The organism is Pseudomonas sp. NPDC087612 (genome assembly GCF_044743505.1).
In the GTDB taxonomy this organism is placed as follows: domain Bacteria; phylum Pseudomonadota; class Gammaproteobacteria; order Pseudomonadales; family Pseudomonadaceae; genus Aquipseudomonas.
In genome coordinates this window covers 112446-169146 of the sequence record NZ_JBIUWO010000008.1, presented here as the reverse complement: position 1 = coordinate 169146, position 56701 = coordinate 112446, and the positions used below count along the sequence as shown (strand labels likewise).

The 56701-nt window shown below is 63.9% G+C and carries 50 protein-coding genes and 2 tRNA genes (2 of these 52 only partly in view); 29 read left to right on the top strand and 23 right to left on the bottom strand.

Going from position 1 to position 56701, the window contains the following annotated elements; genetic code table 11:
- On the bottom strand, nt 1–333 hold the 5' end (the start) of the coding sequence (gene pap, locus ACIOVF_RS18065) for a polyphosphate:AMP phosphotransferase (protein ID WP_401291260.1). 1161 nt of this gene lie to the left of the window's left edge; the window shows 333 of its 1494 coding nt (coding positions 1–333); its start codon is at nt 331–333; the stop codon falls past the left edge of the window.
- A 135-nt stretch (nt 334–468) separates the two neighbouring features.
- Here pap and mnmC point away from each other — a divergent pair, with 135 nt between their 5' ends.
- The 5 genes from mnmC (at nt 469) to ACIOVF_RS18040 (ending at nt 7664) form a co-directional block, all read left to right on the top strand.
- A complete protein-coding gene (gene mnmC, locus ACIOVF_RS18060) occupies nt 469–2484 on the top strand; it encodes a bifunctional tRNA (5-methylaminomethyl-2-thiouridine)(34)-methyltransferase MnmD/FAD-dependent 5-carboxymethylaminomethyl-2-thiouridine(34) oxidoreductase MnmC (protein ID WP_401291257.1) in 2016 nt (671 codons plus the stop codon).
- A 150-nt stretch (nt 2485–2634) separates the two neighbouring features.
- Nucleotides 2635–4422: an N-acetylglutaminylglutamine amidotransferase gene (locus tag ACIOVF_RS18055; protein ID WP_401291254.1), complete on the top strand. Its 1788-nt coding sequence runs from the start codon at nt 2635–2637 to the stop codon at nt 4420–4422.
- Nucleotides 4423–4425: 3 nt separating this feature from the next.
- Complete coding sequence (gene ngg / locus ACIOVF_RS18050; RefSeq protein WP_401291251.1) at nt 4426–6171, top strand: N-acetylglutaminylglutamine synthetase; 1746 nt, start codon at nt 4426–4428, stop codon at nt 6169–6171.
- Nucleotides 6172–6185: 14 nt separating this feature from the next.
- Nucleotides 6186–7370, top strand: a complete 1185-nt coding sequence (locus tag ACIOVF_RS18045; protein WP_045195427.1) for an osmoprotectant NAGGN system M42 family peptidase — start codon at nt 6186–6188, stop codon at nt 7368–7370.
- A gap of 66 nt (nt 7371–7436) precedes the next feature.
- Nucleotides 7437–7664: a YheU family protein gene (locus tag ACIOVF_RS18040; protein ID WP_045195429.1), complete on the top strand. Its 228-nt coding sequence runs from the start codon at nt 7437–7439 to the stop codon at nt 7662–7664.
- Nucleotide 7665: 1 nt separating this feature from the next.
- Here ACIOVF_RS18040 and csrA read toward each other — a convergent pair whose 3' ends face one another.
- From csrA to ACIOVF_RS18025, 3 genes are all read right to left on the bottom strand, one after another.
- Entirely contained in the window at nt 7666–7848 is a 183-nt protein-coding gene (csrA, locus tag ACIOVF_RS18035) for a carbon storage regulator CsrA (protein ID WP_045195430.1), read from the bottom strand.
- A 135-nt stretch (nt 7849–7983) separates the two neighbouring features.
- A complete protein-coding gene (locus tag ACIOVF_RS18030) occupies nt 7984–8316 on the bottom strand; it encodes a YnfA family protein (RefSeq protein ID WP_045195432.1) in 333 nt (110 codons plus the stop codon).
- 53 nt (nt 8317–8369) lie between these two features.
- A complete protein-coding gene (locus ACIOVF_RS18025) occupies nt 8370–9185 on the bottom strand; it encodes an SDR family oxidoreductase (protein WP_195884810.1) in 816 nt (271 codons plus the stop codon).
- A 241-nt stretch (nt 9186–9426) separates the two neighbouring features.
- Between ACIOVF_RS18025 and ACIOVF_RS18020 the strand changes: the two genes are divergently transcribed.
- On the top strand, nt 9427–9579 hold the full coding sequence (locus ACIOVF_RS18020; RefSeq protein WP_010224169.1) for a DUF3309 family protein: 153 nt from the start codon (nt 9427–9429) through the stop codon (nt 9577–9579).
- A 122-nt stretch (nt 9580–9701) separates the two neighbouring features.
- Here the strand turns inward: ACIOVF_RS18020 and ACIOVF_RS18015 are convergent, their stop codons facing one another.
- The 3 genes from ACIOVF_RS18015 to ACIOVF_RS18005 all read right to left on the bottom strand — a co-directional run bounded on the left by ACIOVF_RS18015 (nt 9702) and on the right by ACIOVF_RS18005 (nt 12708).
- On the bottom strand, nt 9702–11360 hold the full coding sequence (locus ACIOVF_RS18015; RefSeq protein ID WP_045195438.1) for a cation acetate symporter: 1659 nt from the start codon (nt 11358–11360) through the stop codon (nt 9702–9704).
- The gene (locus tag ACIOVF_RS18010) at nt 11357–11668 is read right to left on the bottom strand and encodes a DUF485 domain-containing protein (protein WP_038994010.1); all 312 of its coding nucleotides are present in this window, start codon (nt 11666–11668) and stop codon (nt 11357–11359) included. The genes ACIOVF_RS18015 and ACIOVF_RS18010 overlap by 4 nt, the downstream gene beginning before the upstream one ends.
- A 191-nt stretch (nt 11669–11859) precedes the next feature.
- Nucleotides 11860–12708 carry a glycine betaine ABC transporter substrate-binding protein gene (locus ACIOVF_RS18005; RefSeq protein WP_045195441.1) on the bottom strand — a complete coding sequence of 283 codons (849 nt, stop codon included), beginning with the start codon at nt 12706–12708 and terminating at the stop codon, nt 11860–11862.
- A gap of 224 nt (nt 12709–12932) precedes the next feature.
- Here ACIOVF_RS18005 and ACIOVF_RS18000 point away from each other — a divergent pair, with 224 nt between their 5' ends.
- The gene (locus ACIOVF_RS18000; protein ID WP_401291241.1) at nt 12933–14489 is read left to right on the top strand and encodes a beta (1-6) glucans synthase; all 1557 of its coding nucleotides are present in this window, start codon (nt 12933–12935) and stop codon (nt 14487–14489) included.
- 90 nt (nt 14490–14579) lie between these two features.
- Here the strand turns inward: ACIOVF_RS18000 and ACIOVF_RS17995 are convergent, their stop codons facing one another.
- Nucleotides 14580–14942 (bottom strand): hypothetical protein, encoded by a 363-nt coding sequence (locus ACIOVF_RS17995; protein ID WP_045195445.1) that lies wholly within the window; start codon nt 14940–14942, stop codon nt 14580–14582.
- 242 nt (nt 14943–15184) lie between these two features.
- Here ACIOVF_RS17995 and ACIOVF_RS17990 point away from each other — a divergent pair, with 242 nt between their 5' ends.
- Both ACIOVF_RS17990 and ACIOVF_RS17985 read left to right on the top strand, forming a co-directional pair.
- Nucleotides 15185–16483: a hypothetical protein gene (locus ACIOVF_RS17990; RefSeq protein WP_045195447.1), complete on the top strand. Its 1299-nt coding sequence runs from the start codon at nt 15185–15187 to the stop codon at nt 16481–16483.
- Entirely contained in the window at nt 16476–17279 is an 804-nt protein-coding gene (locus tag ACIOVF_RS17985) for a VacJ family lipoprotein (protein ID WP_258607721.1), read from the top strand. The genes ACIOVF_RS17990 and ACIOVF_RS17985 overlap by 8 nt, the downstream gene beginning before the upstream one ends.
- A 6-nt stretch (nt 17280–17285) precedes the next feature.
- Here the strand turns inward: ACIOVF_RS17985 and ACIOVF_RS17980 are convergent, their stop codons facing one another.
- Both ACIOVF_RS17980 and ACIOVF_RS17975 read right to left on the bottom strand, forming a co-directional pair.
- The gene (locus ACIOVF_RS17980) at nt 17286–18443 is read right to left on the bottom strand and encodes a patatin-like phospholipase family protein (protein WP_401291236.1); all 1158 of its coding nucleotides are present in this window, start codon (nt 18441–18443) and stop codon (nt 17286–17288) included.
- Between the two features lie 103 nt (nt 18444–18546).
- Entirely contained in the window at nt 18547–19479 is a 933-nt protein-coding gene (locus ACIOVF_RS17975) for a lipid A biosynthesis lauroyl acyltransferase (protein ID WP_045195451.1), read from the bottom strand.
- A 121-nt stretch (nt 19480–19600) separates the two neighbouring features.
- On the opposite strand from ACIOVF_RS17975, the gene minC reads away from it, so the two are divergent.
- The 7 genes from minC to ACIOVF_RS17940 all read left to right on the top strand — a co-directional run bounded on the left by minC (nt 19601) and on the right by ACIOVF_RS17940 (nt 26205).
- Entirely contained in the window at nt 19601–20350 is a 750-nt protein-coding gene (minC, locus tag ACIOVF_RS17970) for a septum site-determining protein MinC (RefSeq protein WP_093387360.1), read from the top strand.
- Between the two features lie 97 nt (nt 20351–20447).
- Nucleotides 20448–21260: a septum site-determining protein MinD gene (gene minD / locus ACIOVF_RS17965; protein ID WP_045195453.1), complete on the top strand. Its 813-nt coding sequence runs from the start codon at nt 20448–20450 to the stop codon at nt 21258–21260.
- A gap of 3 nt (nt 21261–21263) precedes the next feature.
- The gene (minE, locus tag ACIOVF_RS17960) at nt 21264–21518 is read left to right on the top strand and encodes a cell division topological specificity factor MinE (protein WP_010224188.1); all 255 of its coding nucleotides are present in this window, start codon (nt 21264–21266) and stop codon (nt 21516–21518) included.
- Between the two features lie 108 nt (nt 21519–21626).
- Entirely contained in the window at nt 21627–22262 is a 636-nt protein-coding gene (locus tag ACIOVF_RS17955) for an RluA family pseudouridine synthase (RefSeq protein ID WP_045195455.1), read from the top strand.
- A gap of 121 nt (nt 22263–22383) precedes the next feature.
- On the top strand, nt 22384–23673 hold the full coding sequence (locus ACIOVF_RS17950; RefSeq protein ID WP_045195457.1) for a M18 family aminopeptidase: 1290 nt from the start codon (nt 22384–22386) through the stop codon (nt 23671–23673).
- Between the two features lie 159 nt (nt 23674–23832).
- Entirely contained in the window at nt 23833–23997 is a 165-nt protein-coding gene (locus tag ACIOVF_RS17945) for a hypothetical protein (protein WP_176794228.1), read from the top strand.
- 48 nt (nt 23998–24045) lie between these two features.
- The gene (locus ACIOVF_RS17940; RefSeq protein ID WP_045195458.1) at nt 24046–26205 is read left to right on the top strand and encodes a mechanosensitive ion channel family protein; all 2160 of its coding nucleotides are present in this window, start codon (nt 24046–24048) and stop codon (nt 26203–26205) included.
- On the opposite strand, the gene phnR is transcribed toward ACIOVF_RS17940, so the two are convergent.
- Nucleotides 26202–26915 carry a phosphonate utilization transcriptional regulator PhnR gene (gene phnR / locus ACIOVF_RS17935; protein ID WP_045195459.1) on the bottom strand — a complete coding sequence of 238 codons (714 nt, stop codon included), beginning with the start codon at nt 26913–26915 and terminating at the stop codon, nt 26202–26204. The two genes, ACIOVF_RS17940 and phnR, sit on opposite strands and share 4 nt — an antisense overlap.
- Nucleotides 26916–27205: 290 nt before the next feature.
- Between phnR and ACIOVF_RS17930 the strand changes: the two genes are divergently transcribed.
- The 6 genes from ACIOVF_RS17930 to ACIOVF_RS17905 all read left to right on the top strand — a co-directional run bounded on the left by ACIOVF_RS17930 (nt 27206) and on the right by ACIOVF_RS17905 (nt 32486).
- Nucleotides 27206–28270 (top strand): ABC transporter substrate-binding protein, encoded by a 1065-nt coding sequence (locus tag ACIOVF_RS17930; RefSeq protein WP_401291226.1) that lies wholly within the window; start codon nt 27206–27208, stop codon nt 28268–28270.
- A 116-nt stretch (nt 28271–28386) separates the two neighbouring features.
- Nucleotides 28387–29193: an alkaline phosphatase family protein gene (locus ACIOVF_RS17925; RefSeq protein WP_045195462.1), complete on the top strand. Its 807-nt coding sequence runs from the start codon at nt 28387–28389 to the stop codon at nt 29191–29193.
- 5 nt (nt 29194–29198) lie between these two features.
- Nucleotides 29199–30032: an ABC transporter permease subunit gene (locus ACIOVF_RS17920; protein ID WP_176794327.1), complete on the top strand. Its 834-nt coding sequence runs from the start codon at nt 29199–29201 to the stop codon at nt 30030–30032.
- Nucleotides 30019–30816, top strand: coding sequence for an ABC transporter permease (locus ACIOVF_RS17915; protein ID WP_093380368.1), 798 nt, complete (start codon nt 30019–30021; stop codon nt 30814–30816). Before ACIOVF_RS17920 ends, ACIOVF_RS17915 begins: the two co-directional genes overlap by 14 nt.
- Before the next feature lies 1 nt (nt 30817).
- Nucleotides 30818–31807, top strand: a complete 990-nt coding sequence (locus tag ACIOVF_RS17910) for an ABC transporter ATP-binding protein (protein ID WP_401291221.1) — start codon at nt 30818–30820, stop codon at nt 31805–31807.
- A gap of 25 nt (nt 31808–31832) precedes the next feature.
- On the top strand, nt 31833–32486 hold the full coding sequence (locus ACIOVF_RS17905; RefSeq protein ID WP_045195471.1) for an HAD family phosphatase: 654 nt from the start codon (nt 31833–31835) through the stop codon (nt 32484–32486).
- Between the two features lie 80 nt (nt 32487–32566).
- On the opposite strand, the gene ACIOVF_RS17900 is transcribed toward ACIOVF_RS17905, so the two are convergent.
- Complete coding sequence (locus ACIOVF_RS17900) at nt 32567–33529, bottom strand: zinc-binding dehydrogenase (RefSeq protein ID WP_401291217.1); 963 nt, start codon at nt 33527–33529, stop codon at nt 32567–32569.
- 140 nt (nt 33530–33669) lie between these two features.
- Between ACIOVF_RS17900 and ACIOVF_RS17895 the strand changes: the two genes are divergently transcribed.
- Both ACIOVF_RS17895 and ACIOVF_RS17890 read left to right on the top strand, forming a co-directional pair.
- Nucleotides 33670–35757 carry a carboxy terminal-processing peptidase gene (locus ACIOVF_RS17895; protein WP_176794227.1) on the top strand — a complete coding sequence of 696 codons (2088 nt, stop codon included), beginning with the start codon at nt 33670–33672 and terminating at the stop codon, nt 35755–35757.
- Nucleotides 35758–35879: 122 nt separating this feature from the next.
- Nucleotides 35880–37658 carry a bifunctional diguanylate cyclase/phosphodiesterase gene (locus tag ACIOVF_RS17890; RefSeq protein ID WP_045195476.1) on the top strand — a complete coding sequence of 593 codons (1779 nt, stop codon included), beginning with the start codon at nt 35880–35882 and terminating at the stop codon, nt 37656–37658.
- On the opposite strand, the gene ACIOVF_RS17885 is transcribed toward ACIOVF_RS17890, so the two are convergent.
- From ACIOVF_RS17885 to ACIOVF_RS17850, 8 genes are all read right to left on the bottom strand, one after another.
- On the bottom strand, nt 37634–38005 hold the full coding sequence (locus ACIOVF_RS17885) for a hypothetical protein (RefSeq protein ID WP_010224211.1): 372 nt from the start codon (nt 38003–38005) through the stop codon (nt 37634–37636). The two genes, ACIOVF_RS17890 and ACIOVF_RS17885, sit on opposite strands and share 25 nt — an antisense overlap.
- Nucleotides 38002–38340 (bottom strand): helix-turn-helix transcriptional regulator, encoded by a 339-nt coding sequence (locus tag ACIOVF_RS17880; RefSeq protein WP_045195479.1) that lies wholly within the window; start codon nt 38338–38340, stop codon nt 38002–38004. The genes ACIOVF_RS17885 and ACIOVF_RS17880 overlap by 4 nt, the downstream gene beginning before the upstream one ends.
- Nucleotides 38341–38438: 98 nt before the next feature.
- Nucleotides 38439–38879 carry a YkvA family protein gene (locus ACIOVF_RS17875; protein ID WP_045195481.1) on the bottom strand — a complete coding sequence of 147 codons (441 nt, stop codon included), beginning with the start codon at nt 38877–38879 and terminating at the stop codon, nt 38439–38441.
- Between the two features lie 280 nt (nt 38880–39159).
- Nucleotides 39160–39888, bottom strand: a complete 729-nt coding sequence (locus ACIOVF_RS17870) for an FKBP-type peptidyl-prolyl cis-trans isomerase (RefSeq protein WP_045195483.1) — start codon at nt 39886–39888, stop codon at nt 39160–39162.
- 220 nt (nt 39889–40108) lie between these two features.
- Nucleotides 40109–41041, bottom strand: a complete 933-nt coding sequence (pcaQ, locus tag ACIOVF_RS17865; protein ID WP_123567148.1) for a pca operon transcription factor PcaQ — start codon at nt 41039–41041, stop codon at nt 40109–40111.
- A gap of 611 nt (nt 41042–41652) precedes the next feature.
- On the bottom strand, nt 41653–42018 hold the full coding sequence (gene nirD, locus ACIOVF_RS17860; RefSeq protein ID WP_195884819.1) for a nitrite reductase small subunit NirD: 366 nt from the start codon (nt 42016–42018) through the stop codon (nt 41653–41655).
- Nucleotides 42018–44576 (bottom strand): nitrite reductase large subunit NirB, encoded by a 2559-nt coding sequence (gene nirB, locus ACIOVF_RS17855; protein ID WP_401291208.1) that lies wholly within the window; start codon nt 44574–44576, stop codon nt 42018–42020. The genes nirD and nirB overlap by 1 nt, the downstream gene beginning before the upstream one ends.
- Before the next feature lie 277 nt (nt 44577–44853).
- A complete protein-coding gene (locus ACIOVF_RS17850; protein WP_401291205.1) occupies nt 44854–48633 on the bottom strand; it encodes a molybdopterin-dependent oxidoreductase in 3780 nt (1259 codons plus the stop codon).
- Between the two features lie 296 nt (nt 48634–48929).
- On the opposite strand from ACIOVF_RS17850, the gene map reads away from it, so the two are divergent.
- The 3 genes from map to ACIOVF_RS17835 all read left to right on the top strand — a co-directional run bounded on the left by map (nt 48930) and on the right by ACIOVF_RS17835 (nt 53200).
- Complete coding sequence (map, locus tag ACIOVF_RS17845; protein ID WP_045195491.1) at nt 48930–49718, top strand: type I methionyl aminopeptidase; 789 nt, start codon at nt 48930–48932, stop codon at nt 49716–49718.
- A gap of 90 nt (nt 49719–49808) precedes the next feature.
- Nucleotides 49809–50504 carry a DUF1266 domain-containing protein gene (locus ACIOVF_RS17840; protein ID WP_093380348.1) on the top strand — a complete coding sequence of 232 codons (696 nt, stop codon included), beginning with the start codon at nt 49809–49811 and terminating at the stop codon, nt 50502–50504.
- Nucleotides 50501–53200 carry a DUF805 domain-containing protein gene (locus ACIOVF_RS17835; protein WP_401291200.1) on the top strand — a complete coding sequence of 900 codons (2700 nt, stop codon included), beginning with the start codon at nt 50501–50503 and terminating at the stop codon, nt 53198–53200. Before ACIOVF_RS17840 ends, ACIOVF_RS17835 begins: the two co-directional genes overlap by 4 nt.
- Here the strand turns inward: ACIOVF_RS17835 and ACIOVF_RS17830 are convergent.
- The 3 genes from ACIOVF_RS17830 to ACIOVF_RS17820 all read right to left on the bottom strand — a co-directional run bounded on the left by ACIOVF_RS17830 (nt 53194) and on the right by ACIOVF_RS17820 (nt 55211).
- A complete protein-coding gene (locus tag ACIOVF_RS17830; RefSeq protein ID WP_045195497.1) occupies nt 53194–54885 on the bottom strand; it encodes a molecular chaperone HscC in 1692 nt (563 codons plus the stop codon). The two genes, ACIOVF_RS17835 and ACIOVF_RS17830, sit on opposite strands and share 7 nt — an antisense overlap.
- A gap of 157 nt (nt 54886–55042) precedes the next feature.
- Nucleotides 55043–55119: transfer RNA gene (locus ACIOVF_RS17825), tRNA-Asp, on the bottom strand.
- A 16-nt stretch (nt 55120–55135) separates the two neighbouring features.
- A tRNA-Val gene (locus ACIOVF_RS17820) sits at nt 55136–55211 on the bottom strand.
- A 160-nt stretch (nt 55212–55371) separates the two neighbouring features.
- Between ACIOVF_RS17820 and rdgC the strand changes: the two genes are divergently transcribed.
- Both rdgC and sugE read left to right on the top strand, forming a co-directional pair.
- Nucleotides 55372–56292, top strand: coding sequence for a recombination-associated protein RdgC (rdgC, locus tag ACIOVF_RS17815; protein ID WP_045195499.1), 921 nt, complete (start codon nt 55372–55374; stop codon nt 56290–56292).
- A 175-nt stretch (nt 56293–56467) separates the two neighbouring features.
- Nucleotides 56468–56701: the 5' portion of a quaternary ammonium compound efflux SMR transporter SugE gene (gene sugE, locus ACIOVF_RS17810; protein ID WP_038993957.1), read on the top strand. The gene runs 84 nt beyond the window's last position; 234 of the gene's 318 nt are visible here — the first part of the coding sequence; it begins with the start codon at nt 56468–56470; its stop codon lies off the right edge, out of view.

The window sequence follows — 56701 nt, the reverse complement described above, 5'->3', positions numbered from 1 at the left end:
CTGGCTGTACCAGTTGCCAAAAAATACGCCCATCCGCCCCTTGGCCGGCAGTGCCCGCCAGTAGCGCCAGGCCGGTGGACGGGCGAGTTCTTCGTCGGTTTGCTGGTCGAAGGTGCGCACCTCGATCAGGCGCGGGTCCATCCATTCGTTGAGCAGCTTGACCGTCTCGCCCTTGCCGGCACCTTCGATGCCGTTGATCAGTACGATCACCGGGAAACGCGCCTGCTGCTTGAGCTCGAACTGCGCCTCCAGCAACGCTTCACGCAGCGCCGGGACCTCGGCGTCATAGGTGTCTTTGTCGATGGCGTGACCAATTTCAGCGGATTCGAACATACCAGGCTCCCTACTTGGATAAGCAAGACTAGCGGATTGTCGAAACCTTTGTCGGCACAAAACAAAGCCTGCCACAGGTCAAACAGCCTGGCGCCGATCAGCTAAAATGGCCCTCTTGCCAATGCTGAGCCGAACATGACCGAAGTAACCCAATACGCCCAGATCGACTGGGACGACCAGGGCCGACCGCACTCGCGCCAATACGACGACATCTATTTCTCCAAGGAGCAGAGCCTGGAGGAAACCCGTCACGTGTTCATCGACCAGAACGACTTGCGCCAGCGTTTCAGCGCAATGCAGCCGGGCCAGTGCCTGGTGATCGGCGAAACCGGCTTCGGCACCGGCCTGAACTTCTTCTGCGCCTGGCAGCTGTTTGCCGAGTGCGCCCCGGCTGATGCGCGGCTGCACTTCATCAGCGTCGAAAAATACCCCCTGACCCGCGCCGACCTCAGTCGCGCCCTGGCCCTGTGGCCGCAGCTGGCGCCGTTCAGCAGCCAGTTGCTGAGCCAGTACGTGGCAGTGCACGAAGGCTTCCAGCCGTTCGCGTTCGAGCAGGGCCGGGTGCGCCTGACCCTGATGATCGGCGACGTGCTGGAGCAACTGCCGCAGCTCGATGCACAGGTGGATGCCTGGTTCCTCGACGGCTTTGCCCCGGCCAAAAACCCGGAAATGTGGACCCCGGAGCTGTTCGCCGAGATCGGCCGGCTGTCAGCGCCCGGCACCACCCTCGGCACCTTCACCAGCACCGGCTGGGTGCGCCGCGGCCTGATCGCCGTGGGCTTTAGCATGAAGCGCATTCCCGGCATCGGCAAGAAATGGGAAGTGCTGCGCGGCGCCTTCAATGGCTGGCCGGCCGAGCAGCCGCAACCGGCCGCCAGCGCGCCGTGGTTTGCCCGGCCGCCTGCCCTGCGCGGCCCACGCCAGGCGCTGGTGATCGGCGCAGGCCTTGCCGGGTGCGCCAGCGCCGCCAGCCTCGCCGCCCGCGGCTGGCAGGTAAAGGTGCTGGAGCGCCATGCGACGCCAGCAGCAGAAGCTTCGGGCAACCCGCAAGGGGTGCTGTACCTGAAGCTGTCTGCACACGGCACGGCGTTGTCGCGCCTGATCCTCAGCGGTTTCGGCTACACCCGGCGGCTGCTCGAACGCCTGCAGCGCGGCCAGGACTGGGATGGCTGCGGGGTGCTGCAGCTGGCCTTCGACGCCAAGGAAGACCAGCGCCAGCAGCAACTGGCCGCAGCCTTCAACCCGCAATTGCTGCAACGCCTGGACCGTGAGCAGGCTGAACAACTGGCCGGGGTTGCCCTGGACAGCGGCGGGCTGTTCTACCCTGAAGGCGGCTGGGTGCATCCGCCGGCGCTGTGCCAGGCGCAACTGCAGCACCCGAACATCACCCTGCTGACCCATCATCAGGTACTGCAACTGCGTAAGGTCGACGGCCTCTGGCAAGCCTGGGAAAGCGACAAACTGCTGGCCAGCGCGCCGCTGGTGGTGTTGGCGACCGCCGCCGAGATCCACAACTTCGAGCCTTGCGCCGGGTTGCCGCTCAAGCGCATTCGCGGGCAGGTCACCCGCCTGCCCGTGACAGCGCAAAGCCAGGCATTGACCACGGTGGTGTGCGCCGACGGCTATGTCGCGCCGCCGCGCAATGGCGAGCACACCCTCGGCGCCAGCTTCGACTTTCACAGCACCGACCTCACGCCCACCCCCGGCGAGCACGTCGGCAACCTTGGCCTGCTTGAGGCGATCTCCAGCGACCTGGCCCAGCGCCTGGGCGCCCACAGTCTCGACCCGCATACGCTGCAGGGCCGCGCCGCGTTTCGCTGCACCAGCCCCGACTACCTGCCGATTGTCGGCCCGCTGGCCGAACAGGCGCAGTTCAACCACGACTACGCCGTGCTGGCCCGCGATGCCCGGCAAATTCCCGCCACCCCCTGCCCCTGGCTCGAAGGCCTGTTCATCAACAGCGGCCATGGCTCGCGCGGGCTGATCACCGCGCCACTGGCGGGCGAAATGATCGCCGCCTGGGCCGACAACGCACCGCTGCCGGTGCCCCGCGCCGTGGCCGAAGCCTGCCACCCGAATCGCTTCATGTTGCGTGAATTGATCAGGAATAAAAAAGCAGCGACAAGCGCCAAGCCACACACTAAAAGCTGATTGACCCGGCGTGCTCTTGCAGCTTGAAGCTTGTCGCTTGCAGCTACCGCTTATAACCGATTGATCTAAAACTCTCGCTATCCGCACCGGTCAGTTTCCATGTGCCCGGGTTTCGGGCACCTTCCCCAACGGCAAAACCGGTAAGGACTTATGTGCGGATTAGCTGGAGAGTTTCGTTTCACCCCTGTTGCCCACCCACCACGCCCGGCGGACCTCGCCGCGGTCGAGCGGATCACCCATCACCTGGCACCTCGCGGCCCTGACGCCTGGGGTTTCCATAGCCAGGGGCCGATTGCCCTAGGCCATCGCCGGCTGAAAATCATGGACCTGTCCGACGGCTCGGCGCAGCCCATGGTCGATAACCCGTTGGGCCTGTCGCTGGCCTTCAACGGCGCCATCTACAACTTCCCCGAGCTGCGCAGTGAGCTGGAAAGCCTCGGCTATGCCTTCTACTCGGATGGCGACACCGAGGTGCTGCTCAAGGGCTATCACGCCTGGGGCGCCGACTTGCTGCCGCGCCTGAACGGCATGTTCGCCCTGGCGATCTGGGAACGTGACAGCCAGCAGCTGTTCCTCGCCCGCGACCGCCTCGGGGTCAAGCCGCTGTACCTGTCGCGCACCGGCGAACGCCTGCGCTTCGCTTCGAGCCTGCCGGCGCTGCTCAAGGGCGGCGACATCAACCCGGTGCTCGACCCAGTGGCGCTCAACCACTACCTGAACTTCCACGCCGTGGTGCCAGCGCCACGCACCCTGCTGGCCAATATCGAGAAACTGCCACCGGCCAGCTGGATGCGCATCGATGCCCAGGGCCGCTGCGAGCAGCAAGTCTGGTGGCACCTGCACTATGGCCCGCGCACCGATGAACAGGACCTGAGCCTGGAAGACTGGCGCGACCGCGTCCTCGACAGTACCCGCGAGGCGGTGGCGATTCGTCAACGCGCTGCGGTGGATGTCGGTGTGTTGCTGTCCGGCGGTGTCGACTCGAGCCTGCTCGTCGGCCTGCTGCGCGAGGTCGGTGTCGATGACCTGTCGACCTTCTCCATCGGCTTCGAGGATGCCGGCGGCGAGCGCGGCGACGAGTTCCAGTACTCCGACCTGATCGCCCGCCACTACGGTACCCGTCATCATCAGTTGCGCATCGATGAGCGGGAGATCATCGAGCAGTTGCCCGCCGCCTTTCGCGCCATGAGCGAGCCGATGGTCAGCCATGACTGCATTGCCTTCTACCTGCTGTCGCGGGAAGTGGCCAGGCACTGCAAGGTGGTGCAAAGCGGCCAGGGCGCCGACGAGCTGTTCGCCGGTTACCACTGGTACCCGCAGGTGGACGGCGCGCGCGATCCGTTCGCAGCCTACCGCGAGGCGTTCTTCGACCGCAGCTACGACGACTATGTCGCCACCGTGCAAGCGCCTTGGCTGCTCGATCACGACGCCGCCGGCGACTTTGTCCGCCAGCACTTCGCCCAGCCCGGCGCCAGCGATGCGGTGGATAAAGCCCTGCGCCTGGACAGCACGGTGATGCTGGTCGACGACCCGGTCAAACGGGTCGACAACATGACCATGGCCTGGGGCCTGGAAGCGCGCACGCCGTTCCTCGACTATCGCCTGGTCGAGCTCTCGGCGCGCATCCCGGCGCGCTTCAAGCTGCCCGACGGTGGCAAGCAGGTGCTCAAGGAAGCGGCGCGGCTGGTCATCCCCAGTGAAGTCATCGACCGCAAGAAGGGCTACTTCCCGGTACCGGGGCTCAAGCACCTGCAGGGCGCAACCCTGGACTGGGTGCGTGAGTTGCTGCTTGACCCCAGCCAGGACCGCGGCCTGTTCAACCCCGCCGCCCTCGACCGCCTGCTCAGCGATCCCCACGGCCAGCTGACGCCGCTGCGCGGCTCCAAGCTCTGGCAACTGGCTGCCTTGAACCTGTGGCTCAGCGAACAAGGAATCTGATCGATGAAAGCCCATGCCTCACCTTACGGCCAGCGCCTGCTGCGCGGCCAGGTGCCGTCCTATGAGCGACTGCAGGCGCAACTGGCCGGCGATGGCAGCCAGCCCCACGACCAGCCGCGTTCGCTGCACTGCGGCTGGGGGCGGCTGCTGATCGGCCACACCTACCCCGACCCGGCCAGCCTGGCCAGCGCCCTGCTCGACGAACGCCCCGGCGAGCGCGACATTGCCCTGTACGTGGCGGCGCCGCAGCAGGTGCTGGCCCAGTCCCCGCAGCAATTGTTCCTCGACCCGTCCGACACCCTGCGCCTGTGGTTCAGCGACTACCGCCCGGCGCAACGGGTGTTTCGCGGTTTTCGTATCCGCCGGGCGCAGAGCGACAGCGACTGGCAGGCGATCAACGCCCTGTACCAGGCCCGCGGCATGCTGCCGATCGACCCCGAGTTGCTGACCCCGCGCCATCAGGGCGGGCCGGTGTACTGGCTGGCCGAAGACGAAGACAGCGGCGCGATCATCGGCAGCGTCATGGGCCTGAATCATCACAAGGCCTTTGCCGACCCGGAACACGGCAGCAGCCTCTGGTGCCTGGCGGTGGACCCACAGTGCACCCGCCCCGGTGTCGGCGAAGTGCTGGTGCGGCATTTGATCGAGCACTTCATGAGCCGCGGCCTGACCTGCCTCGACCTCTCGGTGCTGCACGACAACCGCCAGGCCAAACGCCTGTACGCCAAGCTGGGGTTTCGCAACCTGCCGACCTTCGCGGTCAAGCGCAAGAACGGCATCAACCAGCCGCTGTTCCTCGGCCCAGGCCCTGAAACCGGGCTCAACCCCTATGCGCGGATCATCGTCGAGGAGGCGTACCGGCGCGGTATCGAGGTGCAGGTCGACGATGCCGATGGCGGCCTGTTCACCCTTATCCATGGTGGTCGGCGGGTACGTTGCCGCGAGTCGCTGAGCGACCTGACCACGGCGGTGAGCATGACCCTGTGCCAGGACAAAAGTCTGACCCACAAGGTACTGAGCGCCGCAGGCTTGCAGGTGCCGGCGCAGCAACTGGCCGGCAATGCCGATGACAACCTGGCCTTCCTCGAAGACCATGGCGCGGTGGTGGTCAAGCCGCTGGACGGTGAGCAAGGCAACGGCGTGGCGGTAAACCTCAGCACCCTCGATGAAATCAGTGCAGCGGTAGAAAGCGCCCGGCGCTTCGACAGCCGCGTGCTGCTGGAAAGCTTTCATGCCGGCCTTGACCTGCGCATCGTGGTCATCGGTTTCGACGTGGTCGCCGCCGCCATCCGCCACCCGGCGCAGATTGTCGGCGACGGCCAGCACGCCGTCGGCGCCCTGATCGAAGCCCAGAGCCGTCGGCGTCAGGCGGCAACGGGCGGTGAAAGCCGCATCCCCCTGGACCACGAAACCCAGCGCACCCTGCACGCTGCCGGGGTCGATTACGACAGCGTACTGCCTGCCGGCCAGCGCCTGGCTGTGCGCGGCACCGCCAACCTGCACACCGGCGGCTGCCTGGAGGACGTCACCGAGCGCCTGCACCCGGTGCTGGTCGACGCTGCCATCCGCGCCGCCCGCGCCCTGGACATCCCGGTGGTGGGCCTGGACCTGATGGTCAAGGCCGCCGACCAGCCCGACTACGTGTTCATCGAAGCCAATGAACGCGTCGGCCTGGCCAACCATGAACCGCAACCGACTGCCGAGCGCTTCGTCGACCTGTTGTTCCCCCACAGTCGACCCGCGCCATGAGCACAGGAGTTCGCATGCCCCAACAGCTTCCCGAACCGGACCTCACGTACTTGCAGAAAGTCCTGCTGGAAATGCTCGCCATTCCCAGCCCCACCGGCTTTACCGACACCATCGTGCGCTATGTTGCCGAGCGCCTCGAGGAGCTCGGCATCCCCTTCGAACTGACCCGCCGCGGCACCATCCGCGCTACCCTCAAGGGCCGCAAGAGCTCGCCCGACCGGGCGGTGTCCGCCCATCTGGATACCATCGGCGCCAGCGTGCGGGCGATCCAGGACAACGGCCGGCTGTCGCTGGCGGCGGTGGGCTGCTGGTCCAGCCGCTTTGCCGAAGGCAGCCGCGTCAGCGTGTTCACCGACAGCGGCGTGCTGCGCGGCAGCGTGTTGCCGCTGATGGCCAGCGGCCACGCGTTCAACACCGCCATCGATCAGATGCCGGTCAGTTGGGAGCACATTGAGTTGCGCCTGGATGCCTACTGCACCACCCGCGCCGATTGCGAGTCGCTGGGCATCGGCATCGGTGACTTCGTCGCCTTCGACCCACTGCCCGAGTTCACCGAAAGCGGCCATATCAGCGCCCGCCACCTGGATGACAAAGCCGGTGTCGCGGCGCTGCTGGCGTCGCTCAAGGCCATTGTTGAAAGCGGCGCACAGCCGTTGATCGACTGTCACCCGCTGTTCACCATCACCGAAGAGACCGGCTCCGGCGCCGCTGCCGCCCTGCCCTGGGACGTCAGCGAGTTCGTCGGCATCGATATTGCCCCGGTCGCGCCCGGGCAACACTCCAGCGAACACGCGGTCAGCGTCGCCATGCAGGATTCGGCCGGCCCCTATGACTATCACCTGACGCGCCACTTGCTCAAACTTGCCCGCGAACACGAACTGCCGGCTCGCCGCGATGTGTTTCGCTACTACTTCAGCGACGCGCATTCGGCGATCACCGCCGGTCACGATATTCGCACCGCCCTGCTGGCCTTCGGTTGCGACGCCACCCATGGCTACGAACGCACGCACATCGACAGCCTGGCGGCGCTGAGCCGCCTGCTGACCGCCTACCTGCTCAGCCCGCCGGTGTTTGCCAGCGACTCGCAAGCCACCGGCAGTTCGCTGGAAAGTTTCAGCCACCAGCTTGAGCACGATGCACAGATGGAAAGCGATACCCGGGTGCCGGCCGTCGACAGCCTGGTCGGCAACAAAAACTAGCGCCTACACAGCCAGGACAGGTTTGGCGTAGCATGGCGCTACCTTTTCGCCAGACCTGTCCTGTTCATGCTGATTCCCTACGACCAACTGGAAGCCGAAACCCTCACCCGCTTGATCGAGGATTTCGTCACCCGCGACGGCACCGACAACGGTGACGACACCCCGCTGGAAACCCGCGTGCTGCGGGTGCGCCAGGCGCTGGCAAAAAAACAGGCGTTCATTCTGTTCGACCTTGAAAGCCAGCAATGCCAGCTGCTGGCCAAGCACGACGTGCCCAAGGAACTGCTCGACTGATTCAACCGGCCTGCTTGGCCAGTTGCTCGACGATACGCTTGTAGATCTCCGCCCGGTGCACCTCGATGTGCCGCGGCGCGCTGATGCCGAAGCGCACGGTGTTGCCGTCCACCGACAACACCTTGATCTTGATGTCATCGTCGATGGCGATGATTTCGCCTATTTCGCGGCCTATTACCAACATGCTCCGATCCTCCACAAATCAGGGAATTCGGAGACTGCACGGGGTGCCGGACGCCTTCAATGCTCCGACGGCGAATTAGACCCATCCCACTTAGCTGGGCGATTTTGCCTACAGATTTCTTGAGTTTTCGACCCTTCAGGCACTCTGCAAACGTGGCCCGAGGACGATGATGCTGGCCCCCAGCACGCACAACAACGCGCCGATCCAGTCAGTGCCCAGCGGCCGCGCCCGCTCGACCAGCGCCAGCCACAACAGCGAAGTGACGATGTAGATACCGCCATAGGCGGCATAGGCGCGCCCGGCATACGCCGCTTCGACCCGGGTGAGGATCAGCGCGAACAGGGTCAGGCTGAGCAAGGCCGGGGCAATCCACCAGGCGCTCTTGCCCAGGCGCAGCCACATGTAGAAGGCATAGCAACCGCCGATCTCGAAGATCGCCGCGAGGAAAAACCACAGGTAATTGATCACACCAGGTACTCAAGGCTGTTCAAAGGATGGCCAAGAATACCTGATGGCGACGCTCAAGCCTGGGACGGCCGCGCCTTGGCGCGCATTTTCTCGGCCATGCTGGCCATCTCGTCGTAGAGCATCTGCGGGTTGCGCTGCTTGAGCTTCCAGGCTTCGCGGCCCTGCTCATGCGGCAGGATCAGGAACTCGCCGGCGGCCACTTGCTGGTGGATGTAGTCGGCGATATCGGCGGCGCTGATCGGCGAGCTTTCCAGCAGCTTGCCGACCTGGGCTTTCATCGCCGGGGTCGGGCCACGGAACGAGTCGAGCAGGTTGGTCTGGAAGAACGACGGGCACACCACGTGCACCGCGACCTCCTGCTGGCGCAGCTCGATCAGCAAGCTTTCCGACAGGGCCAGCACCCCGGCCTTGGCGACGTTGTAGTTGCTCATCGCCGGGCCTTGCATCAGGGCGGCCATCGAGGCGATGTTGATGATCCTGCCCTTGCTGCGCTCGAGCAGTGGCAGGAAAGCCTTGCAGCCCTTGACCACGCCCATCAGGTTGATTGCGATCTGCCAGTCCCAGTCCTCCAGCGACAGCTCGGCGAAAAACCCGCCCGAGGCCACCCCGGCGTTGTTGACGATCACATCGATGCCGCCGAACTTTTCTTCGCAGGCCTGGGCCAGGGCGGTGAGCTGACTGTAGTCACGCACATCGCAGCGCTGCACGAAACCGTCGGCGCCGGCCTCGCGTACCAGCGCCAGGGTTTGCTTGAGGCCGGCCTCGTTGACATCGGCCAGGGCCAGTTGCCAGCCCTCGCGCGCCCAGCGCAAGGCAATTTCGCGCCCAAGCCCCGAGCCGGCACCGGTAATCATCATGCGCTTTTGCATAGCAGCTGCCTTGTACTGTTCTGGAAAGTTCAGGCCAGTGTAGCGAAGCCAAGGCCGCCACCCACGCAGTATCAGGATGCTGAATAGCCGGGGCAAACAGCGGTGAACGTGACTAATAAAGATGGGATAAAACTTTTAGCCACTGGCAGCAGTCGGAATTAACAGGCGGGCATGAAACACATGACCGAAGAGATGGATTGCAGCGTAACGCCTACTTCTCAAGCCAAACAAGGAAACTGCCATGGGCACCATACTTATCATCATCCTGATTCTGCTGTTGATCGGTGGCTTACCCGTCTTTCCGCACTCCAGAAGTTGGGGCTATGGGCCATCCGGCATCATCGGTACGGTGCTGATCATCCTGCTGATCCTGTTGTTGCTCGGCAAGATATAGAAAAGCTGCAAGCCATAAGCAGCAAGCCGCAAGTCAAAGCAGTACGCGTACGGCTTCAACTTGCGGCTTGTGACTTGGAGCTTGCAGCCAAAAAGGCAGCCAAAGGCTGCCTTTTTGCTTACTTAGTGAGACACCGCACCGCTGGCACCCAGGCCAGTCTGCGAGCGCACGAACTGCGGGAAGAACAGCGCACGTTCATCATCGGCGGCCTTGGACTTGTCGGTGATCGAGAAGAACCAGATACCGGTAAAGGCAATGATCATCGAGAACAGCGCCGGGTACTCGTACGGGTAGATCGCCTTCTCGTGGCCGAGGATCTGCACCCAGATGGTCGGGCCGAGGATCATCAGCGCCACGGCACTGATCAGGCCCATCCAGCCACCGATCATGGCTCCACGGGTGGTCAGTTTCTTCCAGTACATCGACAGCAGCAGTACCGGGAAGTTACAGCTGGCAGCGATGGAGAACGCCAGGCCGACCATGAAGGCGATGTTCTGGCTTTCAAACAGGATGCCCAGGCCGATCGCCAACACGCCAAGGGCGACGGTGGTGATCTTCGACACGCGGATTTCATCCTTCTCGTTGGCTTTGCCCTTCTTGATCACGCTGGCATACAGGTCGTGGGACACCGCCGAGGCACCGGCCAGAGTCAGGCCGGCAACCACCGCCAGGATGGTGGCGAAGGCCACTGCCGAGATGAAGCCGAGGAACACGCTGCCACCCACGGCATCGGCCAGGTGCACCGCCGCCATGTTGTTGCCGCCGATCAGGGCGCCGGCAGCGTCCTTGAACTCAGGGTTGGTGCTGACCAGCAGGATCGCGCCAAAGCCGATGATGAAGGTCAGGATGTAGAAGTAGCCGATGAAACCGGTGGCATACAGCACGCTCTTGCGCGCTTCCTTGGCGTCGCTGACAGTGAAGAAGCGCATCAGGATGTGCGGCAGGCCAGCGGTACCGAACATCAGCGCCAGGCCCAGCGAGAACGCCGAGATCGGATCTTTGACCAGCCCGCCCGGGCTCATGATCGCTTCACCTTTGGGGTGAACCTTGATCGCTTCGGAGAACAGCGCGTTGAAGTCGAAGTTGACGTGCTTCATCACCATCAGCGCCATGAAGCTGGCACCGGAGAGCAACAGCACGGCCTTGATGATCTGTACCCAGGTGGTCGCGAGCATGCCGCCGAACAGCACATACATGCACATCAGGATGCCCACCAGGATCACCGCGACGTGGTAGTCCAGGCCGAACAGCAGCTGAATCAGCTTGCCGGCACCGACCATCTGCGCGATCAGGTAGAACGCCACCACCACCAGCGAGCCCGAGGCCGACAGGGTGCGGATTTCCTTCTGCCCGAGGCGATACGAGGCGACGTCGGCAAAGGTGTATTTACCCAGGTTGCGCAGGCGCTCGGCGATCAGGAAGAGGATGATCGGCCAGCCGACCAGGAAGCCGATCGAGTAGATCAGGCCATCGTAACCGGAGGTGAACACCAGGGCGGAAATACCCAGGAAGGATGCGGCCGACATATAGTCGCCGGCAATCGCCAGGCCGTTCTGGAAACCGGTGATGCGCCCGCCGGCGGCATAGTAGTCGGAAGCGGACTTGTTGCGCTTGGACGCCCAGTAGGTGATGCACAGGGTGGCACCGACGAAGGCGACGAACATGACGATCGCCGAGACGTTCAAGGGTTGTTTCTGCACCGCGCCGGTGAGGGCGTCAGCGGCCCAGACGGCGGGTGCAAAAACGCCGAAGGCCAGGGTTGCCAGTAGACGCCGGATCATTGCTGAGCCTCCTTGAGGATCGCCTTGTTCATCTCGTCGAACTCGCCATTGGCGCGACGCACGTAGATGGCCGTGAGGATGAAAGCCGAGATGATCAGACCGACACCAAGGGGAATACCCCAGGTGATCGACGAGTCAGGGCTGAGCTTGGCACCGAGAATATGCGGGCCATAGGCAATCAACAGGATGAAGGCGGCGTAAAGACCGAGCATGATCGCCGAGAGAATCCAGGCGAAACGTTCGCGTTTTGAAACCAGCTCCTTGAACCGCGGGCTGTTTTGTATCGAGAGGTAAATGCTGTCGTTCATTGTTTTTGTCCTCGCAGCACAGATTAGGTAGTACCCACTCCACTTTATGCTGCCTTCGAACGCACTCCAGACGACCTTAGTCTTAGATGCAAAACTCTTTTACCGATTCGGTAACAGCCTGAAACGACAAGGGCCGCACCGGCGTTTCGCGGGTGCGGCCCTGGAAGGTGCCAGATAGAGGCTTTAAGCCATTATTTGCCGGTCCACTCGGCTACGCGCTCCGGGTGTTTGGCCACCCAGTCCTTGGCTGCGGCTTCAGGTTTTGCGCCCTCTTGAATGGCCAACATGACCTCGCCGATTTCATCCTTGGACTGCCACTGGAACTTCTTCAGGAACGCCGCCACTTCCGGCGCCTTGCTGTCCAGTTCCTTGCTGCCGATGCTGTTGACGGTTTCGGCGGCGCCATACACGCCTTTGGGGTCTTCGAGGAACTTGAGCTTCCACTTGGCGAACATCCAGTGCGGCACCCAGCCGGTCACCGCGATCGATTGCTGCTTGGCATAGGCGCGGCCAAGCTCTGCGGTCATCGCCGCGCCAGAGCTTGCCTGCAGTTTGTAGCCGGTGAGGTCGTAGTCCTTGATGGCCTGGTCGGTCTTGAGCATGACCCCGGAGCCTGCGTCGATGCCGACGATTTTCTGTTTGAAGCTGTCATCGGTCTTGAGGTCGGCCACCGAGCTGGCCTTGACGTATTCGGGGACGATCAGGCCGATCTTGGCATCCTTGAAGTTGGGGCCGTAGTCGACCACGTTGTCCTTGTTCTTGGTCCAGTATTCGCCATGGGTTACCGGCAACCAGGCCGAGAGCATGGCGTCGAGCTTGCCGGTGGCCACCCCCTGCCACATGATGCCGGTGGCCACGGCCTGCAGTTTGACGTCATAGCCGAGCTTCTGCCTGATGACTTCGGCGGCGACGTTGGTGGTCGCCACACTGTCGGACCAGCCATCGACATAGCCGATGCTCACTTCCTTGGCCAGCGCTTGCCCCGCGCCAATGGCCAGTACCAGGGCGGTGCCCACCCCCAGGAGTCGTCGCATTTTCATCCAAGCATCCCCTCGTCACGTCACGGAAGCTGCATCATCAACCGCGCATGGTCGCTGACCTGCTCTGGTAGCGACCTCGGGACAACGAGAAACGACATCACATCGCCAGCCATTGAAATCGTTACATCAAGCAACACCCACCCTGACGATCTTTGTAGCCCAAGGCTTTGGCCGGCGCCATTTGCGGGTACTATTGACGGCTTTGTTTCCAGACGGTCTGTTCCATGTCCTCGACTGCGCGCTTCCCGCTATTACCCTACCTGTTCGCCTGCCTGCTGGGCCTGTTCGCCCTCGCAGGGCTGTGGTACGGCCTGGGCAAGCCGGTGGTGCTGCCGGATGCGGCCAGCGCGTCGCACAAGCTGCAGTGCGCCTCCTACACCCCGTTCGACAAGGACCAGTCGCCGTTCGACCAACCGTTCCAGCTGCGCCCGGCGCGCATGGACGCCGACCTGGCCTTGCTGGCCGAGCGTTTCGAGTGCATCCGCACCTACTCGATGACCGGCCTTGAGGCCATCCCCGACCTTGCCCGCAAGCATGGCCTGAAGGTGATGCTCGGCGCCTGGATCAACGCCAACCCGGTGGATTCGCAAAAAGAGGTCAAGGCCCTGATCGCCTCGGCCAATGCCAACCCGGACGTGGTCAAGGCGGTGATCGTCGGCAACGAAACCCTGCTGCGCAAGGAAGTCACCGGCCCGCAACTGGCGGCGCTGATCAACCAGGTGAAAAGCCAGGTCAGCGTGCCGGTGACCTACGCCGATGTCTGGGAGTTCTGGCTGCAACACCCCGAGATCGCTCCGGCGGTGGACTTCCTGACCATCCACCTGCTGCCCTACTGGGAAGATGACCCGAAGAGCATCGACGATGCCCTGGTGCACGTCGGCGAGATCCGCCAGGTGTTCGGCAACCGCTTCGCGCCCAAGGAGATCGTCATTGGCGAAACCGGCTGGCCGAGCGAAGGCCGCCAGCGCGAAACCGCCCTGCCCAGCCGGGTCAACGAGGCACGCTTCATTCGCGGCTTCGTCGCCATGGCCGAACAGCACGGCTGGCAGTACAACCTGATCGAAGCTTTCGACCAGCCTTGGAAACGTGCCAGCGAAGGCGCCGTGGGCGGCTACTGGGGCCTGTATGACGCCGACCGCCAGGACAAGGGCATCCTTGAAGGGCCGGTGAGCAACCTGGTGTTCTGGCCGCAGTGGCTGGGCGCAGGTGTCGTGCTGTTCGCCGCCACCCTGCTGCTGGCCGGGCGCGTACGCGGCACTCGCAGCGCCTTGCTGTTGCCACTGCTGGCGGCCCTGGCTGCGGCCAGCCTGGGCCTGTGGGGCGAACAGTTGCGCATCAACAGCCGCTTTGTCGGCGAGTGGGTCTGGGCGATTGTGCTGGTGGGCCTGAACCTGCTGGTGCTCGCCCATGCTGCGCTGGCCTTGTCGCAACGCCAGGGCTGGCGCCAGCGGGCCTTCGCCTGGCTCCAAGCGCGTGGCGGCTGGTGGTTGCTGGCGGCGGGTTTTGCCGCGGCGGTGAGCATGCTGGCGCTGGTGTTCGACCCGCGTTATCGCAGCTTCCCCAGCCCCGCCTTGCTGTTGCCGGCAGTGGTGTACCTGCTGCGGCCGGTGGCGGCACGCTGGGGCGAAGCGGCCTTGCTGGCGTTGATCATCGGCGCCGGCATCGCCCCGCAGCTGTACCGTGAAGGGCTGAGCAACCAGCAGGCGCTGGTCTGGGCCGGGGTGAGCGTGCTGATGGTGGCGGCGTTGTGGCGTAGCTTGCGGGTTCGGGTTCAGCAGTAACCGGGGCTGCTTCGCACCCCATCGCTGGCAAGCCAGCTCCCACAAGATCCCTGTGGGAGCTGGCTTGCCAGCGATGGCAGCGCCGCAATGTCAGCTGGAGCGCCGCACCAAGCGCAACCCCGCCAGCACCACTGCAAACACGGCAATGCTCGCGGTGTACAACACCAACGCCGGAATGCCGCACACCAGTGCCGCCACCGCCAGGCGCCAACCCGCGCGCCCTGGCACCAGCATGGCCAGCAGTGCCAGGCCCAGGGCCGACCAGGCCACGATCCTGAAGTGAATCATCAACCCCATCAGCGAACGCGCCTGGCAGCCCCACAGTTGTGCCTGGTCGGCGCAGGTCGCCACCCAGTGGGCATCTTCCATCAGCACATAACGCAGCCCATAGCTTGCCGCCAGCCACAAGGGCAGAAACACCAGCAATGCGATCAGCGGTAAACGGCGGGACATGCGACACTCCAGAAACATGAAAATCGGCGCCCAGCATAATCGTCCGGGGCGTCTATGCAAGGCAAAAGCGCCAGCCTCAGCTACTTTGTCCTGTAGATAAATGGAACCAATTGTTGCGAATCCTCATTGGACGGCGGCAACATCTGGGACGATAAATGCCGGAGCGCCAGGCAACTTTGCCGGGGCCACCATGGTCCTAGCCTGCGTAACGCACTTTGCTGCTGCATTTTTGGGGATCCGTCATGCTTCGTTCTCTGCGCCTCGCTGCCCTGTTGGGTGGCTTTATCTCGAGTGCGTGCGCTTGGGCACAAACCATCGACGCGGCCAGTTACGGCTATCCGTTGACCAACCCGTTCGAGGCGACCATCGCCACGACGCCGCCGGAGCTACGCCCGGAGCTGCCTAGCGACGACGACATCACCCAGTCCGACTACAGCCTGAACATGCGCCCGGAGCGGGCCTTCACCCTGCCCGACAATTTCTGGCCAGTGAAAAAGCTCAAGTATCGCCTGGCCCGCCAGGACCACGAGGCGCCGCTGATTTTCCTGATTGCCGGCACCGGCGCGCCCTACTCCAGCAGCATCAACGAGTACCTGAAAAAGCTCTACTACAAGGCTGGCTACCACGTGGTGCAGTTGTCATCGCCGACCAGCTTCGACTTCATCACCGCGGCCTCGCGCTACGCCACCCCCGGGGTGACCAAGGAAGACGCCGAAGACCTTTACCGGGTGATGCAGGGCGTGCGCGCTCAGCACCCGCGCCTGCCGGTCAGCGAGTACTACCTCAGCGGCTACAGCCTCGGCGCCCTGGATGCGGCGTTTGTCAGCCACCTGGATGAAACCCGGCGCAGCTTCAACTTCAAGCGCGTGCTGCTGCTCAACCCGCCGGTCAACCTCTACACCTCGATCAGCAACCTCGACAAGCTGGTGCAGACTGAGGTCAAGGGCGTCAACAACAGCACCACCTTCTATGAGCTGGTGCTCAACAAGCTGACCCGCTACTTCCAGCAGAAGGGCTACATCGACCTCAACGATGCGCTGCTGTACGACTTCCAGCAGTCACGCCAGCACCTGTCCAACGAGCAGATGGCAATGGTCATCGGCACCTCGTTCCGCTTCTCGGCGGCCGATATCGCCTTTACCTCCGACCTGATCAACCGCCGCGGCCTGATCATCCCGCCCAAGTACCCGATCACCGAAGGCAGCAGCCTCACGCCGTTCTTCAAGCGCGCGTTGCAATGCGACTTCGACTGCTACCTGACCGAGCAGGTGATCCCCATGTGGCGTGCCCGCACCGACGGCGGCAGCCTGTTGCAACTGGTCGACCAGGTCAGCCTCTACGCGCTCAAGGACTACCTGCAACAGAGCCCGAAAATCGCCGTGATGCACAACGCCGACGACGTCATCCTCGGCCCTGGCGACCTGGGCTTCCTGCGCAGCGCCTTCGGCGATCGCCTGACCCTGTACCCCCACGGCGGCCATTGCGGCAACCTCAATTATCGCGTCAACAGCGACGCCATGCTGGAGTTCTTCCGTGGTTAAACGCCTACTGATCATTAGCGCGCTGCTGGCCTGCGGCCTGGCCCAGGCGGCTGAAGAAACCGCACCGCGCGCCAGCGTCATCGAAGCCGATCCGGTCGATGCCGATGGCTTCACCGAACCGCTCAAGGCACTCAAGTTCAACCCCGGCCTGGACCAGCGCGAATTCGAACGCTCGACCCTGGCGGCGCTGAACGTCTACGACCCGCTGGAATCGATGAACCGGCGCATCTACCACTTCAACTACCGCTTCGACCAATGGGTGTTCCTGCCGGTGGTCAACGGCTACCGCTACATCACCCCGCACTTTGTGCGCAGCGGCGTGAGCAACTTCTTCAGTAATGTCGGCGATGTGCCGAACCTGCTCAACAGCCTGCTGCAGCTCAAGGGCAAGCGCTCGATGGAAATCACCGCGCGCCTGCTGCTCAACACCACCATCGGCGTCGCCGGCCTGTGGGACCCGGCAAGCAAAATGGGCCTGCCGCACCAGAGCGAGGATTTCGGCCAGACCCTGGGCTTCTACGGCGTACCCGAAGGCCCGTACCTGATGCTGCCGATCCTCGGCCCGTCGAACCTGCGCGATACCGGTGGCCTGGCGGTGGACTACGGCGCCGAGAACTGGATCAACTTCCTCAACGTCGCCGAGGTCAGCAGCAACCATCCGGAAGTCTGGGTACTGCGCGCTGTCGACAAGCGCTACACCACCAGCTTCCGCTATGGCCAGCTCAACTCGCCGTTCGAGTACGAGAAAGTACGCTACGTCTACACCGAGGCGCGCAAGCTGCAGATCGCCGAGTAAGCGGCTTCAGTTGGGCGCCGGCAGGCCAAGAAAGCCGCACAGCTCGCGGCGCTTGGCCAGGGCGTCGCGGCGCCCGAGTTCGATCAGCTCGCTGCAATAACCGGCTTCAAACAGCAGGTAGCTGAGCACCCCGGCGCCGCTGGTTTTGGTCGCCCCCGGGCCACGCAAAAACAGCCGCAGCGCCGCCGGCAACTCACGCCGGTGGCGGGCGGCGATCTCGTCCAGCGGCTGGCTGGGCGCGACCACCAGCACCTCGACCGGTGCCAGGCCCAGGCGCCGGCGTTCCAGGTGCTCGGGCATCAGGTGGCTAAGGTGGTTGAGCCGCTGCAGCAGCTCGATATCGTCTTCCAGGCTGTCAATGAAGGTGCTGTTGAGCATGTGCCCGCCGATTTGCGCCAGGCTCGGCTGTTGGCCGCTGAAGATGCGCTGGCGCATTTCGCCTTCATGGGGCCGCTGCGGGTTGCCGCTGACCCCGACCACCAGTACCCGGCTGGCGCCCAGGTGCAGGGCCGGGCTGATCGGCGCCGACTGGCGCACCGCGCCATCACCGAAGAATTCCTCACCCAGCTTGACCGGAGCGAACAGCAAGGGGATCGCCGAGCTGGCCAGCAGGTGCTCGACGCTCAGGCGGGTCGGCAGGCCGATACGCCGGTGGCGCAGCCAGGGGTCGATGGCGCCCTTGCCCTGGTAGAAGGTCACCGCCTGGCCGGACTCGTAGCCAAAGGCCGTCACCGCCACCGCGCGCAAGTGCTGCTGCTCGATGGCGTGGCCGATGCCGTTGAGGTCCAGGTGCTGGCTGAGCAGTGTGCGCAACGGCGAGCTGTCGAGCAGCGCCACCGGAACCGGCGCGCCGAGGCCGAGCAGGCTGTGACCGACGAAGCGGCTGGCCTGGCGGATCACCCCGGGCCAGTCGCTGCGCAGCACCTGATGGCTGCGAAAGCCCTGCCAGAAACTGGTCAGGCGGCGGATCGCGTCAGCAAAATGAGTGGCGCCGCTGGCCAGGGTCACGGCATTGATGGCGCCGGCCGAGGTGCCGACGATCACCGGAAAGGGGTTGGCGGCACCGGGCGGCAGCAGGTCGGCAATGCCGGCCAGCACACCGACCTGGTAGGCGGCGCGGGCGCCGCCGCCAGAGAGGATCAAGCCGGTGATCGGTTCAGCCATTTTACCTTCCTGGATTTTTGGTGAATTCACCGCGGGTCAAGCCCGCTCCCACACACAGTTGTGGGAGCGGCGGTGCGACGACTCGACTTGCCCCGCGATAGCCTCAACGCCGTTTTTCGTAGAGCTTCGGCGCCCCCGGCGGACGCGACTTGAAGCGCCGATGCGCCCACAGGTACTGCTCCGGGCATTCGCGCAGCGCCGTTTCGATCCACTGGTTGATGCGCAGGCAGTCGGCCTCTTCGGTCTCACCAGGGAAATCCGCAAGCGGCGGATGAATCACCAGCCGGTAACCGCTGCCATCGGCCAGGCGCTGCTGGGTGAAGGGGATCACCCGAGCCTTGCCCAGGCGGGCGAACTTGGTGGTGGCGGTGACGGTCGCCGCTTCGATGCCGAACAGCGGCACGAACAGGCTCTGCTTGGCGCCGTAGTCCTGGTCGGGTGCGTACCAGATGGCACGGCCGGCGCGCAGCAGCTTGAGCATGCCGCGCACGTCCTCGCGCTCTACCGCCAGCGAATCGAGGTTGTGCCGCTCGCGGCCACGGCGCTGGATGAAGTCGAACACCGGGTTGCCGTGCTCGCGGTACATGCCGTCGATGGTGTGTTCCTGCCCCAGCAGCGCGGCGCCGATCTCCAGGGTGGTGAAGTGCAGGGCCATGAGGATGGCACCCTGGCCATCACGCTGGGCGGCCTGCAGGTGCTCGAGCCCTTCGATGTGCGCCAGGCGCGCCAACCGGGCCTTTGGCCACCACCAGCTCATGGCCATTTCGAAGAAGGCGATGCCGGTGGAAGCGAAATTTTCCTTGAGCAGGCGCTGCCGTTCGACGGACGGTAGCTCGGGGAAACACAGTTCCAGGTTGCGCGCCGCGATGTAGCGGCGTTCGCCGGCCACCAGGTACATCAGCGCCCCCAGGGCACGGCCGATCACCAGCAAGGCCCGGTACGGCAGTTGCACGATCAGCCACAGCAGGCCCAGGCCCAGCCACAGCGGCCAGAAGCGCGGGTGCAGAAAGTAACGACGAAAACGCGGGCGATCCATTAAAGATTCCGGAAAGACAAGGGCCGGGCATTCTACAACGGTTCGGCACGGGTTGCGGCCAACCGGTGTTCTCGTTATAAGTCTGGGCACTTTTTCGTAACAAGCCGCCCTAATGCAGACCATGAGCCAAACCCAAACGCCAGACCAAGACCCCGTGTTCCAGCTCAAGGGCAGCATGCTCGCCATTACCGTGCTCGAGCTCGCCAGGAACAACCTCGAAGGCCTCGACCGGCAGTTGGCGGCCAAGGTCGCCCAGGCGCCGAATTTCTTCAGCAATACCCCGCTGGTACTGGCCCTGGACAAGCTCCCGGCCGGCGAAGGCGCGGTCGACCTGCCCGGGCTGATGCGCGTCTGCCGCCATCACGGCCTGCGCACCCTGGCCATCCGCGCCAGCCGTATCGAAGACATTGCCGCGGCGATCGCCATCGACCTGCCGGTGCTGCCGCCCTCCGGTGCCCGTGAGCGGCCGCTGGAGCCGGAGCCGGAAGTGAAGAAGCCCGAGCCTGCGCCCGCCCCCGTGGCGCCGCCGGAGCCGGCCATCCGCCCGACCAAGATCATCACCACCCCGGTACGCGGCGGCCAGCAGATCTACGCTCAGGGTGGCGATCTGGTAGTAGTGTCGTCGGTCAGCCCGGGCGCGGAACTTCTCGCCGATGGCAACATCCATGTGTACGGTGCAATGCGTGGGCGGGCACTGGCCGGGATCAAGGGCAATACCCGGGCGCGGATCTTCTGCCAGCAGCTGACCGCCGAGATGGTCTCGATCGCCGGGCAATACAAGGTCTCCGAAGACCTGCGCCGCGATCCGCTGTGGGGGGCCGGGGTACAGGTCAGCCTGTCCGGTGACGTGTTGAACATCACCCGTCTTTAACGGATACTTGCCGCCATTTTCTGCGCAACTTTTTTCGATGTTGCCGTTTTTTGTATTTTTTGGGACTCGACGTCCTTTTCTTTAGGGGTGAAACACCTTGGCCAAGATTCTCGTGGTTACATCCGGCAAGGGTGGTGTGGGTAAGACCACCACCAGCGCCGCTATTGGTACCGGCCTCGCACTGCGCGGCCACAAGACTGTCATCGTCGACTTCGACGTCGGCCTGCGTAACCTCGACCTGATCATGGGCTGCGAACGCCGCGTGGTGTACGACTTCGTCAACGTCGTCAACGGCGAAGCCAACCTGCAGCAAGCGCTGATCAAGGACAAGCGCCTTGAGAACCTCTACGTGCTGGCCGCCAGCCAGACCCGCGACAAGGACGCGCTGACCCAGGAAGGCGTGGAAAAAGTCCTGATGCAGCTCAAAGAGGACTTCGAATACGTGGTCTGCGACTCGCCGGCCGGTATCGAGAAAGGCGCCCACCTGGCCATGTACTTCGCTGACGAAGCGATCGTCGTGACCAACCCGGAAGTCTCCTCGGTACGTGACTCGGACCGTATGCTGGGCCTGCTGGCGAGCAAATCGCGCCGCGCCGAACGCAACGAAGACCCGATCAAGGAACACCTGCTGATCACCCGCTACCACCCGGAGCGCGTCAGCCAGGGCGAAATGCTCGGCGTCGAAGACGTCAAGGAAATCCTCTCGGTGGCCCTGCTGGGCGTGATCCCTGAATCCCAGGCGGTGCTCAAGGCATCCAACCAGGGCGTACCGGTCATCCTTGACGACCAGAGCGATGCTGGCCAGGCCTATAGCGATACCGTTGACCGCCTGCTGGGCAAAAACGTGGAACATCGGTTCCTTGATGTGAAGAAGAAGGGATTCTTCGAGCGCCTGTTTGGAGGCAACTAACCAATGAACCTTTTTGACTTCTTTCGTGCCAGCAAAAAAGTAAGCACCGCCTCGGTCGCGAAAGAGCGTCTACAGATCATCGTGGCGCACGAGCGCGGTCAGCGCAGTACTCCGGACTACCTGCCAGCCCTGCAGAAGGAACTGGTGGAAGTGATCCGCAAGTACGTCAACATCGGCTCCGATGATGTGCAGGTCGCTCTGGAGAACCAGGGCAGCTGCTCGATCCTCGAACTCAACATCACCCTGCCCGATCGCTGATAGCGTTTTCGGGCACCCTGTGGGAGCGGGCTTGACCCGCGATTGCGATCTGCCAGTCATATCGCGTCGCGGGTCAAGCCCGCTCCCACAGCTATTTTGGAACACGCAATGCCGCTGTCCAACGTACACATCCTGCATGAAGATGACGCCATCCTGGTGGTCAACAAACCGACCCTGCTGCTGTCCGTGCCGGGCCGGGCCGAAGACAACAAGGATTGCCTGATCACCCGCCTGCAGGAAAACGGCTACCCCGATGCCCTGATCGTCCACCGCCTGGACTGGGAAACCTCGGGGATCATCCTCCTGGCCCGCGACGCCGACAGTCATCGCGAACTGTCCCGGCAGTTCCACGACCGCGAAACCGAGAAGGCCTACACCGCACTGTGCTGGGGCCAGCCGCAGCTCGACAGCGGCAGCATCGACCTGCCGCTGCGCTACGACCCGCCGACCAAGCCACGGCACGTGGTCGACCATGAGCAGGGCAAGCATGCCCTGACCTTCTGGCGCATCGTCGAGCGCTGTGGCGATCATTGCCGGGTCGAGCTGACGCCGATCACCGGGCGCTCGCACCAGTTGCGCGTGCACATGCTGTCGATCGGTCATCCGTTGCTGGGTGATCGCCTGTATGCCTGCCCCGAGGCGCTGGCGGCCCATGAGCGGCTGTGCCTGCATGCAAGCATGCTGAGCTTTACCCACCCGGTGTCCGGGGAGCGGTTGCGCTTCGAGTGTCCGGCGCCGTTTTGACGGCGCCAGCGGCAAGCTTCAAGCTTCAAGCAGTCACCCTGCATTGAGTTGCGCCGCCTCTTGCAGCTTGCAGCTTGCAGCTCACCCGCTAAAATGCCGCCACTGCTGTCTGGAGTGACCTATGCGCGATGCACTGAATCAAGGCCTGATCGACTTCCTCAAGGCCTCCCCTACGCCGTTCCATGCCACCGCCGCCCTGGCCCAGCGCCTCGATGCCGCCGGTTACCAGCGCCTGGACGAGCGCGACAGCTGGGCCACCGTGGCCGGCGGTCGCTACTACCTGACCCGCAACGATTCCTCGATCATCGCCTTCAAGCTCGGCCGTCACTCGCCGCTGCTCGACGGCATCCGCCTGGTCGGCGCCCACACCGACAGCCCGTGCCTGCGGGTCAAGCCGCAGCCCGAACTGCAGCGCCAGGGCTTCTGGCAACTGGGCGTGGAAGTCTACGGTGGCGCCCTGCTGGCGCCGTGGTTCGACCGTGACCTGTCGCTGGCCGGGCGGGTAACCTTCCGCCGTGACGGCAAGGTCGAAAGCCAGCTGGTCGATTTCAAGCTGCCGATCGCAGTGATCCCGAACCTGGCTATCCACCTCAATCGCACCGCCAACGAAGGCTGGGCGATCAACCCGCAGACCGAGCTGCCGCCGATCCTGGCCCAGGTGGCTGGTGACGAGCGCGTCGATTTTCGTGCCCTGCTTACCGACCAGCTGGCCCGCGAGCACGGCCTGAACGCCGATGTGGTGCTGGACTACGAACTGAGCTTCTACGACACCCAGAGCGCCGCCCTGATTGGCCTGCATGGCGAGTTCATCGCCGGCGCACGCCTGGACAACCTGCTGTCGTGCTATGCCGGCCTGCAGGCGCTGCTCAACGCCGACAGCGATGAAACCTGCGTGCTGGTGTGCAACGACCACGAAGAGGTGGGTTCCTGCTCGGCCTGTGGCGCCGACGGGCCGATGCTCGAACAGACCCTGCGCCGCCTGCTGCCCGACGGCGACGACTTCGTCCGCGCGATCCAGCGCTCGCTGCTGGTCTCGGCCGACAACGCCCACGGCGTGCACCCCAACTATGCCGAGAAGCACGACGGCAATCACGGGCCCAAGCTCAATGCCGGCCCGGTGATCAAGGTCAACAACAACCAGCGCTACGCCACCAACAGCGAAACCGCCGGCTTCTTCCGCCACCTGTGCATGGCCGAGGAAGTACCGGTGCAAAGCTTCGTGGTGCGCAGCGACATGGGTTGCGGCTCGACCATCGGCCCGATCACCGCCAGCCACCTGGGCGTGCGCACCGTCGACATCGGCCTGCCGACCTTCGCCATGCACTCGATCCGCGAGCTGTGCGGCAGCCAGGACCTGGCGCACCTGGTCAAGGTGCTGACGGCGTTCTATCGCAGTCGCGACCTGCCGTAACTGAGCGGCGCCTGCATCGCTGGCAAGCCAGCTCCCACACGCCGAACCTGTGGGAGCTGGCTTGCCAGCGATGAGGCCCGCCAGCCTGACCCCGATCAACCCCTCGCCGGCGAATCCCGCTATGCTTGAGCCATAACTCTCAAGTAAGGACCTTGCCGCATGTCAGCCTTTGCCTCTCTGTTCCTTCCGGTCATCGCCGGCCTGATCCTGCTGACCGTAGGCTTCAACCTGCGCGATCGCAATATCGGCGTGTTGATGATGTGGGTCGGCACCCTGGGCATGATCGGCATCATGTGCTGGAAGATCCTCGAGAAACTCAACTGACAAATACACTACACTCGGGCGATTGATCGTTTTGAGGTTGATTGTCCGGTGCCTGTCTTTTTCCGCGTTTTTCTCCTGCTCCTGCCCTTGCTCTTCGTTGCGCCCGCGCACGCCGCCGGCCTGCCGGGCCTGCTCGGCGGCGGCAGCAAGGCCCAGCCCGAAGCTAGCGAACCCCTGGGCCAGTCACTGGACGAAGTCATCAAGAGCCTGGAAAACGACCAGCAGCGGGCCAAGCTGCTGGCCGACCTGAAAAAGCTGCGCGACAGCACCAAACAGGCGCAACCCAGCGCCGAACAAGGCGTACTGGGCCTTATCGGCACGACCTTCGGCGAGCTGGAAAAACAGTTCAGCGGTGAGGCCAGCCCGTTCAACCGCTGGACCCGCGAGCTGGAGCTGGCGCAGATCGAGCTCGACGCCCGCCTGGTGCCCTGGCACGAATGGCCACCGATCCTCTTTGGCTTTGCCGCGATCATCGCCCTGTGGAGCCTGCTGGCCTACGCCCTGAACTGGGTCGGCCACCAGGTCCGGCTGCGCTTTGGCCTGACCGAAGAACTGCCGCAACACCCGCGCACCTGGGACCTGGTGCGCTTCGCCCTGCGCAAGCTCGGGCCCTGGCTGGTGGCGCTGGTGATCACCGTGTACCTGAGCTTTGCCCTGCCCTCGTCACTGGGCAAGTCGATGGCCATGGTCCTGGCCTACGCGCTGGTGGTCGGTACCTGCTTCTCGGCAATCTGCGTCATCGCCTTCTCCCTGCTTGACGGCCCGCACCGCCACCGCGCCCTGCACATCCTGCGCCACCAGGCGTTCCGCCCGCTGTGGCTGATTGGCAGCTTCGCCGCCTTCGGCGAGGCCATGAACGACCCGCGCATGGCCAGCGCCCTGGGCGATCACCTCTCGCACACCCTGGCGACCCTGGCCAACATCCTCGCCGGGCTGTCGACCGGGTTGTTCATCCTGCGCTTTCGCCGGCCCATCGCCCACCTGATCCGCAACCAGCCGCTGTCACGACGGCTGACCCGCCGGGCCTTGAGCGACACCATCGAAATCCTTGGCACTTTCTGGTACCTGCCGGCGCTGGTGCTGGTGGCGATTTCGCTGTTTGCCACGTTCATTTCCGCCGGCGACACCAGCACTGCCCTGCGCCAGTCACTGATGTGCACGGTGCTGCTGATCTTGTGCATGGTCATCAACGGCCTGGTCCGTCGCCACGGGCTCAAGCCGCAACGGGCCAACCGCCGCCAGGCGGTGTACTCGGAGCGCTTGCGCAGCTTTGGCTACACCCTGGTGCACCTGGGCATCTGGCTGGTGTTCATCGAACTTGGCTTGCGCGTCTGGGGCTTTTCGCTGATCACCTTCACCGAGGGCGAAGGCCATGAGGTGGCGGTGCGCCTGTTCGGCCTGGCCGGCACCCTGATCGCCGCCTGGCTGGTGTGGATTCTCGCCGACACCGCCGTGCACCACGCCCTCACCCGCTCGCGCAAAGGCCTGGCCAACGCTCGTGCGCAAACCATGATGCCGCTGATCCGCAACGTGCTGTTCGTGACGATCTTCATCATTGCGGTGATCGTCGCCCTGGCCAACATGGGCATGAACGTCACCCCGCTGCTGGCCGGTGCCGGTGTCATCGGCCTGGCCATCGGTTTTGGCGCGCAATCGCTGGTCGCCGACCTGATCACCGGGCTGTTCATCATCATCGAAGACTCCCTGGCCATCGATGATTACGTCGATGTCGGCGGCCACCTGGGCACGGTCGAGGGCCTGACCATCCGTACCGTGCGCCTGCGCGATATCGACGGCATCGTCCACACCATCCCGTTCAGCGAGATCAAGAGCATCAAGAACTACTCCCGCGAGTTCGGCTACGCGATCTTTCGCGTGGCCATCCCGCACAGCATGAACATCGACCAGGCAATCACCCTGATCCGCGATGTCGGGCAGAAGATGCGCAACGACCCGCTGATGCGCCGCAACATCTGGTCGCCGCTGGAGCTGCAAGGGGTGGAGAGCTTCGAGTCGGGCTCGGCGATCCTGCGTGCGCGCTTCAAGACCGCGCCGATCAAGCAGTGGGAAGTGTCGCGGGCCTTCAACCTGGCGCTCAAACGCCAGCTCGACGAATCCGGCCTGGACCTGGCCACCCCGCGCCTGAGCGTGCAGGTGATCACCACCGACGCCAGCACACCGTTCAGCGAAAGCGCGGCCAAGTCCTAACCGGCTTGGGCCTTGATGCGGATTGCGTCATGGCGCCAATACTCAAGGTCACAGTCGATCAGCCGCCCGTGCTGGTCGCTGTTGACCCGGGTAATGTGCAGGCCGGGGCTACCGGCCGAGACCTTGAGCGCCATGGCCGCCGCCACCGGCAAGGCGGTCGGCAGGATCTCGAAGCGCACCCGTCCGTACTCGATGCCGTAGTGGCCGGCATACAACTCGGTCAGCGAGCGGCTCAGGTCGTGCTCAAGAATGCCCGGGAAGTACTCGGGGTTCAGGTAGTGCTCGGCATACAGCACCGCCCGGCCATCGATCCGGCGTAACCGGCAGATCTGGATCACGCTCGACAGCGGCGCCAGTTGCAGCCGCGCGCACACCGCTGCCGCTGCTGGCTGCAGGCGCGCCGACAACAACTCGGTACGCGCCTCGCGGCCCTGCTCGCGGACCATGGCATGAAAGTGGCTGCGCTCGATCAAATCGTAGGTCAGGCGCTCGGGCGCGACGAACCAGCCGCGGCGTTCCTCGCGGTAAATCAATCCCCGCGCCTCCAGTTGCACCAGCGCCTCACGCAGGGTGATGCGCGTGGTGTCGAACACCTCGCTGAGCTTGCGCTCGGCCGGCAGCTTGCAGCCGGGCGACAGGAGGCCATGCTCAATCTGCTCCTGCAGGGCATGACAGATGGCTGTTACTGCTCGCGGTGGCAGTGGCTGCATCAAAGGTTACCTATCTGGACTAGTCCAGCCCCGGTAGCGCCCCAATCTGGCGCCGTAGGGCTATGAGAATAGTGCAAGCCTAGGCACTGCAGATGAATGCCAGATGACAGTGAGGGTGGTCTACGCTTGATTTCCAGGGGCAAAAGCCCGGCCGGGGCAATGCCTGGACATCAAATTGTCATGCAACAGGCCTACCTTGGCTCAGGTATTGCTGACCTAGACCAACCGAACCGCAACAACGTCCAACAACACCTATTGCGTGTTGTACGGCACCCATCAAGGAGCTTCGGATGAAAAAGCTTTTTCTGGCGTCACTGTTAGGCTCGAGTATCGCGATGTGCACAGCGGCCATGGCCGCCGACACTGACCTCAAGGCCCTCGAGGACGCCGCCCGCAAGGAAGGCGTAGTCAACAGCGTGGGCATGCCCGATGCCTGGGCCAACTGGAAAGGCACCTGGGACGACCTGGCGACAAAATACGGCCTCAAGCACATGGACACCGACATGAGCTCGGCCCAGGAAGTGGCCAAGTTCGACGCCGAAAAAGACAACGCCAGCGCCGACATCGGTGACGTCGGCGCCGCCTTCGGCCCGATCGCGGTGGCCAAGGGCGTGACCCAGCCGTACAAGCCAAGCACCTGGGAGCAGGTCCCGGACTGGGCCAAGGACAAAGACGGCCACTGGGCCCTGGCCTATACCGGCACCATTGCCTTCATCATCAACAAGCAACTGGTGAAGGAGGCAGACATACCGAAAACCTGGCATGACCTGGAAAAGGGCAAGTACAAGGTCGCCATCGGTGACGTCGGCACCGCCGCCCAGGCTGCCAACGGCGTACTGGCAGCCGCCATCGCCTACAAGGGCGACGAGACGAACATCGAACCGGGCCTGCAACTGTTCACCAAGCTGGCCCAGCAAAAACGCCTGTCGCTGGCCAACCCGACCATCCAGACCCTGGAAAAGGGCGAGATCGAAGTCGGCGTGGTCTGGGACTTCAACGGCCTGAGCTACCGCCAGCAGATCGACCCGAAGCGCTTCGAGGTGCTGATCCCGTCTGACGGCTCGGTGATGTCCGGTTACACCACCATCATCAACAAGTACGCAAAAAATCCCAACGCCGCCAAGCTGACCCGCGAATACATCTTCAGCGATGCCGGGCAGATCAACCTGGCCAAGGGGCATGCCCGGCCGATCCGTGCCGAGCACCTGAAACTGCCGGCTGAAGTACAGGCCAAGCTGCTGCCCAACGAGCAGTACGGCGCCGCGCAGCCGATCAAGAATGCCGAAGCCTGGGAAGCGACCTCCAAGGCCCTGCCGCAGAAGTGGCAGGAGCAAGTGATCATCGAGATGGAGTGAACCTTCAGGGGGTGTCAGGCAATACCTGTTACCCCCAATCGCTGGCAAGCCAGCTCCCACAACGTCTGTGGGAGCTGGCTTGCCAGCGATGAGGTCAGCACAATTGCGGAGTTCCTATGAGCCACAACGTCATCCTGGTCCTGCTCGATGGCCTCAACCATCAGGTCGCGCACCACGCCATGGGCCATCTGCATGCCTATGTCGAAGCCGACCGTGCGGCGCTTTACCGGGTCGAATGCGAGCTGCCGTCGTTGTCACGGCCGCTGTACGAATGCATCCTCACCGGGGTCGCGCCGATCGACAGCGGCATCGTCCACAACAACGTCAACCGCCTGTCCAACCAGCGCAGCGTGTTCCACTACGCCCGCGAAGCCGGCCTGGGCACAGCCGCGGCGGCCTATCACTGGATGAGCGAGCTGTACAACCGCTCGCCCTTCGACCCGCTGCGCGACCGCCACACCCACGCCCCCAAATTGCCGATCCAGCACGGGCTGTTCTATTACGCCGACCACTACCCCGATTCGCACCTGTTCGCCGACGCCGAGTACCTGCGCCGCCGTCATGCACCGAATTTTCTCCTGGTGCACCCGATGAACATCGACGACGCCGGCCACCGCCACGGCCTGGACAGCAGCCAGTACCGCAACAGCGCGCGCAGCGCCGATATCCTTCTGGCCGATTACCTGCGCACCTGGCTCGAAGAGGGCTATCAGGTATTGGTGACCGCCGACCACGGCATGAACAACGACCGCTCGCACAACGGCCTGCTGGCCGAAGAGCGCGAAGTGCCGCTGTTCGTCTTTGGCCAGGCGTTCAGCCTCGACCCGGCGGCCAAGCCGTTGCAGACCGAACTGTGTGGCACCATTTGCGAGTTGCTCGGCGTGCCCCACGACAAACCGGTATGCCGGGAGCTGCTCAAGTGAATTCGATCAAGCGCGGCAAATGGCTGGCCCTGCTCTGCCTGGTGCCTTTCGCGGTGTTTTTCATTATCTTCCAGATCGCCCCGCTGGCCTGGGTCATGCTCCACAGCGTGCAGGTGGAATCTAGCTGGGGCCTGGACAATTTCAGCAAGATATTCAGTTCCAGGTTCTACCGCCAGGCAATCCAGCACAGCCTGGAGATCAGCTTCTGGTCGAGCCTGTTCGGCATCCTCATCGCCATCCTCGGCAGCTACTCGTTGCGCCGGGTCGACTCGCGCCTGCGCGATTTCGTCAACGCCTTCGCCAACATGACCAGCAACTTCTCCGGGGTGCCGCTGGCCTTCGCCTTCATCATCCTGCTCGGCTTCAACGGCGCGCTGACCATGCTGCTGAAGCAGGCCGGGATCATCGAAGACTTCAACCTCTACTCCAAGACCGGGCTGATCATCCTCTACACCTATTTCCAGATCCCCCTCGGCGTGCTGCTGCTCTACCCGGCCTTCGACGCCCTGCGCGAAGACTGGCGCGAGTCCGCCGAGCTGCTCGGCGCTGGCGCCTGGCAATACTGGCGGCACATCGGCCTGCCGGTGCTGACCCCGGCGCTGTTGGGCACCTTCGTGATCCTCCTGGCCAACGCCCTGGGCGCCTATGCCACGGTCTATGCGCTGACCACCGGCAACTTCAACGTGCTGCCGATCCGCATCGCCGCGCTGGTGGCCGGCGACATCTCGCTGGACCCGAACCTGGCCAGCGCCCTGGCGGTCATCCTGGTCGGGCTGATGACCCTGGTGACCTTCGTCCATCAATGGCTATTGAAGCGGAGCTACCATGTCGCGCGCTGAACCGGGCACCTCGTCGCTGTACCACCGCCTGGTGGTCTACCTGCTGTTCATCATCCTCTTGCTGCCGCTGGCCGGCACCCTGCTCTACTCGCTGGCCACCAGCTGGTCGGCGAGCCTGCTGCCCAGCGGCCTGACCTTCAAGTGGTACCTGGCGCTATGGAGCGACCCGCGCTTTCTCGCCGCCTTCGGCCAGTCGCTGCTGGTGTGTGTCGGCGCCCTGCTGTTGTCGGTGCTGTTGATATTGCCGCTGCTGTTCGTGGTGCATTACCACTTCCCGCGCCTCGATGCGCTGATGAACATCCTCATCCTGCTGCCCTTCGCGGTGCCGCCGGTGGTGTCGTCGGTGGGCCTGCTGCAGCTCTACGGCTCGGGGCCGATGGCCATGGTCGGCACGCCGTGGATCCTCATCGGTTGCTACTTCACCGTGGCCCTGCCGTTCATGTACCGGGCAATCACCAACAACCTGCAGGCGATCAACCTGCGCGACCTGATGGACGCCGCCCAGTTGCTGGGCGCCAGCACCTTCCAGGCGGCGTTCCTGGTGGTGCTGCCAAACCTGCGCAAGGGCCTGATGGTGGCCTTGCTGCTGTCGTTCTCGTTCCTGTTCGGCGAGTTCGTGTTCGCCAACCTGCTGGTCGGCACCCGCTACGAGACCCTGCAGGTGTACCTCAACAACATGCGTAACAGCAGTGGCCACTTCAACAGTGCCCTGGTGGTTTCCTATTTCCTCTTCGTGCTGGCGCTGACCTGGGCAGCCAACCGCCTGAACAAGGACAAGTCCTGATATGAGCTTTGTCAGCGTACAGAACCTGCAAAAAAGCTATGCCGGCAGCCCGGTGTTCAACGACATCAACTGCCAGATCGAACGCGGCGAATTCGTTACCCTGCTCGGCCCGTCCGGCTGCGGCAAGTCCACCCTGCTGCGCTGCATCGCCGGGCTGACCGCGGTGGACAGCGGGCGCATCTTGCTCGATGGCACCGACCTGGTGCCGCTGAGCCCGCAAAAACGCGGGATCGGCATGGTGTTCCAGAGCTATGCGCTGTTCCCCAACATGACCGTCGAACAGAACGTCGCCTTCGGCCTGCGCATGCAGAAGGTCAACAGCGACGACAGCCAGGCGCGGGTCCGCGAAGTGCTGCAACTGGTCGAGCTGCAGGACTTTGCCCGGCGCTACCCGCACCAGTTGTCCGGCGGCCAGTGCCAGCGCGTGGCCCTGGCCCGCTCGCTGGTCACCCGCCCGCGCCTGCTGCTGCTCGACGAGCCGCTGTCGGCGCTGGATGCGCGGATTCGCAAGCACCTGCGCGAGCAGATCCGCGCGATCCAGCGCGAGCTGGGCCTGACCACCATCTTCGTCACCCACGACCAGGAAGAAGCGCTGACCATGTCCGATCGCATCTTCCTCATGAACCAGGGCCGCATCGTCCAGAGCGGCGATGCCGAAACCCTCTATACCACGCCGGTGGACGTGTTCGCCGCAGGCTTTATCGGCAACTACAACCTGCTCGACGCCGACAGCGCCAGCCGCCTGCTGCAGCGCCCGGTGAACAGCCGCCTGGCAATTCGCCCGGAAGCCATCGCCCTGAGCCTGGACGGCGAGCGGGAGGGGCTGGTACGCAGCCACAGCCTGCTGGGCAACGTGATCCGCTACCGGGTTGAAGCGCGCGGGGTAGAATTGCTGGTCGATGTGCTCAACCGCTCGTCCGCCGACCTGCACCCGGACGGCCAGCGGGTATCCTTGTCGATCGATCCCACCGCCCTCTGCGAAGTCGCCTGAGGGTTGCACAGGAGTTTTTCTGAATATGGCACTCGCGATTTTCGATCTGGATGAAACCCTGATCCACGGTGACTGCGCCACGCTCTGGAGCGAGCAGATGGGCCGTCTGGGCTGGGTCGATCCAGCGTCTTTCATGCGCACCAACAACGAACTGATGGACGCCTACAGCCATGGCAAGCTGCGCATGGAAGACTACATGGCCTTCAGCCTGGAACCTTTGATCGGCCGCACCCCGGAAGAAGTCGAGCACCTTGTAGCGCCCTGGGTGGAAGATTTCATCGAACCGATCATCTTCAGCGACGCCACCAAGACCATCGCCGCCCACCGCAAGGCCGGCGACCGGATCCTGGTGATTTCGGCTTCCGGCACCCACCTGGTCAAGCCGATTGCCGAGCGCCTGGGTATCGATGAAGTTCTTGGCATCGAGCTTGAGGTTGCTCATGGTGTCTATACCGGCAACACCGTCGGTGTGCTGACCTACCGCGAAGGCAAGATCACCCGTTTGCTGGAATGGCTCGACCAGGAAGAAGAGAACCTTGAAGGCGCGAGTTTCTACTCGGATTCACGCAACGACCTGCCGTTGCTGCTGAAGGTGGATTTCCCGCATGTGGTCAATCCGGATCCGGTGTTGCGCGAGCAGGCCGAGAAGAACAGGTGGCCGATTCATACCTGGAAATGAAAAGCATCGCTGGCAAGCCAGCTCCCACAGGTACTGCATACACCTGACCTGTGGGAGCTGGCTTGCCAGCGATTGGCGGACTACACCAGACTCTCGTCGATCACCAGCACCAGCTTGCCCGACACCTGATTGCCGGCAAGCTCGGCAAACGCCGCCTCGGCATCCTTGATCGAGAAGGCCCTGGCCAGTTGCGGCTTGAGCCGGCCTTCGCTGAACAGCGGCCACACTTGCTGGCCGAGGTCGCTGAGCAGGTCTGCCTTGAACTGGTCATCGCGGGTGCGCAAGGTCGATCCCAGGACCTGTATGCGCTTGCCCAGCAGTTGCGCCAGGTCCAGCTCGGCTTTACGCCCGCCCATCAAGCCGATGATCACCCAGCGCCCGTCACGGGCCAGCAGCTTGAGGTTGAGCTCGGCATAGTTGGCGCCGACCGGGTCGAGAATCACGTTGAACGGGGCAAAGTCATTCAGCGCCTCGAGATCCTCACCGCGCACCACGCCGCCGCTGGCCCCCAGGCCTTCGCAATAGGCCAGCCGCTCGGCCGAGCCGACGCTGACCCAGCACGGGCTGCCAAAGGCCTTGCACAGCTGGATCGCCGCCGAGCCGACACCGCTGGCCCCGGCATGCAGCAAGACTTTCTCACCGGGCTTGAGCGCGGCCAGCTGGAACACATTGAGCCAGGCCGTGGCATACACCTCGGGGATTGCCGCCGCTTCCTGCAGGCTCAAGCCCTCGGGCACCGGCAGTACGTGGCGGCCATCGACCACCACTTCCTCGGCCATGCCGCCACCGGCGAGCAAGGCACAGACCCGATCGCCGACCTGCCAGGAAGAACCGGCGCCCACTTCGCTGATCACCCCCGAGCACTCCAGGCCGAGAAATTCGCTGGCCCCCGGTGGTGGCGGGTAGAGCCCGGCACGCTGGAGCAGGTCGGCGCGATTGAGGCCGGCGGCGGCCACGCGAATTCGTACTTGACCGATATCGCAAGTTGGACTTGTCGTCGCAACCCACTCCACATGTCCGTCAACGCCTTGCAATGCCTTCACAGTGCCTCCATAGTTGAGTCATGACTGAGCCCGGGAGCTGTAGCCCCGGGCTTTTTGCATTATGCGTCCGGTTTTCATGGAACCGGCGAATTCAAAGACGGCCTAATATGCGTGATCAATTGTCCCTACGTCGAATCAGCATGAAGCATTTTCTGCCAAGCACCACCCTCGCCCTGTTGATCGGTCTGGGCAGTCTGCCATTGGCGGGCAGTGCATGGGCCGCCAACAGCTGGGATAAGCTCCAGCCCGACCGCGATGAAGTGGTCGCCAGCCTGAACGTGGTCGAGCTGCTCAAGCGCCACCACTACAGCAAGCCGCCGCTCAACGATGCGCGCTCGGTGATCATCTACGACAGCTACCTCAAACTCCTTGATCCTGCGCGCAGCTACTTCACTGCCAGCGACATCGCCGAGTTCGACAAGTGGAAGACCCAGTTCGACGATTTCCTCAAAAGCGGCAATCTCGACCCCGGCTTCACCATCTACAAGCGCTACCTGGACCGGGTCAAATCGCGCCTGGACTTCGCCCTCGCCGAGCTGAGCAAGGGCGTCGACAACTTCGATTTCACCACCCATGAGACCTTGCTGATCGATCGCAAGGACGCCCCGTGGATGAAGAACCAGGCCGAGCTCGACGACCTCTGGCGCAAACGCGTCAAGGATGAAGTGCTGCGCCTGAAGATTGCCGGCAAAGAACCCAAGGCAATCCAGGAACTGCTGACCAAGCGCTACAAGAACCAGCTCACGCGCCTGGACCAGACCCGCGCCGAAGACATCTTCCAGGCCTATATCAACACCTTCGCCCAGTCCTACGACCCGCACACCAACTACCTGTCGCCCGACAACGCGGAAAACTTCGATATCAACATGAGCCTGTCGCTCGAAGGTATCGGCGCCGTGCTGCAAAGCGACAACGACCAGGTCAAGATCGTGCGCCTGGTGCCGGCCGGTCCTGCGGCCAAAACCAAATTGGTAGCTCCGGCCGACAAGATCATCGGCGTGGCCCAGGGCAACAAGGAAATGGTCGACGTGATCGGCTGGCGTCTGGACGAAGTGGTCAAGCTGATCCGCGGGCCGAAAGGTTCGGTGGTGCGCCTGGAAATCATCCCGGCCAGCAACGCCCCTAACGACCAGACCACCAAGATCGTGCCGATCACCCGTGAAGCGGTGAAACTCGAAGAGCAGGCGGCGAAAAAGTCGGTGCTCAAGCTCAAGCAGGACGGCCGTGACTACAAGCTCGGAATCATCGAGATTCCGGCCTTCTACCTCGACTTCAAGGCCTTCCGCGCCGGCGATCCGGAGTACAAGAGCACCACCCGCGACGTTAAAAAACTGCTGACCGAACTGCAGAAGGAAAAAGTCGACGGCGTGGTCATCGACCTGCGCAACAACGGCGGCGGCTCGCTGCAGGAAGCCACCGAGCTGACCAGCCTGTTCATCGACAAGGGCCCGACGGTGCTGGTGCGCAACAGCGACGGCCGCGTCGACGTGCTTGAAGACGAAAACAGCGGCGCCTTCTACAAAGGCCCGCTGGCACTGGTGGTCAACCGCCTGTCGGCCTCGGCTTCGGAGATTTTCGCCGGCGCCATGCAGGACTATCACCGCGCGCTGATCCTCGGCGGGCAGACCTTCGGCAAAGGCACGGTGCAAACCATCCAGCCGCTCAATCATGGCGAGCTGAAGCTGACCCTGGCCAAGTTCTACCGGGTTTCCGGGCAGAGCACCCAGCACCAGGGCGTGCTGCCGGACATCGACTACCCGTCGATCATCGACACCAAGGAAATCGGTGAAAGCGCCCTGCCCGAAGCCATGCCATGGGACACCATCCGCCCGGCGATCAAGCCTGCGGTCGACCCGTTCAAGCCGTTCCTGGCCCAGCTCAAGGCCCGTCACGACAGCCGTACGGCCAAGGATCCGGAGTTCGTCTACATTCGCGACCGCCTGGCCCTGACCCAGAAGCTGATGAACGAGAAAACCGTCAGCCTCAACGAGGCCGAACGCCGTGCCCAGCACGCCGATATCGAAAGCAAACAGCTGGCGCTGGAAAACACCCGACGCAAGGCCAAGGGCGAAGAACCGCTCAAGGAACTGAAGAAGGAAGACGAAGACGCGCTGCCGGTCGAGCCGGACGATACCAAGCCCGAAGACGACGCCTACCTGAAGGAGTCCGGGTTGATCCTGCTGGACTACCTGGGGCTGAATTCGCAGGTGGCGCGCAACAACCCGTAAACCGGTGATGGCAAAATAATGTGACCGCGCTTCATTGCGTCATCAAATAGTCATCAGACTGTCGTGAAATAAGGGACTGAGCGCCGCGGGTGCTCAGTCCCTTTTTTCTAGGTAGGCCTGCCATGACCATCAACGAACAGCTCAGCGCGTTGAGCACCATCCTGGCTCAAAGCGGCTTGCACAGCCTGTTCCAACCCATTGTCTGCCTTTCCGAACGGCGCATCCTCGGCTACGAAGCGCTGAGCCGCGGCCCGTCCAACAGCCCGCTGCATTCGCCGATCAACCTGTTTGCCGTGGCCCGCCAGGCCGGGCGCCTGACCGAGCTGGAAGTGGCCTGCCGCGAGAGCGCCTGCCGGCGCTTCAGCCAGCAGAACCTTGAAGGCAAGCTGTTCCTCAACGTCTCGCCCGAGTCCCTGCTCGAACCGCAGTACCAGTCCGGGCGCACCCTGAAGATGCTCCACGAGCTGGGCGTGCCGCCCAGCCGGGTAGTGATCGAACTCACCGAACAGACCCCCACCGACGATTTCCAGCTGCTGTTCAACGCCCTGCACCACTACCGCGACATGGGCTTTTCCATCGCCCTGGATGATCTGGGGGCCGGCTATTCGAGCCTGCGCCTGTGGTCGGAGCTGCGCCCGGACTACGTCAAGATCGACCGCCACTTCATCGACGGCATTCACCTGGATGCGGTCAAGCGCGAGTTCGTCGGCTCGATCCTGCAGATCGCCCGGGCCTCGCGGGCCCAGGTGATTGCCGAAGGCATCGAGCTGGCCGAAGAGCTCAAGGTGCTCACCGAGATGGGCGTCGACCTGGTCCAGGGCTACCTGCTGGGCCGCCCGCAGGAACAGGCGGCGCGCGATGTGCAAAGCATGCTCGGGCAGCCGGTACAGGCGCTGCAGAGCCTCAATGAAGACAGCGGCAACCTCGCCGCGCTACTGATCGAACAACCGGCGGTGAACCGCGAGGCGCCCACCCCGCAGGTGCTGGAACTGTTTCGCAGCCAGGCCAACCTCAATTCCCTGGCGGTGCTCGACGCGCATGGGCAGCCGTGCGGCATCGTTCATCGCCATTCGCTCTCCGACGCGCTGCTCAAGCCGTTTGCCACCGACCTGTTCGCGCGCAAGCCGATCAGCCGCTTGATGAGCGATGACTTTCTCGCCGTTGATCTGGGCCAATCGCTGCAACAGGTCAGCCGCCTGCTCACCAGCCGCGCCCGCCAGCGCATCGAGGAAGATTTCATCATCACCCACAACGGCCGCTACCTGGGCCTGGGGCGGGTGATCGATGTGCTCAAGCTGATCACCGAGCAGAAGATCCAACAGGCCCGCTATGCCAACCCGCTGACCCTGCTGCCGGGCAACGTACCGATCCAGCAGTGCCTGACCCGCCTGCTGCAACAGCAACGCGCAGCGGCGATCTGCTACGTCGATATCGACAGCTTCAAGCCGTTCAACGATATCTACGGGTATGCCCGTGGCGATGAGGTATTGCTGTGCCTGGCCCAGTGCCTGGGCGAACGGGTCGACCCCAGCCGCGATTTCGTCGGCCATATCGGCGGCGACGATTTCATGCTGGTGCTCGGCTCAGATGATTGGCAACAACGCTTGCAGTTGTTGCTGGAGGACTTTCACAAACAGTGCCGGCGCTTCTACCGGGCCGAGCACCTGCAGGCCGGGTGCTTCATCGCCACCGACCGCCAGGGCCGGCGCCAGGAATTTGCCCTGCTGTCGTTGTCGATCGGCGTGGTGCAGTTGCACCCGCAAGCCTGTGCCGGGCTCGATGCCGGGCAACTGGCGGAGTTGGCCTCACAGGCCAAGCACCAGGCCAAGGATGTGCCTGGGCACAGCCTGTACCTGATCGATACCGCCCCTGGCGCTCAGGCTTCTTCGTGTTCGGGGTAGCTGTACTCGAACACCCGCACCACTTCCGAGGCGTGCCAGGAGGCTGCGGCCATGCCATCGGACGGGCCGGAAAAGCGCCCCAGGCGCTCGACGCATTCGAAGAACCCGGTGCGCGGCAAGCGGCTGGCGCCCTGGCTGATCACCAGCGAGCTGCGCAGCGGCTGCTCGGCGCGGGCGTCGAGCGCGGCCAGGTGCTCCAGCGCCGCGGTCAGCGTTTGCATGGCCGGGCTGGGCAATTGCAGACGCTCGAGCAAGGCCCGGTAGGTCAGCAGGTGGCGCTGGCGGCGGGCGACATCCAGCTCGCCGAGCAGGCCTTCCCAGTGCTGGCGGCTGATGCGCACGCTCACGACGGCTCGCTCCAGCCAGCCACACCCAGCTCCCAGGCCAGGCTGCGGCGAATCGCGGCATCCGGCTGGCGTTCACCGCTTTCGATCAGCGCCAGGTACACAGGGCTGATACCGACGCTGCGCGCCAGTTGCTCCGGCGCCAGGCCCTTGCCCTCACGCAAACGCGCCAGCTCGCTGAAGTTCGGCAAGCTGGCGCTGTCGGTGGCGCTTGAAGCTGTGTTTGCGCCGGCAAGTGGCTCGCCTTGCCCGGCAGCTTTAAGCAGTGCCTGGTACTGCTCCCAGGGAACAACCGCGTACTCGGGTTGACCGTCCCGGCTGATGACCTGAATACCCATTACAACCCCCTTGTAGGATTACGATATGTAATCGGTAGGCATAATCCTTATGCCAATTATATTACCAGCCAACAAGGGTGTGCAGGGTCGTGATGTGATCAGCTTTTTTCCTGTTCCAGGCGCAGGGCTTCGGGGGTGTCGGGCAGGCGCTCGACCACCCGCAGTTTTTCCGGTGCCTGGCGGTTGCGCCAGGCGCTGAACGCGGCCAGTTCATCAGACACCGCCTTCATCACCCAGGCCAGCACGGCGATGTCGTCGAGCATGCCGACGCCCAGCAGCCAGTCGGGGATCGCATCCAGCGGGCTGACAAAATACAGCAGCCCCGCCACTACGGTGATCAGTGCCTTGGGGCTGATTGCCCGATACTCGCCGCGCCACCAGGCCAGGCACAGCGCCTGCATCAGGCGCACGTCCTCGCGCAGTTTGCCCAGCCGCGGACCTTTGCGCGCCACGGCAAAAATCAACGCCGGCAAACGCCCGCGGCTGAGCAGGCGCTCGGCCAGGGGCAGAAATCGGGCGAAATTCCACGGTGCTTTCATACGGCCTCCAGGGCCAGTGCCAAGGAAGGTTATCCACAATAATTGTGGATAACCTTGTGAACAGAGCTCAGTTTCAGGCTCAAGGCGCCCGCCCGGCAAGGGTCCGGGTTAAATCGGGCGTTTTTTACACACCTGTTTCAATCGCGCAAACGTTTTGCCCGCTGCGCCCTGATTCATCAACAGCTGCAGTGACTAAGACCGTGCATGACCCTATGGGTTCGGTAAAACCCAGAAACGACAACGCCCCGTCGAGACGGGGCGTTGCAGGTATCAGCTGGCCTTACTCGGCAGCTGGATCGGCAGGCTCTTCAGCCTTGGCCGGGTCCTTGATGGCGATCAGTTCCAGATCGAACACCAGCACCGAGTTGGCCGGAATGGTCGGGCTCGGGCTCTGCGCGCCGTAAGCAAGGTCGGACGGGATGTACAGCTTGTACTTCTCGCCGACGTGCATCAGTTGCAGGCCTTCGACCCAACCCGGGATCACGCCGCTGACCGGCAGGTCGATCGGGCTGCCACGCTCGACGGAGCTGTCGAAGACCTTGCCGTCGATCAGCTTGCCTTCGTAGTGGACGGTAACCACGTCAGTCGGCTTTGGCTGGGCGCCGTCGGCCTTCTTGATGACTTCGTACTGCAGGCCCGAAGCGGTGGTGACCACGCCAGCCTTCTTGCCGTTTTCTTCGAGGAATTTCTTGCCGGCGGCAGCCGACTCTTCGCTCATTTTCACCAGGCGCTCTTCAGCGCGCTTCTGCAAGGCCGAGAAGGCTTCAACCAGCTCTTCGTCCTTGATCTTCTGTTCTTTCTTGCCAACGGCGTCTTCGATACCTTGAGCAACAGCTTTCGAATCAAGGTCGTCCATGCCTTCCTGAGCCAGGCTTTTGCCCATGTTCAGGCCAATACCGTAGGAGGCTTTCTGTGCCGGAGTCTTCAGCTCGACGCTGGTCTGCGAATCGCAACCCGCCAGTACCAGGCTAACCAGGGCAACCGCAGCCGCCAACCGATGCTGTTTCATGCTATTTCCTTGTTCATGCGCCAATAGGGCAATCGAGTAAAGCCGCGAGCTTATCAGGCGGCCACGACCAATGGCTACCGGCATGAGAGCAAGAAAACCCGGATAAGTTCAGCCAGATTAAACCTTCTTCATCCTCGGCTGCAGCCAGTGGCCAGTATTGACGGGACCGGGCGGTTGGGCAAATCCGCCGATGAGGTTTTGTAGCAGTTTGTATCGATGCTCAGGGATAACCGCCGTCGCGGTACTGCGCCGCCACTTCGCGCAAAACTTCGCACAGCCACTGTGCCGGCAAGGCCAGCGGCAAGGCGGCATTGCTGCAGATGCCGACCGAGCCGCCCGGTTCGCTGACGCCCAGGTCCAGCTCGCACAATTCACCCCGGCTGAGGTCAACGCGCACCGCATCGCGTGGCGCCACCCAGACCGCATCGCTGCCCTGTACATAACGACGGCTGAGGGCCGGCGACAGGGTTTCCAGGCGCTGCGCGGGTTGCTCGATGGCGCACTGCACGAACAGGCTGTCGGCGTGCTTGCGGATGGTCGTGCCGGCCAGCGGCAACACCAGCGGGTAGCGCCCGACCTGGCTGCGCTCGAGCGGCTGGCGGCCAAGCAAAGGATGGCCAGGGCGCACCACCAGCGACATCGACTCGCTGTACAGGTGCTCGAACATCAGCCCCTGGATCTGCGGGCTGTCGGTCATGCGCCCGATCACCAGGTCCAGCTCACCGACGTGCAACTGCCCCAGCAGGTGCGCGCTGGGGCCGGTGGCGACGCTGACCACCAGCGCCTCATGGCGCTGGTGCAGACGGCACAGCACTTCGGGCATCAGCAGGCTTTCGACGGTCGACAGCACGCCGACCCGCACCTGCGGCGGCGCATGCTCTTCACCGCGCAAGGTGCTGACGCCTTCGCGCAAGGCCTGCACGCTGGGGCCGGCGTAGCGCATGAAACGCACCCCGGCCGGGGTCAGCTCGACGCCCTGCTTGCTGCGCTCGAACAGCCGCGTTTCAAGCAGCGCTTCAAGCTCCTTGAGGGTCTTGGAGATCGCTGGCTGACTGATCGCCATGGCATCGGCGGCCTTGGCGAAACTGCCCTGGCGGGCGATTTCGAGAAAGCACAGCAGGTGGCGGAATTTGATCCGGGTGTCGAGGTTCATCCGGGGAGTTTATCGGGGCTCGGCCCGGACTGCGACCGCTTCGCGCTCGATCGCGGGGCAAGGCCCGCTCCTACAGGTCCGGTGCATGCAGGCCTATTGTGGGAGCAACTGTCTTAAGCAGCTTGCAAGTATTGGGGCAGCTAGGCTGTGTTTGAGCTGATCCATTTGATGATGAGGCGCTGCCGGCGCCTTCCGCCCTTACGGCGGGTCACTTTTGCTTGGCGGCAAAAGTAACCAAAAACGCCCTGTCCCTTCATCGGCCCTGCGCTGCGCTCCGGGTTCCCTCCTTCCACCCTTGCTCCCGTGGGGGCGCGCCGAAGGGCCGTCCCTGGCCCTGCGGCGCTCGCCGGCCATCCATGGCCGTCGCCCCACTACGCAAGGGTTCCACTCGGCCTTCTGCAAGGGACGATCGGTGGCGTCTGCAATTACATACATCTAGAAGCAGAGCGCTTTTTTGCTTTCGCTACTCGTGCATCGCCGGTCCATTCGCCGACAAGGCGCAAAGGTGAAGTGTGAGCAGCATCGCCAATGGATCAGCTCGCGCCTCTAAAGGCCTACGCTACCTGTGGGAGCGGCGGTGCGGCGACCCGACTTGACCCGCGATGAGGCCATCAACAGCGGCCCAATTCCACCTGCTCGCCAGTGATGCGCACCGGCCACACCTGCAACGCCTGCTGCGGATCCTCCAGGCAGCGCCCATCGCGCAAACAAAAATGCTGCTTGTACAACGGCGCCGCCACCACCAGCTCGCCCTTGAGCTCGCCCACCAATCCACGACCAATCACATTGGCACCGGACTTGGGGTCATGGTTGTCGACGGCGAACACCGGCGTGGCCTGCCCGGGCAGGTAGAACAGCGCCACCTGGCGCCCTTCGAACCACACCACCACCCCCGACTGGGCGACCAGGTCGGCACGGCTGCAAACCCTCTGCCAGGGTTGCGCTTGAACACTTACTGCTGCATTGGACGGGCTCATCAAAGCACCTCCTCGGTGGTCGGGATCAAGTGAAGTTCGCCGGCGCCGATGGGCCGGCGCTGGCCGCGTTCGCGGACAAAGTGCACACCCGGGTCGGGGCGCTGGTCGTTGACGAAGGTGCGAAAGCGCTTGAGCTTTTCAGGGTCTTTCAGGGCGTTGGCCCACTCGCATTCGTAGCGCTCGACCACCAGCTGCATTTGCGCTTCGAGCTCTGCGCCAAGGCCCAGGCTGTCGTCGAGGATCACCTGCTTGAGGTAGTCCAGCCCGCCCTCCAGGCTCTCGCGCCACACCGAGGTGCGCTGCAGTTTGTCGGCGGTGCGGATGTAGAACATCAGCACGCGGTCGATGGTGCGGATCAGGCTGGCGTCGTCCAGGTCGGTGGCGAACAACTCGGCATGGCGCGGGCGCATGCCGCCGTTGCCGCAGATGTACAGGTTCCAGCCCTTCTCGGTGGCGATCACGCCGATGTCCTTGCTCTGCGCCTCGGCGCATTCACGGGTGCAGCCGGACACCGCGAACTTGAGCTTGTGCGGCGAGCGCAGGCCCTTGTAGCGGTCTTCCAGGGTCAGGGCCATCTGCACGCTGTCCTGCACGCCATAACGGCACCAGGTGCTGCCGACGCAGGATTTCACCGTACGCGTCGACTTGCCGTAGGCATGGCCGGTCTCGAAGCCTGCGCCAATCAGCTCGGCCCAGATCTCGGGCAATTCGTGCAGTTGGGCGCCGAACAGGTCGATGCGCTGGCCGCCGGTGATCTTGGTGTAGAGGTCGTACTTTTTCGCCACTTCGCCGATGACGATCAGCTTCTCGGGGGTGATCTCGCCGCCGGGAATCCGCGGCACCACCGAGTAGGTGCCGTTCTTCTGCATATTGGCCATGAAGGTGTCGTTGGTGTCCTGCAGCGGCACCAGCGACGGCTCCATGATCGGCTGGTTCCAGCACGAGGCGAGGATCGAGCCGACCGTGGGTTTGCAGATATCGCAGCCGACGTGCCCGCGTCCATGCTTGGCGAGCATCTCGTCGAAACTGACAATGCCTTCGACCCGCACCAGCGCGTAGAGCTCCTGGCGGGTGTAGGCGAAGTGTTCGCACAGGCTCTTGTCGACGCTGACGCCGCGGGCGATCAATTCATGCTCGAAGACCTGCTTGAGCAGCGCCGCACAACCACCACAACCGGTGCAGGCCTTGGTCTGCTGCTTGAGCTGGCCAAGCTCGCCGCAGCCACTGTCGATGGCGGCGCAGATCGCGCCCTTGCTGACGTTATGGCAGGAGCAGATAGTCGCGCTGGCGGGCAAGGCATCGGCGCCCAGTGCCGGCGCGCCGGCCGACTGCGGCAGGATCAGCGCGGCCGGATCGGCGGGCAGGGCAATGCTGTTCTGCACGTATTGCAGCAGGGTGTCGTAATAGCTGTTGTCGCCAACCAGCACCGCGCCGATCACCCGTTTGCCACTGGCATCGACCACCAGCCGGCGGTAGGCCGACGCCGCTTCGTCGATAAAGCGATAGCTGCGCGCACCCGGGGTCACGCCGTGGGCATCACCAATGGAGCCGACATCGACACCGAGCAGTTTGAGCTTGGTCGACATGTCGGCCCCGGTAAAACTGCCCGCGTCTTCACCGGCCAGCGTCGCCGCCACTGTACGCGCCATGCTGTAGCCCGGCGCCACCAGGCCGAACACGCTGCCGTTCCACGACGCGCATTCGCCGATGGCGAAGATCCGTGGGTCGCTGCTGCGGCACGCGCTGTCGATCACCACACCGCCGCGTTGGGCGATTTCCAGGCCACTGCTGCGGCCCAGGGCATCCTGCGGGCGGATACCGGCGGAGAACACAACAAGGTCGGTTTCAAGGAACTCGCCGCCCTCGAAGTTCATCCGGTAGCGATAGTCTTCACCGGCAACGATGGCCTGGGTCGCCCGCGACAGGTGCACGCCAACCCCCAGGGCTTCGATCTGCGCCCGCAAGGCCGCGCCGCCCTCGCCATCCAGTTGCACCGGCATCAAGCGCGGGGCGAACTCCACCACATGAGCTTCCAGGCCCAGCGACTTCAAGGCATTGGCCGCTTCCAGGCCGAGCAGGCCGCCACCGACCACCACCCCACGGCGAGCGCTGGCGGCCGCGGTGCGGATCGCATCGAGATCATCAAGGGTGCGATAGACCAGCCGCGCCGCCCCTTGCGAGCCTTCAATGGGCGGTACGAACGGATAGGAGCCGGTGGCCAGCACCAGTTGATCGTAAGGGTAGCGCCCGGCGCAGGTGACTACCTCGCAGCGTTCGCGGTCGATCTCCAGCACCGGCTCGCCCAGGTGCAAGTCAATGCCGTGCCGGGTGTACAAGCCTGCCTCGCCCAGGGCCAGGGTTTCGGCATCGCTGCCACTGAAGTATTCCGACAGGTGCACGCGGTCGTAGGCGCGCTGGCGCTCTTCACCGAACACCCGCACCTGGAAACGGCCCAGGGCACCGCGTTCGATCAGTTGCTCGACGCAGTGATGACCGACCATGCCGTTGCCGACGATGATCAGCTGTTGCCGCGCTTCGATGCTGGTAAACCCATTCATACCCGTTCCTCACTCAAGGCCAATCACGCTGGCTTTGCTGCTGGGGGCCAACCCCGAAAAACTAAAAAAGGCGCCTGGAGCCGAAGCTCCAGGCGCCTTTGCCTGGTCGTTTTTTGTAGTCCCGGTTGCGAATCGCCATTGACCCGCGAGGACGTTGTAAATCTGTAAAAGCAGGGAGCGTGCCAACTGCCAAAGCCTTTGAAGCCGGGGCTTGTGCACGATCCACTGGCGCCGTTATCGACCCAGGCTGGTGCAGCGCTCCCCCTTATGGGGCACTTCAGTACACGTCACGCAGGTAACGCTTGGCGCGATTCAGTTCGCTGACATAAGCCTCGGCCCGTTCCACACTCATGCCACCGTGCTGCTGCACCAGTTGCTTGAGCGCCGTATCAACATCGCGGGCCATGCGCCCGGCATCGCCACAGATATAGAAGTGCGCGCCCTCCTCCAGCCAGCGCCACAGCTCGGCGCCTTGCTCGAGCATGCGCTGCTGCACGTAGATCTTCTGCTCCTGGTCGCGGGAGAAGGCGGTGTCCAGGCGGGTCAGGTGACCGTCGCGCTGCCAGGCCAGCAACTCGTCGCGGTAGTAGAAATCGGTGGCCGCCTGCTGCTCGCCGAACAGCAGCCAGTTGCGACCGCGGGCCCCTTCGGCCTGACGTTCCTGCAGGAACGCGCGAAACGGCGCCACACCGGTGCCGGGGCCGACCATGATCACCGGCGCCGTGCTGTCGCCAGGCAGGCGAAAGTGTGTGGTCGGCTGCGCGAATATCTCGACCCGGCCAGGCTCGCTGCGGTCGGCCAGGTAGGTCGAGCACACGCCCTTGCGCTGGCCGTAACGGACAGTGGAAACCGTCAGGTGCACTTGATCCGGATGCAGCTTCTGGCTTGAGCTGATCGAGTACAGCCGCGGCTGCATGGGTTTGAGCAGGTCGAGCCAAGCCTGCAGGCTCAGTTGGGGCTTGCACGCATGCACCAGGTCGATCAGTTGCTTGCCCCACAGCCAGTCCTTGAGCGCAGCCTTGTTGTGCGGCTCAAGCAATGCGCGCAGTTGCGCATCACCCGGGGCGAAAGCCTCAAGCAACTGCGGGGTAATGCGGGCGATCTCCAGGTGCTCAAGCAATGCCTCGGCCAAGGGCATGTCGGCCTGGCCCTTGAGGCTGACGCAGTGCCCGCCATCGAAGCGGGTGGCGGTCAGTAGCTCATCGACCAGCGCCGGACAGTTGCGCGGCCATACACCCAAGGCGTCGCCGGCGTGATAGGTGAACCCGCTGTCGCCCAGATCGAACACCAGTTGCCGGGTTTCCTTGACCGCGCCAGGGCCGTTAAGCAGGCGGTTGCCGACCAGGGTGGCTGGCAACGGCCGGGTCTTGCTGAAACCGCTGGCCGTTGGCGTTGGCGCTTCGAGCAGCAGTTCGCCGTGGCCCAGTTTGCCCAGCAGTGCCTGCAGCCATTGCCCCGTCGATTCATGCAAATCGCCCTCGCAATCGACCCGTTCCAGCAAGCGCTTGGCGCCCAGTTCGGCCAGGCGCTGATCGAGCTTGCGACCAAAGCCGCAGAACTGCTCGTAGCTGGAATCCCCCAGGGCCAGCACCGCATAAGGCACGCCGACGCAGCGTTGGGCATGCTCGCCATGCAGGCCGCGCCAGAACGCCGCGCCGCTGTCCGGCGCATCGCCGTCGCCGAAGGTACTGGCGATCAGCAGCAGGCTGGCGGGGCGGTCCAGTTGCTCCAGGGCCAGGTCTTGCATGCAACTCAACTGCACCGGCAAGCCGACCTGGCGCAGGCGTGCGGCGCACTGCTCGGCCAGGGCCTGACTGTTGCCGGTCTGCGAGGCCCAGAGCAGCAGGTGCTGGTCCTGCACGGCAATGGTTTGACGATCGATCTGGGTGGCGTTGATGCGCTCGCCGGCAACCCGGCTCAGGGCCACCGCGCAGTACTTGAAGGCCGGTTGCAGCGACAGCGGATCGACCGCGTCGCTGGTGACGGCATTGATCGCCAGGTTCTCGCCATAGACATCGTTCCAGTGAAACGGCGCAAAGCAGTTGCCCGGCAGCACCCGAGCGGTAATCCGTGCAGGCAGCAGCGCCTGCCCGCGTCGGGAGCGGATCTGCACCTGATCCTTGTCAGCGATGCCCAGGCGTTCGGCATCGTCCGGGTGAATCTCTACGAACGGCCCGGGGTCGAGCTTGTTCAGCGCCGCCACCTTGCCGGTCTTGGTCAGGGTGTGCCACTGGTGCTGGACCCGACCAGTGTTGAGCACCAGCGGAAATTCGGCGTCCGGCAGCTCGGCGGCGGGCAGCCAGGGCCGGGCGAAAAAGCGTGCCTTGCCGCTGCGAGTGGGGAAGGCAATGGCCGGTACTTCGCCTTGGCCGTCGTGGCGCAGGGCCTGGCTGACGCCGTCGTTGCGATAGCGCAACGGGCTGCGGTCATTGTTGCGCCCAGGCTCGCACGGCCACTGCCGCGGCGCCTCACGCAAACCGGCGTAGCTGACGCCGCGCACATCGTAACCGGTGGCCGGGTTCCAGGCCTGGCGCAGCTCGTCGAACACCTCTTCGGCATTGGCGTAACTGAAGGCCTCGGCATAACCCATGGCGCAAGCGATTCGGGCGATGATCTGCCAGTCGGGCAGGCTCTCCCCCGGCGCCTCGACGGCCTGGTTCATCAAGGTCAGGTTGCGCTCGGAATTGACCATCACCCCCTCGCCTTCGGCCCACAGCGCGGCGGGCAGGAGGATATCGGCGTAACGGTTGGTCTCGGTGTCGAGAAAGGCGTCCTGGGTGATCACCAGCTCAGCCGCCTGCAACCCTTCGATCACCTGCTGGCGATTGGCGACGCTGGCCACCGGGTTGCTGCAGATGATCCAGCAGGCCTTGACCTGCCCGGCGGCGAGGTTTTCGAACAGCGCCACCGTGCCGTCACCGGCTTCGCTGCGCAGGCTGCCAGCGGGGATCTGCCACAGTTGCTCGACAAAGGCGCGATCGCGATCGACCAATGCCGAACGCTGCCCCGGCAAGCCCGGGCCCATATAGCCCATTTCTCGCCCGCCCATGGCGTTGGGCTGGCCGGTCAGCGAGAACGGCCCGCTGCCCGGCCGACAGATAGCGCCAGTGGCCAGGTGCAGGTTGCACAGGGCGTTGCTGTGCCAGGTGCCATGGATGCTCTGGTTCAGGCCCATGGTCCAGCAACTCATCCACTCCGGGGCCTGGCCGATCCATTCGGCGGCCTGGCGGATATCGGCCTCGCTCAGCCCGGTGAGGGCGGCAACTCGCTCAGGTGTGTAGTCCTGCAAAAAGGCCGGCATGTCCTCCCAGCCTTCGGTGTAGCGCTGGATGAACCCGGCGTCGCACTGGCCGTTTTCCAGCAGCAGGTAGAGCAGGCCGTTGAGCAGCGCCAGGTCGCTGCCCGGTTTGATCTGCAGGAACAAATCGGCCTTGTCGGCGGTGGCGCTGCGCCGCGGGTCAACGACGATCAACCGGGCCCCGGCCTTGAGCCGGTCGAGCAGGCGCAAAAACAGGATCGGGTGACAATCGGCCATGTTCGCGCCGATCACCAGGAACACCTCGGCGCGGTCAAAATCCTGGTAGCTGCCGGGCGGCCCGTCGGCGCCCAGCGACAGCTTGTAGCCGCTGCTGGCGCTGGCCATGCACAGGCGCGAGTTGGACTCGATATGGCGGCTGCGGACAAAGCCCTTGGCCAGTTTGTTGATCAGGTACTGGGCCTCCAGCGACATCTGCCCGGAGACATAAAAGCCCAGGGCGTCCGGGCCATACTCGTCAATAATGGCCCGCAGGCGCCGGGCCGCCTGTTCAATAGCAGTGTCGATGGCGCGCTGCACCGGGTCGCGCTGGCGCTGCTCGCGCACATAGGCATGCGTCATGCGCCCGGACGCACTCAACGGTTGATGGGCGGTGAGGCCCTTGGTGCACAGGCGGCCAAAGTTGCTGGGGTGCTGTTTGTCGCCACTGATCTTGGTCACCCGCCCGCCTTCGACGTTCATGACGATGCCACAACCGACGCCACAATACGGGCACACGCTGCGCACGCTGGTGCTGCTCATCGGCCTACCTCCTGATTGCGCAAACAAAAAGGCGCCCTGCTGCCCCGGCCTGAATGAACAAGCGGGGGCAACACGGCGCCTTTGTCGTGAACGGGGCAATCAGCGTTGATTGCCGGATGCTCAGGCTGTAGCAAGGGTCGCGCCACAATTGGCAGCGCCTTGTGCGGCGCGGTTCAGGCGTTCAGGGCGCCTGCCCGGCCGCACTGCATTGGGCCGGCCTGCACCATCGGATGGCACAGCCAGCGGGCCAGGCCTTATCATGGGCAGACATTCCGAGAGATGAAAAACCTCCTCCCATGAACCAAGTGGTTTTGAAAAACGCCGAACAACTGGCCCTGATGCGCAATGCCGGGCAATTGCTCAGCCAGGTGTTCGCCCACCTCGACAGCTTCATTGCTCCCGGGGTCAGCACCCTGCAGATCAACGACCGGGCCGAGGCATTTATCGTCGATGTGCTCAAGGCGCGCCCGGCGAGCAAGGGCCAGTACGGTTTTGCCTATTCGCTCAATACCTCGGTCGACCATGTGGTGTGCCACGGCGTGCCGCATGCCGATGAGGTGCTCAAGGCCGGCTCGATCGTCAACGTCGACATTACCCTGGAACAAGGCGGCTACATTGCCGACTCGTCGAAGATGTACTGCCTGGGGCAGATCGATGCAGCCGCCCAGCGACTGGTCGACACCACCTATGCCGCGCTCTGGCAAGGCATTCGCCAGGTGCGTCCGGGCGCGACCCTGGGCGATATCGGCCACGCCATCCAGCGCCATGCCGAGGCAGCGGGCTACAACGTGGTGCGCGAATACTGCGGCCACGGCATCGGCCGGCAGATGCACGAGGCGCCCGAGGTTCTGCATTACGGGCACAAGGGCAGCGGCCTGCAGCTCAAGCCGGGGATGGTGTTTACCATCGAACCGATGATCAACCAGGGCGGGCGCGGGGTGCGCACGCTCAAGGACGGCTGGACGGTGATCACCCGCGACCGCAGCCTGTCCGCGCAATGGGAGCACACCATCGCCGTCACCGCCGAAGGTTTCGAAGTGCTGACCCTGCGCGAAGAAGAGCGCGCCATGCTGGTCCACGCTTAAGTCAGTTTGCCGCGCACCGCGCGGCTCTCTACAATCCGCGCCATTACGGCCGGCACCCGCACATTTTCCTACCGGCCCCGGAGCTTTTTCATGGAAGAAATCGAGCAGCACTGGCTGTACGCCCTTTCCGCCCCCATGGCCGCCCTCAACGGCGCCAGCTACACCGCCGCGACCTACTTCGAGACTTACGACGAAGACGAGACCGACCTCAAGAAGTGGTGGGGCATCCACAATCGCCAGGAGCTGCTGAACATGCTCAGCATGGCCGACACCGGCCATGCCCTGGAGCTCAAGGACGCCTATTGGCAAGCCGCCCGCTGCCTGCCCAGCGAATGGCCGCAGGTGCTCGAAGCGCTGACCCCGCGCCAGCGCATCCAGTACGAATTCGCCCGGCGCACCCTCGGCGACTGCGGCCAGGGTGGCGTGCGCGCCTGGGACCTGGGACGCATGGGCTACCTGCTGCGTGCCGGGTTGCGCAAAGGCTACCTGAGCATTCATGAAAGCCACTATCTGCAAGGCCGCCTGGCCGTGCGCGCCCGCCACTACTACAACGGCTGGGACCGCTACCTGGCCGGCTACCTGTTCGGCAAGGCGCTGTGGAACTGCTCCAGCGCCAGCGACGAAGAACTGGCGCAATGCCTGGAACGCCAGGGCAGCGAACACTGGAACCGCTGCATCATGATGAACCTGAGCCACGACGCCCTGGGCTTTTTCGCCAGCATCCCCTGGGACCTGCCGCTGAACCTGCCGGAACGCCCTGACACCCTGCAAGGAGGCTGGTCATGAGTTGCTGGATTCACCTGGGCATCGAGCCGACCAACGATCCCGATGTCATCCGCGGCGCCTACCGCGCACTGCTGCCGCAGCACCACCCGGAAACCGACCCGCAGGGTTTCCAGGCCTTGCGCGAGGCTTACGAGCACGCCCTGCGCCTGGCCCGCGACGAGCCGGATGAGGCCGCTGAGGATGCACAGCACGACGATTCGGCGCCGGTGCGCAATGCCCTGATCGAACAGACCATGAGCGACTTTTCCAAGTTGCTCGGCGACCCAGCCCGGCGCTTCGATCCCCCGGCCTGGCAGGCCTTCATCGATGGTTTCAGCGGCCTGACCCTGGGTGACCAGGAGCAGGTCAGCTGGCACTTGCTGTACCGGCTGATGGAAACCGGGCCGTTGTCGCACGCCTGCGTGCAACTGATGGCCCGGCACCTGGGCTGGGAAAACGAAGTGCTGCGCCTGGAAGATCCGCGCCAGGCTGACGAATTCCTCGAGCGCATCAGCGAACCGGACCCGTTCGACACCAGCTTGATGAAGCACTGGTCGATGCCAGTGCAAGTCGAAACCCTGTGGTATGCCCGGAACCTGGATTTCCTCTACCACACCCGGCCGCTGTTCGAGTTCGAAAGCTTCGTCAGCCTGCACACCTGCCAGCCGTTCCCGGATGACCCGGCCTATATCCAGCGCCTGCTGGTCAAGCTGTGCCAGGCCGGCATCGGCAGCAGCAGCTTCTTTGCCCTGATCGCCGAACAGCAACGCCAGGCGCCGGACGATATCGACCTGCTGTACCTGCTCGCCTGCCAGGCCAGCGACACCGGCCAGGAAGAACTCGCCCGCCAGTGCTGGACCCGCCTGTGGCGCGAGCACCAGCATCCGGAAGCCGCACGCTGGCTGCTCAACCTGTGCGCCAAGCATCAACCGCAGCGCTTGGCGCTGTTGATCCAGGCCCTCGACCGCCTGGAGCCGGTGTATGAATGGCCGCAAGACCTCAACGATCCGGCACAGATCTGGGGCAGCCCGTCGCAGCGCCCGGAAACCCTGACGCGCTGGTTCGACGCCGCCCGTGACGAGCAGGAAGGTATCGCCGGCGAGTTCATCAAGTGGCGCCTGGACGGCAAGGACGAACTGCCGCTGCTGGCCTGGCTGCTCGACGACCAACTGGATCGCCAGCTGCAGCGCCTGTACCGCCACGCCTGGGCCCTGCACCGCGGTGACAGCGGCCTGCTGCGGCAAATCATCGCCGAACCGCTGGGCGACGATCCGCTCGACCAGTTGATTATCGAAGGCTTCAAGTACCAGGCCGAACAGCAATTGCGCTGGCTCGAGCAGTCACCGCTGGCCCTGGCCCTGACCGCCTTTATCAACAGCCCGGCGGCGCAACCGCAACTGCCCGAGGTGCTGCAGGAAGGCCCATGCCAGACAGTCGCCCGCGACTGGCTGCGGCGCATGCGCAGCTACCCGGCCGCCACCCTGCCGAAGCTGACCGCGCTGATCAAGCCGGCCAACCTGATGCCGACGCCTTTTGCCCTTCAGCTGCTGTCCGACCTCGCCGAAGCCGGCATCGAACTGCCGCGCCCGCCTGCCGATGACGGCCTGTGGACCTGGCACCGGCAGAACCTGTTCATGCTTGCCCTGGTCGAACAGCCCGAGCGTTGGCTGGCGATGGTGCCGGCGCAGTTGCTGGCCAGCCTGCCCTACCCGGCGGAGCATCCGTTCGCCCGCCTGCAGCAACTGTTGCTGCGCCTGCAAAGCCAGCAAGGCAATGTCGATGGCCTGCTCGGCTGGCTGGATGACAACGATCCGCTGCAGTGCTTTATCGGCCAGCGCCTGTCGACGGTGCAACAAGCCCTGGACAGCGCCAAGCTGCCCAGCAACCTGAAACTCTACGCCTGCCTTGAGAACGACCCGCGCGCCTTTGATGAAGACGTGCTGGGCATGATGGTGCTGTGCGCCGTCCTCTATCACGACCCGATCCTGAACGCCGAACAGCATGGCAGCCTGCTGCGACGCATCTCTACCCTGACCTGCCCGGATGACTGGTTCGAGCCGTTTCGCAACGGCCTGATCAAGGGCGAGCCGGTGCGCCCGCCACGCAAGGTGCTGGAAGAAGACGAACTGATCAACAGCACGCTGTTCTACAGCATGCTCGACAGCCTCAAGGACCTGGCCCGCTACGGCCGCGCCGGGGTGCCGCGGGCCAAAGTGCTCAAAGAGCTGCAGCGCGGCAAGGATTACCCGGGCATGGACGCCGGCATTCGCGCAGCGCTCACCGCCTTGCTGTCGTGGTCCGAACGCCTGCTGCTGGAAAACTCCGGCAGCCAGCCGGTACCGGCCTCGCACCTGTGGAAACTGGGCAGCCGCCTGGGCCGCAAGGGTTATGGTGTGCAGGTGGCCGTGAGTGTCCTTCTCGGGCCGATCCTGACCTTGATGGCCGGCAGCGCGATCGAGCAGATATTCTTCGGCCTGCTGTTCGTCGGTGTGCTTGGCAGCGCCACGCTGCGCCGCCTGCACGACATTGGCCGGGGCATCCCGATGATGATCATCTTCGTGATGCTGATCCCGTTCCTGCAGTTCTTGCCGCTGGTGCTGTTGCTGCTGCCGGGCGAACCGCTGCCCAACCGCTACGGCGTGCCGCCCGGCAATCAGCCGCAGGACACCTTGGAGGGTGGCCTGCAGGCCGCCCTGCGGCGGCTCAACGGTCAGTAACGCATGTCGTCCAGCGCCTCGATCAGGCGCTGGCGAGCCCCGGCGATCTCGCTCGACTCCTGGCCGGCCAGGATCGCGCTGAACTCTTTGAGCCAGTCGCCGATCGCATCGCGCTCAGGCCCCAGGCTCTGCGCCCAGGCCCGCTCCAGGCGGGCCAGCAAGGTGCGGTTGGGCAAGGCGTCGCGCGGGTGGATCTTCAGCCCGGCCAGGCGCTCATGGCTGGCCTGGCGCGCCTCGTCGTCAAGCCCGGTGGGGCTGCGATCGATCACGTGGCTGAATTGCTCGCGCGTCTGCGGCAAGGTCACATCGACTTCCAGCAGGCCGTTGATGTCATAACTGAAGCGCACGTCCAGGCGCTGGATCTTGCCGTTGGGGGTCAGCGGGATCGTGAAGGCGTCGACAAAGATGTTGTCTTCGACCCACGGCCGTTCACCTTGGTAGACACGGATGCTGATGGCTTTTTGCTCAACATGGGTGCTGTAGAACGGCTTGATCCGTGAGGTCGGGATCACCGTATTGCGGTCGATGATCGGCGCAAAGATCTCGGTCTGGTAGTCGCCATCCATTGCCGCAATTCCCAGGGTGTAGGGGCAGACATCGGTGAGGATCAGCTCTTCGATCGCCGAATCGCGCGCCTTGCATGCCGCCTGGGTGGCAGCGCCGAGGGCAACGATGGTGTCCGGGTCGAGGTGGCGGTAAGGCAGGCGGCCAAACAGGGTCGAGACCATCTGCTGGACCACCGGCATGCGCGTGGCGCCGCCGACCAGCACCAGGCTGTCGAGGTCACTGGCACGCAGCCGCGCATCGCGCAGGGCCTGCTCGATCGGCGCGCGAATCCGCGCCAGCAACGGCGCCCAGATCTTCTGCGCGCGGGCTTCATCCAGCAGCCACTGGCGGCTGACGCCATCACCGTTCCAGCTCAGGTGCTGCTCGCCTTCGCCCAGCTTGCACTTGAGCTGCTCGATGGCGTCGGCAAGGCTGGCCAGGGCCTGGGGCGCGAGCATCGTCGGCTTGAGCTGCCAGTCTTGCAGGCAGGCCTGAAGCAAAGCGCCGGTAAAGTCTTCGCCACCGAGGAAGTTGTCGCCGGTCGAGGCATGCACCTCGATCAACGGCAGCGCGTATTCCAGCACCGTGACGTCGAAGGTACCGCCACCGAGGTCGAAAATCAGCGTGCGTTCGAACTTCTGCTCGTGCAGGCCGTAGGCCATGGCCGCGGCGGTCGGTTCGTTGATCAGGCGCTGGACTTTCAGCCCGGCAAGCTCGGCGGCAAAGCTGGTGCGCTTGCGCTGCTCGTCGCTGAAATAGGCCGGTACGGAAATCACCGCTTCGCTGATCGGGCAGCCGAGGAAGGCTTCGGCATCGGCCTTGAGCGCACCGAGCACCAGCGCCGAGAGCTCTTCCGGGCTGAAGGCCTGCTCACCGAGGCTGATCTTTTTTTCGCTGCCCATGAAACGCTTGAAGGCAGCAGCCGTGCGTTGCGGGTGGGTGGTCAGGCGTGAACGCGCGGCCTTGCCAACCAGGATGCTGCCGTCTTCGTCGAGGCTGACCACTGAAGGCGTGAGCACGTCGCCCAGGGCGTTGGGGATCAGTTGTGCCCGGCCGTCCTGCCAGACCGCCACCAGGCTGTTGGTGGTACCCAGGTCGATACCCAGCATTGGCGCCGGGGAGGTGCTTGCATCCTGCATGTGTGATCTCTTGCTCAGAAGTGGGGCTGGCACGGAGAAAAACAGTAGCGTCCCAGCGTACTGGTGGATTCTGGACGAATTCCAGAAACAAAAAAAGCGACCCTAAGGTCGCTTTCTTTGTGGCTTCAGGGTGTTCAGTGGGCCCTGAAGCTAAATATGGCGCAGCGGACGGGACTCGAACCCGCGACCCCCGGCGTGACAGGCCGGTATTCTAACCGACTGAACTACCGCTGCGCGATACACTGAGAAGTGGTGGGTGATGACGGGATCGAACCGCCGACCCTCTGCTTGTAAGGCAGATGCTCTCCCAGCTGAGCTAATCACCCTTCGTCTCGGTGTGGCGCGCATTCTACGGAGCACCGAACACTCTGGCAAGCACTTTTTAAAAAAAATTTTTCAGGCGTTCCAAAGACTTAGCGGTGCTTGGCCTGAAGCGCCCGCTCGGAGTTTAATGCCCTCCTTATGTGTTGAGGAGAGATTCACCCCATGTGGTTCAAAAACCTGCTGACCTACCGCCTGACCCAGGACATCCCGTTCGACCCCGAGGCACTGGAAACCGCTCTGGCCAGCAAGCCGGCTCGCCCCTGCGCCAGCCAGGAGTTGACCACGTACGGCTTCGTCGCCCCGTTCGGCAAAGGTGAAGACGCGCCCCTGGTGCATGTCAGCGGTGACTTCCTGCTGATCGCCGCGCGTAAAGAAGAACGCATCTTGCCCGGCAGCGTCGTGCGCGATGCGGTTAAAGAGAAGATCGACGAGATCGAAGCCGAGCAGATGCGCAAGGTCTATAAGAAGGAGCGTGACCAGATCAAGGACGAGATCATTCAGGCCTTCCTGCCGCGTGCCTTTATCCGCCGCTCGATGATCTTCGCCGCCATCGCCCCCAAGCAAGGCCTGATCCTGGTCAACTCGGCCAGCGCCAAGCGTGCCGAAGACCTGCTGTCGACCCTGCGTGAAGTCATCGGCTCGCTGCCGGTGCGCCCGGTGACCGTCAAGATCGCCCCGAGCGCGACCATGACCGACTGGGTCAAAACCCAGCAAGCGGCGCCGGACTTCTATGTACTGGACGAGTGCGAGCTGCGCGACACCCATGAAGACGGCGGCATCGTCCGCTGCAAGCGCCAGGATTTGACCAGCGACGAGATCCAGCTGCACCTGGGTACCGGCAAGGTGGTCACGCAACTGTCGCTGGCCTGGCAGGACAAACTGTCGTTCGTGCTCGACGACAAGATGGTCATCAAGCGCCTGCGCTTTGAAGAGCTGCTGCAGGACCAGGCCGAAGAAGACGGCGGCGACGAGGCCCTGGGCCAGCTCGATGCCAGCTTCACCCTGATGATGCTGACCTTTGGCGAGTTCCTGCCGGCGCTGTTCGAGGCATTGGGCGGGGAAGAGATCCCACAGGGGATCTGACTTTAAGCTGCACGCTTCAAGCTTCAAGCTGCAAGAGAGAGCAACAGCCACCCGCGCTGCCTTTGCTTGCAGCTTGTCGCTTGCAGCTGATAGCTTATGCCCCCTGTGAGGACGGCCTCACGACGCACCGCGTGACCATTCCGGGGACGGCCCCATCACTTGATGGAGACTCTGCATGTCCTGGATCATCCTGTTTTTCGCCGGCCTGTTCGAAGTCGGCTGGGCTGTCGGCCTGAAATACACCGACGGCTTTTCCCGCCCGCTACCCACCGTACTCACCGTCGGCGCCATGGTCATCAGCCTCGGCCTGCTGGGCCTGGCCATGAAGGAATTGCCGCTGGGCACCGCCTATGCCATCTGGACCGGGGTCGGCGCCGTCGGCACGGTGATCGCCGGGATCATCCTGTTC

What these genes read in the sequence shown, in the direction of transcription:
- nirD (WP_195884819.1), bottom strand. Translation starts at nt 42,018, where the DNA reads ATGAGCCCGTCCAATGCAGCAGTAAGTGTTCAAGCGCAACCCTGGCAG.
- phnR (WP_045195459.1), bottom strand. Translation starts at nt 26,915, where the DNA reads ATGCAGCCACTGCCACCGCGAGCAGTAACAGCCATCTGTCATGCCCTG.
- ACIOVF_RS17930 (WP_401291226.1), top strand. Translation starts at nt 27,206, where the DNA reads ATGAAAAAGCTTTTTCTGGCGTCACTGTTAGGCTCGAGTATCGCGATG.
- rdgC (WP_045195499.1), top strand. Translation starts at nt 55,372, where the DNA reads ATGTGGTTCAAAAACCTGCTGACCTACCGCCTGACCCAGGACATCCCG.
- ACIOVF_RS17910 (WP_401291221.1), top strand. Translation starts at nt 30,818, where the DNA reads ATGAGCTTTGTCAGCGTACAGAACCTGCAAAAAAGCTATGCCGGCAGC.
- ACIOVF_RS17835 (WP_401291200.1), top strand. Translation starts at nt 50,501, where the DNA reads ATGAGTTGCTGGATTCACCTGGGCATCGAGCCGACCAACGATCCCGAT.
- csrA (WP_045195430.1), bottom strand. Translation starts at nt 7,848, where the DNA reads ATGTTGGTAATAGGCCGCGAAATAGGCGAAATCATCGCCATCGACGAT.
- ACIOVF_RS17950 (WP_045195457.1), top strand. Translation starts at nt 22,384, where the DNA reads ATGCGCGATGCACTGAATCAAGGCCTGATCGACTTCCTCAAGGCCTCC.
- ACIOVF_RS18015 (WP_045195438.1), bottom strand. Translation starts at nt 11,360, where the DNA reads ATGATCCGGCGTCTACTGGCAACCCTGGCCTTCGGCGTTTTTGCACCC.
- pcaQ (WP_123567148.1), bottom strand. Translation starts at nt 41,041, where the DNA reads ATGAACCTCGACACCCGGATCAAATTCCGCCACCTGCTGTGCTTTCTC.
- ACIOVF_RS17925 (WP_045195462.1), top strand. Translation starts at nt 28,387, where the DNA reads ATGAGCCACAACGTCATCCTGGTCCTGCTCGATGGCCTCAACCATCAG.
- ACIOVF_RS17945 (WP_176794228.1), top strand. Translation starts at nt 23,833, where the DNA reads ATGTCAGCCTTTGCCTCTCTGTTCCTTCCGGTCATCGCCGGCCTGATC.
- ACIOVF_RS18010 (WP_038994010.1), bottom strand. Translation starts at nt 11,668, where the DNA reads ATGAACGACAGCATTTACCTCTCGATACAAAACAGCCCGCGGTTCAAG.
- nirB (WP_401291208.1), bottom strand. Translation starts at nt 44,576, where the DNA reads ATGAATGGGTTTACCAGCATCGAAGCGCGGCAACAGCTGATCATCGTC.
- ACIOVF_RS18040 (WP_045195429.1), top strand. Translation starts at nt 7,437, where the DNA reads ATGCTGATTCCCTACGACCAACTGGAAGCCGAAACCCTCACCCGCTTG.
- ACIOVF_RS18000 (WP_401291241.1), top strand. Translation starts at nt 12,933, where the DNA reads ATGTCCTCGACTGCGCGCTTCCCGCTATTACCCTACCTGTTCGCCTGC.
- map (WP_045195491.1), top strand. Translation starts at nt 48,930, where the DNA reads ATGAACCAAGTGGTTTTGAAAAACGCCGAACAACTGGCCCTGATGCGC.
- ngg (WP_401291251.1), top strand. Translation starts at nt 4,426, where the DNA reads ATGAAAGCCCATGCCTCACCTTACGGCCAGCGCCTGCTGCGCGGCCAG.
- ACIOVF_RS17840 (WP_093380348.1), top strand. Translation starts at nt 49,809, where the DNA reads ATGGAAGAAATCGAGCAGCACTGGCTGTACGCCCTTTCCGCCCCCATG.
- ACIOVF_RS17830 (WP_045195497.1), bottom strand. Translation starts at nt 54,885, where the DNA reads ATGCAGGATGCAAGCACCTCCCCGGCGCCAATGCTGGGTATCGACCTG.
- ACIOVF_RS17915 (WP_093380368.1), top strand. Translation starts at nt 30,019, where the DNA reads ATGTCGCGCGCTGAACCGGGCACCTCGTCGCTGTACCACCGCCTGGTG.
- ACIOVF_RS18020 (WP_010224169.1), top strand. Translation starts at nt 9,427, where the DNA reads ATGGGCACCATACTTATCATCATCCTGATTCTGCTGTTGATCGGTGGC.
- ACIOVF_RS17890 (WP_045195476.1), top strand. Translation starts at nt 35,880, where the DNA reads ATGACCATCAACGAACAGCTCAGCGCGTTGAGCACCATCCTGGCTCAA.
- minE (WP_010224188.1), top strand. Translation starts at nt 21,264, where the DNA reads ATGAACCTTTTTGACTTCTTTCGTGCCAGCAAAAAAGTAAGCACCGCC.
- ACIOVF_RS17850 (WP_401291205.1), bottom strand. Translation starts at nt 48,633, where the DNA reads ATGAGCAGCACCAGCGTGCGCAGCGTGTGCCCGTATTGTGGCGTCGGT.
- ACIOVF_RS17870 (WP_045195483.1), bottom strand. Translation starts at nt 39,888, where the DNA reads ATGAAACAGCATCGGTTGGCGGCTGCGGTTGCCCTGGTTAGCCTGGTA.
- mnmC (WP_401291257.1), top strand. Translation starts at nt 469, where the DNA reads ATGACCGAAGTAACCCAATACGCCCAGATCGACTGGGACGACCAGGGC.
- ACIOVF_RS17955 (WP_045195455.1), top strand. Translation starts at nt 21,627, where the DNA reads ATGCCGCTGTCCAACGTACACATCCTGCATGAAGATGACGCCATCCTG.
- ACIOVF_RS17975 (WP_045195451.1), bottom strand. Translation starts at nt 19,479, where the DNA reads ATGGATCGCCCGCGTTTTCGTCGTTACTTTCTGCACCCGCGCTTCTGG.
- ACIOVF_RS17895 (WP_176794227.1), top strand. Translation starts at nt 33,670, where the DNA reads ATGAAGCATTTTCTGCCAAGCACCACCCTCGCCCTGTTGATCGGTCTG.
- ACIOVF_RS18005 (WP_045195441.1), bottom strand. Translation starts at nt 12,708, where the DNA reads ATGAAAATGCGACGACTCCTGGGGGTGGGCACCGCCCTGGTACTGGCC.
- ACIOVF_RS18025 (WP_195884810.1), bottom strand. Translation starts at nt 9,185, where the DNA reads ATGCAAAAGCGCATGATGATTACCGGTGCCGGCTCGGGGCTTGGGCGC.
- minC (WP_093387360.1), top strand. Translation starts at nt 19,601, where the DNA reads ATGAGCCAAACCCAAACGCCAGACCAAGACCCCGTGTTCCAGCTCAAG.
- ACIOVF_RS17875 (WP_045195481.1), bottom strand. Translation starts at nt 38,879, where the DNA reads ATGAAAGCACCGTGGAATTTCGCCCGATTTCTGCCCCTGGCCGAGCGC.
- ACIOVF_RS18045 (WP_045195427.1), top strand. Translation starts at nt 6,186, where the DNA reads ATGCCCCAACAGCTTCCCGAACCGGACCTCACGTACTTGCAGAAAGTC.
- ACIOVF_RS17880 (WP_045195479.1), bottom strand. Translation starts at nt 38,340, where the DNA reads ATGGGTATTCAGGTCATCAGCCGGGACGGTCAACCCGAGTACGCGGTT.
- ACIOVF_RS17905 (WP_045195471.1), top strand. Translation starts at nt 31,833, where the DNA reads ATGGCACTCGCGATTTTCGATCTGGATGAAACCCTGATCCACGGTGAC.
- ACIOVF_RS18055 (WP_401291254.1), top strand. Translation starts at nt 2,635, where the DNA reads ATGTGCGGATTAGCTGGAGAGTTTCGTTTCACCCCTGTTGCCCACCCA.
- ACIOVF_RS17990 (WP_045195447.1), top strand. Translation starts at nt 15,185, where the DNA reads ATGCTTCGTTCTCTGCGCCTCGCTGCCCTGTTGGGTGGCTTTATCTCG.
- ACIOVF_RS17995 (WP_045195445.1), bottom strand. Translation starts at nt 14,942, where the DNA reads ATGTCCCGCCGTTTACCGCTGATCGCATTGCTGGTGTTTCTGCCCTTG.
- ACIOVF_RS17980 (WP_401291236.1), bottom strand. Translation starts at nt 18,443, where the DNA reads ATGGCTGAACCGATCACCGGCTTGATCCTCTCTGGCGGCGGCGCCCGC.